Below are 54,560 nucleotides of genomic sequence, written 5' to 3'. Positions count from 1 at the left end.
GATGTCGGCAGCAACCTTGACCGAAACCATCCGGTCCGGGTCGACGACGGGTTCGCCGCGCTTGATCTGATCGACATTCTCCATGCCCTCGATGACCTGTCCCCACACAGTATACTGGCGGTTGAGGAAGGGGGCATCAGCAAAGCAGATGAAGAACTGCGAATTGGCGCTGTTCGGATCCTGGGCGCGGGCCATCGAGGCCGTACCGCGCTTATGCGGCTCGGCGCTGAATTCCTGCTTGATGTTGGGATACTTCGAGCCACCGGTGCCGGCGCGCGACGGGTTGAACTCTGGCAGGTTGGAATTGCCGAACTTGACGTCGCCGGTCTGGGCCATGAAGCCCTCGATCACGCGATGGAACACCACGCCATCATAAGCACCTTCGCGGGCCAGCGTCTTGATGTGGTCCACGTGGCCGGGGGCCAGGTCCGGGCGCATGGCAATGACCACCTTGCCCTTGGATGTTTCGATGACGAGGGTGTTTTCGGGATCTTCATAGGCCATGAGCGGTCTCTTTCAGTTCAGAATGTGGCCGGGATGTAAGGCCAATAGGCCTGCGGTGCAAGGTCGAAGGCACCACCCTTCCTCAACGCAGTAGCGCTTACTTGTACTCGATAGCGGCCGAGACGATCTTGTCCGGGTTCGCCACGGCGCCGTTCATTTCCTGCGGACCCTTTTCGAGAGCATCAATTGCTTCCATGCCCGAAACCACCTTGCCGAACACGGTGTACTGACCATCAAGGAAGCTGGCGTCAGCCGTGGTGATGAAGAACTGCGAGTTGAACGAATTGGGGTCCTGCGACCGCGCCGCGCCCAGTACGCCGCGCTGGAAGCTCTCGGAATTGAACTCGGCCTCGACGTCCGGCATGTCCGAGCCACCCGTACCCGCCATCTGCAGGTTGTAGCTGGCATCGCTGGAATCCCCGTTCTGCACGTCGCCGGTCTGGGCCATGAAGCCGTCGATAACGCGGTGGAACACCACATTGTCGTATTCGCCAGCTTCGGTCAGCGCCACAACGCGCTCGACATGCTTGGGGGCAATCGCGGGCAGCAGCTCGATATCGACCACGCCATCTTCCAGCGTCAGGATCAGGTGGGGGGTGCCGGTTTGGGCGAAAGCCGGCGCGGCAACAAGGGTCGCGCCCAGGACAAGGGCAGCGAAGGAACGGCGATTGAACTTGATCATTTGGACTGAAGAGCCTTGAGAACGATTTGCGGGACGAAGGCGGAGATATCGCCGCCCATTTCAGCGATCTGGCGCACCAATGTGGCCGAGATATGCCGCACCGGCGGGCTGGAGGGCAGGAAAACGGTCTGAAGGTCGGGCGCCATCTGCGCGTTCATGCCCACCATCTGCATTTCATAATTGTAGTCGGTGGTGTCGCGCAGCCCGCGGATGATCAGCCTGGCACCATTGTCGCGTGCCGCCTGCACCATCAGCCCGGAAAAATCGACGATGCGAAACTCCGTATTGGTCCGCGCGCCAATAGCGGGCAGCACCTGATGGAGGATGGCAACGCGATCCTGATGGGTGAACAGCGGGTTTTTCTTCGTGGCGCTGATGCCCACTGCCACCACCAGCGTATCCACCAGCTTGCAGGCCCGCTCGATCACATCGAGATGCCCATTGGTCAGCGGATCGAACGACCCCGGATAGAACCCAACCAAATCACTCATGGCATGCCCCCTTCCCCTTGTAGTTGCAAAGGTTTTGTCACGCACGCCGCACCGAGGCAAGGCCAGGTCATGCGAACGCGCCGGTCAGCCCCTTGGCCTCCGGTTTCAAGACAGACGGATCCCGAGGCGCGTGCGTCTCAGTAAAACAAAGCAAATAGAGACGTCGCCGCCTCGGGATTCCGGTTTTTCCACTCACGGCTCGATCCCCTTTGATCGCTCGTCGCAGGGGCGTATCGCGCCGGGAGCGCGCCGCTGAAGCGAACCCAGGGCGCCGGCTTCTCCCGCAACCATTCGCTGCAGTCCGCCCATAGCGGGAGAGATGGGAGGAGTATGCGGGCGATTTTGAGCCCGGGGATAAAATCGTTGTGCTGCAGACGGAAGCCCCTCTGCTGGGTGTCGCCAGCGCACAGGATGTTCAGTCAGGGTCTCAGTTTGAGGGTGTCAGGCGCGCTTCTGCAGCGCCAGCCACACACCACCAAACATCAGGATCACCCCGGACAAACGCGACACCATACGCACCCGCGCTGCACTCAGAACACCCCGCGCCCGCCCGGCCACCAGCGCATAAATGACATCGGTCGACCCTGCGACCAGCATGAACAGCAGGCCCAGAACCAGAACCTGCGGGAATGTGGGCTGGCTGACATCGACGAATTGCGGCAGGAAGGCCCCGAGGAAAATCAATGACTTGGGATTGGAGAGCATCACGAGGAAGCCTTCAATCGCCATGCCCAGATTGGACTTGCCGCGCTCGGCCTGCACGGCGCCCAGACGTCCGTCGCTGCGCAGCATCTTGTAGCCCAACCAGATGAGATAAGCCGCGCCGATCAGCTTGAGCCAGTCGAAGGCTGCGCCCATGAAGGACACCAGCGCCTGCATGCCCAGCGCCACCACCAGCGTCATCACCAGAAACCCGGCCTGCGTGCCGGCAATGATGGCCAGACCCGCGCCGGTACCGCGCGACAGCGAATTGGCCACGATCACCGTCACCGTCGGACCCGGCACGATGGCCAGGAGGAAACAGGCACCAAGATAGGGAACCAACAGGTTGGGATCGAGCATTGCGGAAACTCCTGATCCCCCGAGCAAGCCACCTTCCGCCGGAAATGACAAGGGGCGCCGAAGCGCCCCCCTTCTATTCTGGTCTATTCGCCACTCGGCTCGGTCGGGCCTCCGCCCTCACCGTCTGCAGCAGGAGGCGTGCCCGGCGCGCCCGAAAGTTCGTCACCGTCCTCGCTTTCCGGCTCGCTGATGCGTTCCACCGACACCACCTTTTCGTCGGCAGCGGTGTCGAAGACGATGACGCCCTGCGAACTGCGTCCCACGATGCGGATCGGCTTGTCGCCGCCCACCGGCAGGCGAATGGTCTGGCCACCGTCGCTGATCAACATGATCTGGTCTTCTTCTTCCACCGGGAAGCTGGCGACCAGATTGCCATTGCGCTTGTTGACCGCCATGGCGACGATGCCCTTACCGCCGCGCCCGGTGATCCGGTATTCGTGGCTCGAGGTCCGTTTGCCATAGCCATTTTCAGAGATGGTCAGGATGAACTGCTCGGTGGCACTCATCAGCGCGTAGCGGTCCTGCGGCAACGCGCCGGCGACCACTTCACCCTCGTCCGAACCGGCCTCTTCCGCCTCGTCCTCGCCCCGCAAGGCGCGGCTCATCTTGAGATAGGCGGCGCGTTCTTCGGCCGTTGCGTCCGAGTGATTGATCACGGCCATGGAAATGACCAAGTCACCTGCCGCCAGCTGGATGCCGCGCACACCCATGGAGTCGCGGCCCTTGAACAGGCGCACGTCGTCCACGCGGAAGCGGATCGCCTGGCCCTGTGCCGTGGTCATCAGCACGTCGTTGTTCACCGTGCAGGTCTCGACGCCGACGATCTCGTCACCTTCGTCGAGCTTCATGGCGATCTTGCCGTTCTGGCGCACTTCGACAAAGTCGGCCAGCGAGTTGCGGCGCACCGTGCCCCGCGTCGTAGCGAACATGATGTCGAGATTGCCCCAGGAGCTTTCGTCCTCCGGCAGCGGCATGATCGAGGTAATCCGCTCGCCCTGTTCAAGCGGCAGGATGTTGATCAGCGCCTTGCCCTTGGCATTGGCCGCCGACAGCGGCAGACGCCAGACCTTGAGCTTGTAGGCTATGCCGCGGCTGGTGAAGAACAGCACCGGCGTATGCGTATTGGCCACGAACAGACGCGCCACGAAATCTTCCTCGCGGGTGGCCATGCCCGAGCGGCCCTTGCCGCCACGGTTCTGCGCCCGATAGGTCGAAAGCGGCACGCGCTTGATATAACCGGCATGGCTGACGGTCACGACCATGTCCTCGCGGGCGATGAGGTCTTCATCGTCGAAATCAGCGGCATGGTCGGAAATTTCGGTGCGGCGCGGCGTGCCGAACTGCTCGCGAATGGCTTCCAGCTCCTCACGGATGATGGTGCTGACGCGCTCGCGGCTCCGCAGGATATCGAGATAGTCTTCGATTTCCGCACCCAGGCCATTGAGTTCATCGCCGATTTCGTCGCGACCCAGCGCCGTGAGACGAGCCAGGCGCAGCTCGAGAATGGCACGGGCCTGCTCTTCAGACAGGTTGAACGTGCCGTCCTCATTGATGCGGTGGCGCGGATCATCGATCAGCTTGATCAGCGGCGCCACATCGGCCGCCGGCCAGCGGCGGGTCATCAACTGCTCGCGCGCCGTCGCCGGATCGGGCGCGACACGGATCAGGGCAATGATTTCATCGATGTTGGCAACGGCAACGGCGAGGCCGACCAGCACATGGGCGCGATCACGGGCCTTGTTGAGCAGGAACCGGGCGCGGCGCGTCACCACTTCCTCACGGAAGGCGATGAAGCAATCCAGGATCTGCTTGAGATTCATCAGCTCCGGCTTACCGCCATTGAGCGCCACGAAGTTGCAACCAAACGAGCTTTGCAGCGGCGTGAAGCGATAGAGCTGGTTCAGCACGACCTCGGGCAGCGCATCGCGCTTGACCTCGATCACCACGCGCATGCCTTCGCGGCTGGATTCGTCGCGCAGATCGGCAATGCCCTCAATGCGCTTGTCGCGCACCAGCTCGGCGATCTTTTCGACCATTGAGGCCTTGTTCACCTGATAGGGAATCTCGGTGATGACAATGGCTTCGCGCTCTTTTCGCACTTCCTCGACGCTGGAGCGCCCGCGCACGATGATCGAGCCGCGGCCCGTTTCATAGGCCTGGCGAATGCCGGCCCGGCCAAGGATGGTGCCACCTGTCGGGAAATCCGGGCCCGGCAGATGCTCCAGCAGCTCGTCGGTGCTGATGGACGGATTGTCGAGCACCGCCAGCGCCGCGTTGATGGTCTCGGCCAGGTTATGCGTGGGGATATTGGTCGCCATGCCCACCGCGATACCGCCGCCGCCGTTGACCAGCATATTGGGGAACCGCGCCGGCAACACCGTCGGCTCGTGTTCCGAGCCGTCATAGTTGTCGCGGAAGTCGACGGTGTCCTTGTCCAGATCATCCAGCAGCGAGTTGGTGATCCGCTGCATGCGCACTTCGGTGTAACGCATGGCAGCCGGCATATCGCCGTCGACCGAGCCGAAGTTGCCCTGGCCCTCGACCAGCATCTGACCCATCGAAAACGACTGCGCCATACGGACCAGGGCCATGTACACAGCGCTGTCGCCATGCGGATGGTACTTACCGATAACGTCGCCAACCACACGCGCCGACTTGCGGTAGGGCTTGTTGTACTCGTAGCCATTCTCGCTCATCGAGAACAGAATGCGCCGGTGCACCGGCTTCAAACCGTCTCGCACATCAGGGAGTGCGCGGCTCACGATCACGCTCATGGCGTAATCGAGATAGCTCTTGCGCATTTCATCGGTGATGTAGATCGGAGAAATGTCGGAGGGCGGGAGGCCGCCGCTCACATTGTCGGGCGTATCTGTCACGGGGTGATTCTACGTTGGTTCTAGTTGGCGAATAGATAGGCGATTCCGCACGCGATTGCCACTTTTGGAGGGCTTTGAGCTGTGGAGAGTGCGGGCGCCGCTCAGTTCTGGATCAGCCGGATCAATGTGCAATCAGGATCGACCAGCGCCCCTACCCGTCCACCCCATGCCTCAAGGCGCGGCGGATGCAGCCGCGGCCAGCCCTTTTGCTGCTCTGGCACGCCCGCGCGCTGGCAGATCTGGTAGAAGCCATCAAGGTCATCGAGCCGCAGGCAAGTGCCGAAAGAACTGCTGGCCGGGTCGAGTTCGGCGAACAGGAAAAACTCCAGCGTCAGCTCGCCCCGCCGCAGGATCAGCCAGACATCGTCGCGCCACTGACGCTCAAACCCCAGCGCGGCATAGAATTCTTTCGTAACCGAGAAGTTGCGGGACGGCAGATTGGGCGTGGCTCGGTCGGTCATGATTGCCTCAAACGGCCGCTGCGGGCGTGCGGTATCTTGCAAAGATATCTTTGCTATTATTCGTCAGCTGGCTGCGTCGAACACCGCACGGGCCTTGTTGATGCTCGGAATGCTCTGGTTGGCCCAGTCGATCAGGTGCCCGAACGGCACGATCAGCGAATGTCCGAGCGTTGTGAGCCGATACTCAACCGAGGGTGGCTTGGTGTCGAACACCTGCCGCGCCACCAGCCCGTCGCGCTGCAGATCGCGCAGCGTCTGGGTCAGCATCTTCTGTGAAATGTCGGGAATTTCGCGATGCAGCTGATTGAAACGCTTCGGCCCCGCCGCAAGGTACATGACGATCAGCATGCTCCACTTGTCGCCGATCTTGTCGAGCACATTGCGCACCGGGCAAGTGCCGGTTTGCTCGAAACTGGCAGCCTCGTTCCAGCGCTCGACAAATATCGCTGCTGCGTCTTGGCCCGTCTGCATGCACTTACCTCCAGGTAATCAATGGCCGAAAAGGTGCCTCCTTTTCAGCGGTCCGAACGCCCACTAGATAGTAGCTCTCTTTTCGATACCTAGTCTCCAAATTCACCTGAGGCAAGGACTCTATCGATCAACACCCTTTGGAGAGCCTGATGACCAAATTTGCCAATTCAACCCTGCTTGTCACCGGAGCGTCCGGCCAACTCGGTCGCATCGCCGTAGAGGAATTGCTGGCCCGCGGCGCCACCAAAGTCATCGCCGGCACCCGCGATCCGTCCAGGCTGGCCGATTTTGCTGCCCGCGGCGTTGAAGTCCGCAAGCTCGATTTCAACGACGCGGCGACCTTCGAGTCCGGCTTTGCCGGCGTTGAGCGCGTCCTGATCATTTCCACCAGCGAGATCGGCCGCCGCATTGCCCAGCAAACCGCCGCCGTGGCCGCTGCCAAGGCCGCCGGCGTCCGGCACATTGTCTATACATCGGCCCCCGCTGCACGACCGGATGCCGATGCGGGCCTTGGCCCCGAACATTTCTGGACCGAAAGCGCCATCTTCGCCTCGGGCCTGGATTTCACGATCCTCCGCAATCACATGTATGCGGAAAACACCCTGATGGACGCCGCCCCCACCATTGCCTCGGGCCAGCTCTATGGGCTGGTCGGGGATCGCGGCACCAGCTACGTCACCCGCGCCGATACCGCCCGCACCGCAGCAGGCGCCCTGCTCTCGGCGCAAGGACAAACGATCGAGGATGTCACCGGTCCGGCTCCCGTCACCAATGTCGAACGCGCGGCGCTGCTCTCGGAACTTTCCGGCAAGCCGGTGGCGGTCGTTCCCCTGCCCCCCGCCGATCTTGAGGCGGGCATGGTGTCCGCCGGCCTGCCAGACGCGTTCGCCAAGGTGCTGGTTGCCTTCCAGCGCGATGCCGTCGCCGGCTATCATGGCGTTGTCACCGATGTGGTCGAGCGCTACTCAGGCCGGAAGCCCGAAACCCTCGCCGACATGTTCAATGCCAACCGTGCGGCAATCCTGAGCTGAAAGATTGCGGGTCCGAGCGCCGTGCGGACCCGCTATCAATCCCCCCACAGCCAAATTCCGGCAAAGCTGGACGCATTCGACACAAACTCGTAAAAAATCATTGGGTTTGCCGCCGAACGGGGGAGTCGGGTTCTGGTGTCTTCGGGTTCTGTTGTTTCGCGGTTTGTCGACTGGTTCACCACCAAACGCTCCATTGGGTTCGGCTTCGAGTATCTGGGCCTTGCGACCCTGCGCTATCCGCGCGTCATGTCCATTGGGGTGCTGCTCTTTACCGTCATCTGCTTCTGGCAAATCCCGCGCGCCAATGTCGATGGCGACCTGCTCCGCGTTTATGCGCATTCGGGCCATTATTACGACGCCTATGACAAGCTCTCGGACACCTTCGGGACCTTCGAAAACGACATCTATGTGCTAGTCAATTCGCCCGATCTGGTCGATCCCGGCGTACTTGAGGAAATCCGCAGCCTCGCCTTCGACCTCGAGCTGAACGAATATGCCGTGGGCACCATGTCGCCCTTCACGCTGCGCAAGCCCGACGGCAATGGCGGCTCTGTTCCCGCCGTGCCCGAGGGCATGCTGAGGGCCGACGAGGTCGCCATGGCCCTGATGGACCTGCAGCAGAACGACCCGATGATGCGCAACCTGATCACCCCGGACCTGACCGGCGTGGTGCTCATCCTGTTCCCAAACCAGGAACTGGTAAACCGCGACGGCGCCAAGGCGATGATCGAAAGCCTGCGCGAAACCCTCTCCTTTTATGAGGGTGGACCGCTGCAGATCGAACTGACCGGCCCGCCGGTCTGGACTTCCGAAATGCTCAACGCGGCGGTGGACGACCAGATCAAGTTCACCCTCTATGGCTTCGGTCTCGGCGCCTTCATTGCCCTGTTTGCCCTGCGCTCCTTCTGGGGCGCGATCCTGGTTGCCGCCACGCCCTTCGTGGCCGTCGCCTGGTCCATTGGCACCGTGCTGCTGCTCTTTGGCTCCTTCTCCTTCCTCACCATCATCGTCACCACCCTGGTGCTGGTCATGGCCTTTGCCGAGTCGATGTTCTTCATCTTCAACTGGCTGGCCTATTGGCGCGACGGCATGGAGCCCAACAAGGCGGTCGATACGACGCTCAAGCTGGTCGGCCCGGCCACGTCCCTGACCACCCTGACCACGCTGGTTGCATTTGCTTCGCTGTATTTCTCGCCCGGCCAGGGCGTGCAGGAATTCGCGCTGGCAGGTGCCGCCGGTTGCGTCATCATGTTCGTTTGCCTGATGACCGTGATGCCCCTGCTGCTCAAGCTGGCGATCCGGCTCGGCTTCAAGCTGCCCAAGGCGCCCAATTTCGCTCTCAACGCGCCGGTGCCGCTGGCGCTGGGCCTCGCCAACCGTTTCGGGCGCCCGGTCAGCGTCGTCGCCATTCTGGTGACAGTGCTGCTCATCGTGCCCTTCTTCCTCATCCAGCCGCGCTTCTCCTTTGAAGACTATATGGCCAAGGATTCCACCGCGCTCACCGCGGCCGAAAGCATTGATGAAGGCGTTGGTGGCGTGGCTCCGCTCTATGTGCGCGTGCCCCTTGCCGAAATGGATCCAAATGTCGGGGCCGAGGATTTCGAGACCATCCGCAAGGTCCACGAAATCGTTGAGGCCGAGCTGGGCCAGAACAAGGTGATTTCCGCTGCCAGCCTCACCAATTACACCGAGACTGGCTTTACCCGCGAAGAGGTGTTCGACGCCGTCGGCCCCTTCATGCGCAAGCGCTTTGTCACTGATGATGGCGGCCAGGCGCTGGTCACGGGCTTCATGCCGACCATCCTGGAGAGCCAGGCGCTCAAGGACATGGTGGCGCGCATCGAAAACAGCATCGCCGCGGCCGGAATACCCGAGGCCGAAGTCGGCGGCTTCCGCGTCCTCACCACCTTCGCCACCGATGACATTGTCCGCTCGCTGCAGATTTCGCTCGCCGCCAGCGTCTTCCTCAATCTGGGACTGATCGGGCTGGCCTTTGGCTCGCTGCGCATGGCGCTGGTCTCCGCCGTGCCCAACATGTTCCCCATTCTGGGCACCCAGGCCTATCTCTGGATCACCGGTGCCGGACTGCAGCTGACCAGTGTCATGGCGCTGACCATCGCCTTCGGCATTGCCGTCAACGACACCATCCACATGCTCTCGCACTATATGCACGGCCGCCGCGAGGAGCAGCGCGGTCATCTCGATTCGGTGCGCCACACCCTCAACCGCATCGGCGGCGCCATCGTCGCCACTACGGTAATCCTGTGCGCCGGCACCATTATCGTGGCTTTCTCCGAGCTGCCGCAGGTAGCCCTGTTCGGCACGCTCTTCGTGCTCTCGCTGTCGCTGGCCCTGGTGGGGGACCTGTTCATGCTGCCGTCGCTGCTGGTCGCGGGCACCAGGTACCTCGAAAACCTGACCGCGATCCGGGTGCAAACTGCAGATCACGTCGCCACCCCGGACGATCCAACCGGCAACACCGACACCCGCATTGGCTCAGCCCGACCCGAATAGCGGTGCCGCTTGCCGCACCGGCCCGGCAAAAGCTAGTATTCGCGAGTGATTCCGGGCGGATCGATGGTGGCATGATCACTTTCGCGACAACCGGCAAAGTTATCGACCGATCGCAGCTATTCTTGGTCTGCAACCACATGCCGGGGGGCTTGTATTGCTTGTTTGGAGGCATAGCGCCATGACCATCTTCGGACCCCTGACCCGTGCCGTGGCACTGGCAGGTCTCCTGCTTTCTGCGACGGCGGGCCTTGCCCCCGTCAAGGCCGCACCGGCCGATGTCGCGCTGCTCAAGTCCTATATCGGGGAATGGCGCGGCCGCGGTGTGATGATCGGAGCCAATGAGGAAACCGTCGTCTGCCGCCTCTCCCTGAGCGAGGGCAATCAGGACAAGGTCAATTACAACGGCCGCTGCGCCTTGGCCGGCACCAATCTCTCGGTCGCCGGAACGCTGGCCTATGTGGACGCCAGCCGCCGCTTTGAGGCCGCCATGACCTCGAACGCCACCTTCACCGGCATCGCCGTCGGACAGAAGCGCGGTTCAGGCCTGGTGTTTAATTTGCGCGAGCGGGATCAGGACGAAGAGGGCAAGGACCTCAGCATCTCCGCGCAGATTCAACTCAGCGGCGACGCCATCCAGGTGGCCTTTGAGATCGTCTATATCGATTCAGGTGACAGTTTGCGCGCTGAAGTGCCCTTCTCGCGCTAAACGGCTGCCTCGGGTTTTCAAAGGGCGGCGTCCGGCGGATGCCGCCTTTTTGTTGGCCCCGATCCCTTTAGCGAAAACAATGTCTTAAGGACACGCTGCTAGGGTTTACCTATGTATGCGCAGACCTTTTCGAACGGCCCATTTCCGCCAGAACTGCCTCCCGAGGCCGACTCGCTGGCGGCAGGCCGGGCATTCCTCAAGCGGCTGCGCGATTTCACCGGCATGGCCGGCGCGGCGCTGGTGACCAGAGACGGCCGCCCGGTTGAGCGCGACGGCGATCAGCCGCCGTCTGGCTTTGACGTCGAATTGCTCGGCCCCTCGGGCCTGGTCACCGTCACCGACGACGCCGTCGCCCGGTTCATGATGGTCATCCCGATCCCCGGCATCGACCCCCACAAGCCCCATTGGCTGCTGCTCTGGGCGCCCCAGGCGCGGCCAGTTGCCGATGCCAACCTGCTGCTGGCCCGGGTCACCGAACTTGTTGCCCATGCGGCCATGGCGCGGCGGCGAGCTGCCGAGGTCCACCGCCAGCACCTGATTGAACGTGCATCGGCCACCGCGCGCATCGGCATCTGGGCCTGCTCACTTCCCGATGAGACTCTGACCTGGTCCGACGGCGTTTACGACCTGTTTGAACTGCCGCGCGGCTCGCGCATTGATCGCGCCCAGACCCTCAAGATGTACACGCCCGAATCCGCCGAGCGCATGCAGGTGCTTCGCGCCAACGCCATCGCGACCCTGGGCGACTTCAATTTCGACGCCGAGATCATCACCACCACCGGCAAGCGCCGCTGGATGCGCATCACCGCAACCGTGGACGGCAGCAATGGCCGGGCGCGCAAGATTTTCGGCATGAAGCAGAATATCACCGAGGAAAAGCTGCTGGCCGAACAGACCCGGCGCCTCGCCGAAACCGACACGCTCACCGGCCTCGCCAATCGCAGTCTGTTCCAGGCCCGCCTGGATGATCTGCACGGCGTTGGCGGCGGCGCGCCAATTGGCGCCCTGCTGCTGGTGGACCTGGATCGCTTCAAGTCGATCAACGACGAAATGGGCCATGCCCAGGGCGATGCCTGTCTGATTGAGGCCGGGCGGCGTCTCGTCGGCAGTTGCCCGCCCGGCACCCTGGTCGCGCGGATCGGCGGCGACGAATTCGCCATCGTCACTGACCTGCACAATGCTGCGGACAATCAGGCGCTCTGCGCCTCGATCGTGCAAGCCTTTGGCGCGCCCTTCACGCTGGCTGGCGAACCTCGGCCAATCGGCGCATCCGTCGGCATGGCTGTTCGGGGCCGGCACGACGCCGACACCCTTTATCGCAATGCCGACCTGGCGCTCTACCAGGCCAAGTCTGCCGGCCGCGGCACCTGGCGCCAGTTCATCGCTGCCTGATCCCAATAAAAAGGGCGGCTCTTGGCCGCCCTTGTTCCACCCCAATCAGAACGGGATATCGTCATCCATGCCGCCCGGCTCGAAAGCCGGTGCATTGGCCGAAGGACGGCGACCGCCACCACCGCCGGAATTGTCGCGCACGCCACGGAAGCCGCCACTGTCGCCGGCGCCATATCCGCCGCCGTCCCCGGCATTCTCGCCGCGGCCATCGAGCAGCGTCAGGTTGGAATTGAAGCCCTGCAGCACCACCTCTGTCGAGTATTTGTCGGCGCCGGACTGGTCCTGCCACTTCCGGGTCTGCAGCTGGCCTTCGATATAGACCTTGCTGCCTTTCCTCAGGTAGCTCTCAGCCACGCGCGCCAGACCTTCCGAAAAGATCACCACGCGGTGCCATTCGGTCTTTTCGCGGCGTTCGCCGGTGTTCTTGTCTTTCCAGTTTTCCGAGGTGGCGACCGAAAGGTTGACCACCTTGCCGCCGCTGGGCAGGTTCCGCACTTCCGGGTCATTGCCCAGATTGCCCACCAGAATGACCTTGTTCACGCTGCCAGCCATGGCGCATATCCTTCCAATTCAGTCCCGGTCTGTCCGGTCGCGGGACGCTTTCTCTCATGGGTCATTGGCGCTGCCCGGCACGCAGCCTCGACCCGGTCGGCGCACAATAGACCTTTCCGCGCGCCACACACGTGGCATTTGCGGTTCTGCACAGGGTCCACTGTCGCATGTTCTCTTTATGTTCCAATTTCTGCCGGCCCTTGTCAAGCCTGCTGACATGCTGACAGCCATTGTCAGCAGGCATGCTCCATTGCCTCGGTGCTCGGGAGATTGGTGGCAATGGATTACACGCAGGCACTCTGGCTCTACACCTTTCTGGTGTTCGGCATCATTGTCGTGCCGGGCATGGACATGTTCTATGTTCTGGCCAATGCCCTGACCGGCGGCAGGGGACTGGCCGCGCCCGCCCTGAGCGGCATCATGCTCGGTGGTGCCGTGCACACGCTGTTCGGCGCGCTGGCGGTGGGCGTCCTCGCCCAGCTTCCCGTGCAATTGTTTCAGGTCATGGTTCTGGCCGGCGCGCTCTATATGGCCTGGATCGGCTATACCCTCTTGCGCAGCGCCATCGTCGTCGACCACGTCTCCGGCTCGCGCATCCGCTCCGGCTGGGTGGCTTTTCGCCAGGGCACCATCACGTGCCTCCTCAATCCCAAGGCCTATCTTTTCGTCCTGGCGGTCTTCCCCCAATTCATGCGGCCTGAATACGGCCCGGTGTGGTCGCAGGCGCTGATCCTCGGGGTCATCACCGTGCTCATGCAGGGCAGCATCTATGGCGCCCTGGCGCTGGGTGCGAGCCGCACGCGGGACGCACTCGTGGACAATCCGGCCGCCACTATCTGGATCGGCCGTGGCGCCGGTGCCCTCTTCATGGCCGTGGCTCTCTTCACCGCCTGGCATGGTCTCACCATGACGTCAGTGACTTGACCGAATCCCAGGATGTTCTATTTATGTTCGCATGCGGGAATGGTGTTTTGGCAAGCCGCTCAGGACACGATAAGGTGAGACAAATTTCCGCAATTGGTGGACGGACAACTTGCCCGGCCGCTTGTTGCTGCCTATCTCCTTGCCTTTGCCCGCCGGCCCTCCCGCACGGCGCGACACGCAACTGGATCGAAAATGACTGACAAGCCCAGCCTCAACCGCGAGATCATTGTGCGTGGTGCCCGCGAGCACAATCTGAAGGGCATTGACGTCAAGCTGCCGCGCGACAGCCTGATCGTGATGACGGGGCTGTCGGGCTCGGGCAAGTCCTCACTGGCGTTCGACACCATCTATGCCGAGGGCCAGCGCCGCTATGTGGAGTCCCTCTCTGCCTACGCGCGCCAATTCCTCGAAATGATGCAGAAGCCCGATGTCGAGCACATCGAGGGCCTCTCGCCCGCCATTTCCATCGAGCAGAAGACCACCAGCCGCAATCCGCGCTCCACCGTGGGCACCGTCACCGAGATTTATGACTATCTGCGCCTGCTCTATGCGCGCGTCGGTATTCCTTACTCGCCCGCCACCGGCCTCCCCATCGAAAGCCAGACCGTTTCCCAGATGGTCGACCGCACGCTGGAGCTGCCCGAAGGCACCCGCCTCTATCTGCTGGCCCCTATCGCCCGCGGTCGCAAGGGCGAGTTCAAGAAGGAACTGGCCGACCTGATGCGCAAGGGCTTCCAGCGCGTCAAGATCGACGGCGAATATCACGAAATCGAGGACGCCCCAGCGCTCGACAAGAAGTTCAAGCACGACATTGAAGTCGTCGTGGATCGCCTTGTTGTCTCGAAGGATATTTCCGGCCGGCTGGCCGAAAGCTTCGAGACCGCGCTGAAGCTCGCCGAAGGCATCGCCCTGGTCGAATTCGCCGACGAGAAGAACGAGGACGGCACCGCCCGCCAGATCACCTTCTCCGAAAAATTCGCCTGTCCAGTCTCCGGCTTCACCATTGCCGAGATCGAGCCGCGCCTGTTCTCGTTCAACAATCCCTTCGGCGCCTGCCCGGTCTGCGATGGCCTTGGGACCGAACAAAAGATCGACCCCGACCAGATCGTCCCCGATCCAACGCTTTCGCTGCGCGATGGCGCCATCCTGCCCTGGAGCAAGACCAGCGCCCCCTATTATCAGCAGACCTTGCAGGCCGTGGTGAGGCACTTCGGCGCCTCCACCGGCACCGCCTGGAACGAGCTGCCGTTCGACGTCCAGCACGCCGTGCTCTATGGCACGGACAAGACCAAGATCGATTTCGTCTATGACGATGGCCTGCGCCAGTACAAGACGTCCAAGGTCTTTGAGGGCGTCATTGGCAACCTGGAGCGCCGCTACAGGGAAACCGAGAGCGCCGGCATGCGCGAAGAGATCGAGAAATACATGTCCGCCAAGCCTTGCGTGGCTTGCGGCGGCTATCGTCTCAAGCCCGAATCCCTGGCGGTCAAGATCGACGGTCTGCATGTCGGCCAAGTCTCGGAAATGTCGATCCGCAATGCCTCGAAGTGGTTCATCGACCTCTCCGACAAGCTGACGCCGACCCAGAGCCTGATCGGCGAACGCATTTTGAAGGAAATCCGCGAGCGCCTGAAATTCCTCAATGACGTGGGCCTTGAATACCTCTCCATGTCCCGCAATTCCGGCACCCTGTCGGGCGGCGAAAGCCAGCGTATCCGCCTTGCCAGCCAGATCGGCTCGGGCCTGACCGGCGTGCTCTATGTGCTCGACGAGCCCTCCATTGGCCTCCACCAGCGCGACAATTCCCGCCTGCTCGAAACCCTGCGGCGGCTGCGCGACCTGGGCAACACCGTTATCGTCGTCGAGCACGACGAAGACGCCATCCTGACCGCCGATTACGTCCTCGACATCGGCCCCGGCGCCGGCGTCCACGGTGGCAACATTGTTGCCGAAGGCTCCCCCCAGGACATCCTCAACCACCCGGATTCGCTGACCGGCAAATATCTCTCGGGCCGCATGGGCATCCCCATCCCTACCGAGCGCCGCGAGGGCAAGAAGGGCAAGAGCCTTTCGGTCAGGGGCGCCACCGGCAATAATCTCAAGAATGTCTCGGTCGATGTGCCGCTGGGCATGTTCGTCGCCATCACCGGCGTCTCCGGCGGCGGCAAGTCGACGCTGATGATTGATACCATGTACCAGGCCATCGCCCGGCGCCTCAACGGCGCCCGCGTGGTTCCTGCCCCGCATGAATCGCTCACCGGCCTCGAATTCCTCGACAAGGTCATCGACATCGACCAGTCGCCCATCGGCCGCACGCCGCGCTCCAACCCGGCCACCTATACCGGCGCCTTCACGCCCCTGCGCGAGTGGTTTGCGGGCCTTCCCGAAGCCAAGACCCGCGGCTATGGCCCGGGCCGCTTCAGCTTCAACGTCAAGGGCGGCCGCTGCGAGAAATGCGAGGGCGACGGCGTCCTCAAGATCGAGATGCACTTCCTGCCCGACGTTTATGTCACCTGCGATGTCTGCAAGGGCAAGCGCTACAATCGCGAAACGCTGGAAGTCCAGTTCAAGGGCAAGTCGATCTCCGACATCCTCGACATGACCATCGACGAGGGCGTCGACTTCTTCTCGGCCGTCCCGGTCATCCGCGACAAGTTCGCCACGCTCCAGCGCGTCGGCCTTGGCTATGTGAAAATCGGCCAGCCCGCCACGACCCTTTCAGGCGGCGAAGCCCAGCGCGTCAAGCTCTCCAAGGAATTGAGCAAGCGCGCCACCGGCCGCACCCTCTACATGCTGGACGAGCCGACCACTGGCCTCCATTTCCACGACGTCGCCAAGCTGCTTGAGGTGCTGCACGAACTGGTCGAGGGCGGCAATACGGTGGTGGTCATCGAGCACAATCTCGAGGTCATCAAGACCGCCGACTGGATCATCGACCTCGGCCCCGAAGGCGGTGACGGCGGCGGCGAAATCGTGGCCATCGGCACGCCCGAGGACGTCGCCGAAAACCCGCGCTCCCACACCGGCGTTTATCTCAAGGAAGTCATGCACCGCCGCCCGCATTTCGAGACCAAGGCCGCGGAGTAAATTCCGGCGTTTTGTGCAGGCGGCCCCACCCCACCTACATCCCCCTCAAGGGGAGGGATGCGCCGGCGCCGCTGCGTTCGGGGCCGATGCCGATGTTCATCGTCTCCCTCCCCTTGAGGGGGAGGGACCAGGGGGTGGGGTGGAGAAACCCGCTCAATCGCCCTAAATCAACCCCATCCGCGCCAGTTCGGCCGCAATCTCGGCTGAATTGTCATTGCCCCCGGCCTCCATATCCGGCGGCGCGTCTTCGATCCGCAGATAGCGCCAGCCCTGGAACGGCCGCTTGGTATAGGGCACGGTTCGCACGATCTCGGGCGCCATGATGATGTCGCAGTAATTCTTGCCCTCAGGATCGGTATAGGACGCAAGGCGCAGAATGCGTTGCCGGCAGCAGATCGTGCCCGACATCACCCAATAGATGGACCCCTGCCCCTCCATCTCGTCGCCGCGCTTGGGCATCATGCGCGTACGATGCACATGCACGTCCTCGCCATAGTCGGCGCCCCACCAATGCGCGCGCTCTTCGCGATAGCCTTCAAGCTCCTCCACGCTGGAGACACCAACGCAGAGTTTGACCATATGAATCATGCCAGCGTCCCCGGCGCCACGCGGCCCTGGATGACGTCGATCTCGTCATCGTCGACAATCCACGGCTCCTGCAGCGCCAGCCCCAGCCACTGCTGGAACGCCGGCAGCGCATAAATGGCTTCGACATAGCGCCCCGCCACGTCGGAAACCGGCAGGTCATAGGTCCTGAGCCGCGTCGCCAGCGGCGCAAACATGGCGTCGGCGGCCGAGAACGCCCCAAAGAGATATGGCCCACCCGTGCGCGCCAGCAGATCGCCCCACAGCGTCTCCACCCGATGCAAGTCCTTGCGCACCGCGTCGAGATCCACCTTGCCCGGATGGGATGCCCGCAGGTTCATCGGTGCATGATTGCGCAGCCCGCTGAACCCGGCATGCATTTCAGCCGCCGCAGCGCGGGCCATCGCCCGGTCTTTCCGTTCAGCCGGCCAGATCGCCTTGTCGGGAAAGCTGTCCGCCAGATATTCGATAATCGCCAGCGTTTCGGGCAGGACGAGCGCGCCATCGAGCAAGACCGGCACCCTGCCTGTTGGCGATCGGGCCGCGAGATTTTCGCGCCAGCCGGGGCCCGCCAACTGCAGAACCTCGTCCTCGAACGGGATCTCGAAGTGCTGCAAGACCAGCCAGGGCCGCAGCGACCACGTTGAGTAATTGCGATTCCCGATCAAGAGCTTCATCGAATTTCCTCACGACAATCCAGAACTCGGAGCATTCGTCCAGCGTTCCAAAAAAGAAGGGCGCCCAGTGGCCGGGCGCCCTCCGCTTAACCTTCTGCAGTGAATAACTCCAGCGCCTTTCCTAGACGCTAGCAACTACGGAGAAAACCAGCCCCATCGATACGAGGCATACCAGCGCCCAGCTCATAGTCTGCCAGACGGCGGTCTTGGTTTGACTGCGCATAGATCGCTCCTTGTCAGTCGTCCACACCGGCTCCGAGGGCTTGCGCCAAGAGAAAAGTGGTCACCACTTCACCCTGAAATTGCGCGTCCAGACTGGCACCCTTCGACCGGTAATGAATCGTTAGCCGTCTCGCAGATGGGAAGCAAGCGACCAAACTGCAACACTCCACAGCCATGAAATTGTCGGACCGCCGCCTCAGAACAGCCCGAACCACAGCCCGGCAATGCCCAGAAAGGCAAAGAAACCAATCACATCGGTCACCGTGGTCACGAACACGGCCGAGGCGATAGCGGGATCGGCCTTGAGCTTGTCGAGGGTCAGGGGAATAAGAATCCCGAATGTTCCCGCCACGATCATGTTGATCACCATGGCGATGCCGATGACAATTCCGAGCTGCAGGTCGCCATAACGCAGCGCTGTGACAATGCCGATCAGGACGGCAAAGATCACGCCATTGACCACGCCCACGACCATCTCGCGGCGGATCAGCCGACGGACGCGCCGGCCATCCAGCTCACGCATCGAGAGCGCGCGCACGGTCACCGTCATGGTCTGCGCCCCGGCATTGCCACCCATCGAGGCAACAATGGGCATCAGCACCGCCAGCGCCACCATCTGCTCGATGGTCGCGTTGAAAAGCCCGATGACGAAGGACACCATCACGGCGGTAAACAGGTTGATCACCAGCCACGGCACGCGGCTTTTCACCGTGTCCATCGTGCTATCGGACACGTCTTCGTCGCCAACACCGGCCAGCAGCTTGATGTCCTCGTCGGCTTCCTCATGGATCACGTCGACAATGTCGTCGATGGTGAGGACACCCACCAGGCGTCCGCTTTCGTCCACCACGCCGACTTCGACCAGATCGTAGCGCTCGAAGCTGCGCGCCGCCTCTTCCTGGTCCTCGTCGGCCTTCACCAGCACGAAGCTGGTCGTCATGATCTCGTCGATCTTGGTGGCGCGTGGCGTACGTAGGAACTTGTCCAGCGGCAACGTGCCCAGCACCGTATAGCCGGCGTCCACCACATAGAGCTGGTAGAATTCGTCCGGCAGGTCTTTTTCGGCGCGCAGGTAGTCGATCACCTGCCCCACCGTCCAGAACGGTGGAATGGCGATGAATTCGGTCTGCATCCGGCGGCCGGCCGAATCCTCGGGAAAATCGAGACTGCGCTTCAGTGCCAGCCGCTCGAAAGTGGGCAGCGCCGAAAGAATTTCGTCGCGATCTTCCTGTTCGAGGTCTTCGAGCAGATAGACGGCGTCGTCATTGTCCAGCTCGGCCACGCCGCGGGCGATATCGGCATTCGGCAGCGCTTCCATGATGTCGAGGCGAATGCTCTCGTCCACCTCGGTCAGTGCCGAAAAGTCAAATTTATCCGCCAGCGAACGCACCAGCGCCAGCCGCTCCCCGGCATGCAGTTGCTCGAGCACGTCGCCTATGTCGGACGCGTGCAGAGGCTCCATGACCAGGGCAACGTCTTCGGCCCGGTCCGCATCGAGAAAAGCGCGCAATCGCTCGAGCCAGAGCACATTGATCCGGCCTTCCGCGTCGCGGAACACGTCAAAGTCATTCCCGGTCTCAAGGCCGGGCGCCATTTCGGAATCGTCGCTCATCGGGAGCCCTTTTCGTGTCCTGGGAGTTTCAGGGGCACGACAAGCCATAGCCAATCAGGTGGCCATGCGCCAGAGTAGGCCAACGGCTTTTTCTTCAATTGCGGGAGTGGCGTGCAAATGACTGACGCTCAGGATCTCGAACGCGGCCTCGCCCGCCTCGTCCGGCAGATAGCCGACCGCCGGCTACCCGGTGTTGCGCGTGCGGTACATGAAGGGGCTCCGGCGCTGCTGGTCGACGATAGCCCCTTCGCCACCATGCTCGACGCCACGACCGTCGCTCTGGCCTGCCCCGCAGACCAGAAAGTGCTGCTCATGGATATTTCGCCCGATCTCTACTTCGAAACCGAAGCCTTCATTGGGCGCAATCTGGTCCTGCTCCGCCTCGACCGCGTTGACGACGAGGAGCTGTCCCTGCGCCTGCACGACGCCTGGGAATATGTGGCGCCGAACAGGCTGCGGAAATACGTGGACTAGCAGAATTCGCCGTGTCAGGGCGTCTCGATCATGAGACTCCCCGCCCCCGGGCTTGCCCCGGGGCCGATATCCCTCTGTGCATAAGCAGCAATTTGCCCACCAAGGATGGCCCCGGGGCAAGCTCGAGGGCGGCACAGTGACAATCCAACGCGCTCGGCACAAAAGCGCCGCCGGCCTATTCCACCCGCCTCCCGCTCTCGCGGTTGAAGCCATGAAGTGCCTGGATCGGCAGTACGAAGTCTATCCGCTCGGCCTCGCCCACATTGGCCCGGCCCTGCTGCACCAGGATCAGCGCCTGCTCGATCCCCTCGACGCGCACATAGAGATGGCTTTCCCCGCCCACCGGCTCGATCAGTTCCACCGTACCCGAGAGGGCAATGCCATCGCCACCGCCCAGAACCACCTGATCGGGACGGATGCCGACAATGTCGGCTCCTGGCGTGAGTGTCGGCATTGTGGCGCCGGCCACCGCGGCTAGCGTCTCGACCGGCAGCAGGTTCATCGGCGGCGAGCCGATGAAGCCGGCCACGAACAGCGAGGCCGGACGGTCATAAAGCTCAATGGGCTTGCCGACCTGTTCGATACGACCGCCATTCATCACCACCAACCGATCTGCCAGTGTCATGGCCTCGAGCTGGTCATGGGTCACATAGACGCTTGTGGTCTTCAGGCTCCGCTGCAGGCGGCGGATTTCGATGCGCATCTGCCCGCGCAACTTGGCATCGAGGTTGGATAGCGGTTCGTCGAACAGAAACGCCTTGGGCTGGCGCACGATGGCCCGGCCCATAGCGACGCGCTGGCGCTGCCCACCCGAGAGCTGCCGCGGCTTGCGGTCGAGGAAAGGCGCAATTTCCAGAACCCGGGCCGCCTCGGCGACGCGGCGGTCGATTTCCTCGCGCGGCGTGCCGCGGTTCTTGAGGCCATATTCCAGGTTCTGTCGCACGCTCATATGCGGATAAAGCGCGTAGTTCTGGAACACCATGGCGATGTCGCGTTCGGCGGGTTCCTTGTTGTTCACCACATCCGCACCAATGGAAATGGTGCCGTCGGTGATCGTTTCGAGCCCGGCGATCATCCGCAACAGGGTGGACTTGCCACATCCAGAGGGGCCAACCAGCACCACCAGTTCGCCGTCCTCGATGGAGAGATCGACGCTGTGAATTGCCGTGACATTGCCGGGATAGACCTTGCGAACGCCCTTGAGGTCGATGCTTGCCATTGTTCTTATTTCTCCGTTTCGACCAGGCCTTTGACGAACAGGCGCTGCATGAAGATGACGATGAGGACGGGTGGCAGCATGGCCATCACCACGGCGGCCATGATGATGTTCCACTGCGGGTCGGCATCGGCCACGGCGGCCATGCGCTTCACGCCCATCATCAGCGTGTAATATTTGGGATCGGTGGTCACGAGCATCGGCCACAGGTATTGCATCCACCCATAGATGAAGAGGATGACGCAGAGCGCCGCGATATTGGTCCGCGACAGCGGCAGGAGGATATCGCGGAAGAACTTGATTGGCCCGGCGCCATCGACGCGAGCGGCCTCCATCAGTTCATCGGGAATGGTCATGAAGAACTGGCGGAACAGGAATGTCGCCGTCGCCGAGGCGATCAGCGGCAAAGTCAGCCCCACATAGGAATTGAGCATCCCCAGGTTCGCCACCACCGCGAAGGTGGGGATGATGCGCACTTCCACCGGCAGCATCAGGGTGATGAAGATCAGCCAGAACGCCAGCACCCGGCCCGGAAACCGGAAATAGACGATGGCATAGGCCGAGATGATGGAAATGGCGATCTTGCCCACCGTGATGATGATCGCCATCCACAGCGAGTTCCAGGCCATCAGCCAGAAAGGCGCGACGCCGCGCCGGTCCTCGGTCCACACCTGGACCACATTGTTCCAAAGCTCGGCGCCGGGCAGCATCGGCATCATGCCCGAGCTGAGCGCCGTCGGGCCATGGGTGGCGGCAATCACCGCGATATAGACGGGGAACACCACGATGATGACGCCCAGGATGAGCACAAAGTGGGTGAGGAAAGTCAGCCAGGGACGATTTTCGACCATGTGTTCGTCCTCCTAATACTGGACCCGGCGTTCCACGTAGCGGAACTGGATCACGGTGAGCACGATGACGAACAGCATGAGGATCACGGACTGGGCCGAACTCGACCCCAGGTTGAGCCCGATATAGCCATCCGAATAAACCTTGTAGACCAGCGTATTGGTGGCCTGGTTGGGCCCGCCCGCGGTGGTCGCGTCGATCACGCCGAAGGTGTCGAACATGGTGTAGTTAAGATTGACGATCATGAGGAAAAACGTCGTCGGAGAGAGCAGCGGAAACACGATTGTCCAGAACCGCTTGAACGGCCCTGCCCCGTCGATGGCTGCCGCTTCGTTGAGCGATTGCGGCACCGATTGCAGCCCGGCCAGGAAGAACAGGAAATTGTAGGAAATCTGCTTCCAGCTGGCCGCGATGATGATCAGGATCATCGCCTGGCCGCCATTGAGCTGGTGGTTCCAGTCCACGCCGAAAAACTCGAGCACATAGGGCAGGATGCCGGTGGTCGAATTGAAGATGAACCACCACAGAATGCCAGCCACTACCGGGGAAACCGCATAGGGCCACAGCAGCAGCGTGGAATAGGCCGTACCCGAGCGAATCAGCCGGTTGACGGCCGTCGCCAGCACCAGCGCCAGCCCCATGGAAATCACCGTCACGGCCAGCGCGAACAGCGCCGTGCGCCCCATCGAGGCCAGATAGGCCGGGTCCTGGAACAGGCGCCCATAATGCATCAGCCCGACAAAGCTGGTGGACAGCCCGAACGGGTCTTCCCGCTCAAAGGATGATTTGACCGCCTGCCCGGCCGGCCAGATGAAAAAGATCAACGTAATGATCAGCTGCGGCGCTACCAGCAGGTAGGGCAACCCTTGCGAGGGAAAGACTGTGCGTTTGGTGTCCATCAACCCAATCCGGCGGGAGGGCCCGAAGCCACTCCTCAAGAATGCGAATGGGCGGCGGCAAATCGCTTGCCACCGCCCGGTTGTGTATCGGCGCCTTACTGGTTGGCGGCTTCGAAGTCGCGCAGCATCTGATTGCCGCGAGCGACGAGGTCATCCAGAGCCTGCTGGGCCGACTTGTCGCCCGACAGCAGTGCCTGGAATTCCTGGTCGATCACGTCGCGGATCTGGACGTAATTGCCGAAACGCAGGCCCTTGGAGTTTTCGGTCGGTGCATTGAGCGTCATCTGCTTGATGGCGACGTCCGAACCCGGATTGGCTTCGTAATAGCCCTGGCTCTGGCCCAGCTCATAGGCAGCCTGGGTGATCGGCAGATAGCCCGAGAACTGGTGCCAATCGGCCTGCACTTCAGCCGACGAGAGGTAGGTGAAGAAGTCGGCAACGCCCTTGTACTCGGCCTCATCGGCACCCTGCAGGACCCAGAGGGTCGCGCCACCGATGATCGAATTCTGCGGCTCGACTTCTTCGTAGTGCGGCAGCATGCCAAAGCCGACCTCAAAGCCCTCGGCATTGGCCAGAACGCCGGCGCGCGAGGCCGAGGAGTTCATGTAGATGGCGCATTCGCCGGTATAGAACTTGGCCGGAGCATCGGCACCGCCGCCCGGACCGCCATACTGGAACACACCTTCGTCCTGCCAGGTCTTGAGGTTTGCCCAGTGCTTGGCCTGCAGCGGACCATTGACGGTGAACTCGGAACCGAGGCCACCAAAGCCGTTCTCGAGCGTGCCAATCGGCTGGTTGTGCCAGGCCGAGAAGTTTTCCAGCTGCGCCCAGGAAATCCAACCCGTGGTGAAACCGCAATTGGCAGCGCCCGATTCCATGATCTGGCGCGAGAAGGCTTCGAGCTCTTCCCAGGTCTTGGGCGGCATTTCGGGATCAAGGCCAGCGGCTTCGAACACGTCCTTGTTGTAGTACATGATCGGGGTCGAGGAATTGAACGGCATCGAGAGCATGTTGCCCTCGGTGTCGGTGTAATAGCCCACCACGGTCGGCAGATAGGCGGACGGATCGAATTCCGCGCCCATGTCGGCCATCAGCTGATAGACCGGATAGATGGCGCCCTTGGCGGCCATCATGGTGCCGGTGCCCACTTCGAACACCTGCACGATGTCGGGCTGCTCGCCGGCGCGGAAGGCGGCGATGGCAGCAGTCATGGTCTCCGCGTAGGAGCCCTTGTAGACCGGGGTCACGACGTAGTCGGACTGACTGGCATTGTAGCCGGCCACGATTTCTTCGAGCTTGGTGCCCAGCTCGCCACCCATGGCGTGCCACCAGGTCACTTCCGTCGCGGCAAAGGCCACCGAGGTCGAAAGCATCAGCGAAAGGGCGGCAAGGCCCACGCGGTTCAGAGTTTTCATGTTTGTCTCCCAATGGACCGGCGCGCCCTTTCGGGTCACCCGGCTCCAGCCAGACCTGATTGGTGTGAGCGCCAGCCACGGAGAGACGAAACCATCCGAAACAAACCGAAACCTCCGGCGCACAGGCCGCCATCCCGCACCGGGCATCGACCTGCCCGCCCCCTCTATTGAGCCTGCTTGACGTTCAATTGAAGGTTTGGTGACGCTTGGATGACACTTCGAGCCGTCCCACGGGGAAATTGCGCCAGTGGCGCAATTTGGGGGCGAGAAGGCCATGAGAGCTACGCTCGAATGGCGCCAACTCGAATGTTCGCTTGAACATGCGCCCTGGCCTTGCCCCGGACGAACACCGCCGTCATCGTGTCGAAATGAACAGGGCTGTAACGTCGATGGCGTAGAACAGTCTCAAGGGGAAAAGCCGACCATGACCACCACGACACTCGCCTGCCAGTGCGGACAGTTTCATGTCGAGGTTACGGACGACCCCTTCATCACGGCCGAGTGCCACTGCACGTCCTGTCGCACCGCCGCGCAGCGCCTGTCGGTCCTGCCCCCGGCCTATCCGCTGACAGCGCCAAACGGCGGCGTTCCCTATGTGCTTTATCGCAAGGACCGCGTCCGCTTCCCCGACGGCACGGCCAATCTCGCCGAATTTCGTCTCAGTGATTCCGCGCCCACCCGCCGCGTGCTCACCACCTGCTGCAACACCCCGGTCTTTACCGAATTCGAGGCCGCCCACTGGCTGAGCCTCTTCGCCGGCCTCTGGCCCGCGGCCCAGCGCCCCGCCATGCAGATTCGCACCCAGACCGGCGATGTCCCCGAAGGCACAAAACTCGACGATTCCCTCCCCGCCGGCGGCATGGTCACAGCCGGCTTCTACGCCAAGCTCCTCGCCGCCTGGATCGCCATGGGGTTTAGGGTGCCGAAGGTGGAGGTCGGGAAGAAGGTCAGCGCTTAAGGACCCCAAACAACAAAAAAGCCGCCTTGCGGCAGCTTTTTGTTTTCACCCGGAGGGTTTCCAGCAAAAGTGGACCCGGTTTTGCGTTTCGGAAACGCGAGCCAAAAATGCTTAGGGCCATTTCATCGTTCATGGGAACGATGAAATGGCCCTAAGTGACTGGTGCGGTCGAGAAGACTCGAACTTCCACATCTTGCGATACAGCGACCTCAACGCTGCGCGTCTACCAATTCCGCCACGACCGCACGTGTCAGGTAGAACTCCGTTGCCAAGGCCCCGGAGCGAGTGGGGATGTAGCAAAGGTCTTTCATAACCACAAGCGGCTAATTGACCTTTTTAAGCGGCTGTGGAATTCGGGCGGCTGAAACGAGGGCCAGCCACGCACGCGATGCCCACCGCCCCCTGAACAGGGGGAGGTACCGGCGCTAGGCCCTGCGGGCCATAGCGGAGGTAGGAGGGGGTGTTCTCGGATGCGGACAGCGCCCGATCGGCGGCACTCACCCGAAGCGCAGCACCTTTTCGGTCACGACCACCCGCAAATGCCCCTCTTCCACATTCACCTCGCCCTTGGCGATCAGGGTGTGATTGGCATAAATGCGCAGCGGATCGTGTTCGGTCGCATCCAGCTCGATCACCGCGCCGCGTCCCATGCGCAGCATGTGGTGAATGGGCACTGTGGTCGCGCCCAGCTCAACCGTGATATCGACTTCAATATTGTCCAGGGTGTTCATAGATAAGGATGGGTCCCGGCGGGCGCCGCAGCGCCATGGATTCGTGACCACCAAACTCGACCCAAGCTGGTTATGGAAGTGTTAACAATCGTGAACGAAGCGTGCCAAAGCGGCTCAAAACTGCATCGCAGCGACAGCGCCCCCGTCGAGTGGCGCATCTTCGACGCGCCGCTGGCCTATGAGACGGCGCTGGCCATGATGGACGAACGCGTCGCGGCCATTGCTGCTGGCCAGGCGCCCGAAGCCGTGTTTCTGCTCGAACATCCCCCGCTTTATACGTCCGGCACCTCGGCCCGCCCCGAAGACCTGCTCAATCCACGCTTTCCGGTCTATCCCGCCGGCCGGGGCGGACAATACACCTATCATGGCCCCGGCCAGCGCGTGGCCTATGTCATGCTCGACCTGACCCGGCGCGGCCGCGACATTCGCTGCCTGGTGCAGGGCCTCGAGCAATGGGTCATCGATACGCTGGCGGCCCACAATGTTACTGGCGAGCGCCGCGAGGGCCGCGTCGGCGTCTGGGTTCCCCGCCCTGACAAGGGTTTTGCGCGCGAGGACAAGATTGCCGCCATCGGTGTGCGCGTGCGCAAATGGGTCACCTTCCACGGCATTTCGCTCAATGTCGCGCCCGACCTCTCCCATTACGACGGCATCGTGCCCTGCGGCATCACCGATCAGGGCGTCACCTCTTTCGAGGATCTGGGCCTGCTGGTGTCCCTGCCCGAGGTCGATTCGGTGCTGCGCACCCGCTTTGAAGCAATTTTCGGCCCCACCAGCCTTGCCATCCCGGCCCCGTCCGCCCAATTTGCCAAATAGACAAAGGAATCGAGGACCCCATGACCCTGGATGATCTGAAACGGTTGCTGACGCGCCAGACGCTGTTCCGGCTCGATTCGATCCTCTCGACACGCCTCGTGCCGATTTTTTACGCATTGGGGCTGGCCGGCATTCTGCTCTGGGCCATCAGCCATTTCTTTTTCCGCTTCGGCACCGGCTTTGGCGATGGGCTATGGGGACTGCTCGAAATCCTGGTGTTTGGCCTTTTGTCCTTTGTCGGCCTGCGCATCGGCTGCGAAGCGCTGCTGGTCTGGTTCAAGAGCCACGAAACCACTGGCGACACTGTCCAGCGCTCGCGCTATTCGGCCTCGCTGCTCGATGAAGTCCGCGATGCCATCCGCGACCTGGCCGAAGAAGGCGAGGAACGCGACTTCGCCGAGGCCGACGAATACATCACCCCCGCCACTGAGCCTGTGCCATACGCAACGACAGGGCCGACCGAACCGGCCACCCCCGCGCGCCAACCGGCCACCAAGCCCGGGGAAACCCACAAGCCTCGCCGGACTGCCCGGCGCACGCCGCCCAAGACGATGACTTGATTGCTGGACACGCCAATGAAAAGGCCGCTCGATGGAGCGGCCTTCTTCTTTCGGTCGTAGCTGTGCAGGCACATCCAAACACTCAGGGCCGCCCTGGGTCGTGACCCGAGGGCCATTCATCGCGTGCTGGATGCCACACTCGAGGTCCCGAAAGCAGCCCTCGGATCAAGTCCGAGGGCGGGTCGGTGTTCCAGGGGACATTGACGTCAATTGCAGCACATTGAGGTAAAAGGCCCCGCCCCACCCTACTTCTTGCTGACGCTCCAGGCGCCCGGCCCGGCAAACACCAGGTAGAGAAACACGAAGCAGAATAGAATGGCCGCATCGCCGGCATTATTGGTCGGGTACATATTGCCCGGGGCGTGCACCATCCAATAGGCCACAGCCATGGTGCCCGACGCGATGAATGCTGCGGGGCGGGTGAAAAGCCCAATGGCGATCAGAACGCTGGTGACAATCTCGATGACCCCGGCAAACCAGAAGATCGAAAACGCCGGCGGCGCAAATTCGGCGGCGGGAAAGCCGAACAGTTTCTGCGTGCCATGCAGAAAGAACAGCAGGGCAGCAACCACGCGCAGGACAGCGAGGGCCTGCGGTGCATAGGCGGAAAGACGGTTGGACACTATTGAGCTCCAGGATGCGGCGCCACCATGGCGCAAAACGAGGTCGCCACGCCTAGCCTGATTGGTTGGGCTGCATAACCACGCCAATGCCGCACGCACTGTTCACTCCAACAGCCTTCAAGATCGCGTGTTCCCCACCTGCGACAGACCTGCGCCGCCCCCAACGATGGGCAGTCACATTGCGTAACCGTCCAAGTTTCTGTATGACGCGCGCAATCATTCCCACATCGGAACTCACGCTCACATGAGCCAAGCGCCAAAAATTGGCCTCGTCAGCCTCGGCTGCCCCAAAGCCCTCGTCGATAGCGAACGCATCATGACCACTCTGCGCGCGCAGGGGTATTCGTTCAGCCGCGACTATGCCGGTGCCGACGTCGTCCTCGTCAACACCTGCGGTTTTCTTGATAGCGCCAAGCAGGAAAGCCTTGAGGCCATTGGCGAAGCGCTCAATGAAAACGGTCGCGTCATCGTTACCGGTTGCCTCGGCGTCGAAGAGGGTCTCATCCGCCAGACCCATCCCAGCGTTCTCGCCATCACCGGCCCGCATCAGTACGAAAGCGTGGTTTCGGCGGTGCACGAGCATCTGCCGCCCGTGCCCAATCGCTTTGTGGACCTGGTCCCGGAAAGCGGGCTCAAGCTCACGCCGCGCCACTATGCCTATTTGAAGATTTCCGAAGGCTGCAACAACCGTTGCTCCTTCTGCATCATTCCCCAGATTCGCGGCGACCTCGCCTCGCGTCCGGCGGCCGGCATTCTGTCCGAAGCCGAGGGCCTGATCCGCTCCGGCGTCAAGGAACTGCTGGTCATTTCCCAGGACACCAGCGCCTATGGCGTCGATATCAAATATGCCGAGAGCAAGTATCGCGGCCGCGAGGTCAAGGCGAAATTCTACGATCTCGCCAAGGAACTGGGCCAGCTCGGCGCCTGGGTGCGCCTGCACTATGTCTATCCCTATCCCCATGTCGATCAGGTCATGGAACTGATGGCCGAAGGCCTCGTCCTGCCCTATCTCGACATTCCCTTCCAGCACGCCTCGCCCAAGGTGCTCAAGGCCATGCGCCGTCCAGCCCACCAGGACAAGACGCTCAACCGCATCCTCAAATGGCGCGAGCAGGTTCCCGACCTGACCGTCCGCTCGAACTTCATTGTCGGCTTCCCCGGTGAGACCGAGGAAGACTTCGAGATGATGCTCGATTTCATTGAAGAGGCCGAAATCGACCGCGCCGGTTGCTTCAAATACGAGCCCGTCACCGGCGCCCCGGCCAATGAGCTCGAGGGCATCGTGCCCGACGAAGTCATGCAGGATCGCTTCGAGCGCCTGATGGAAGTGGCGCAGAACGTCTCCCACGGCCAGCTCGCCAAAAAGGTCGGCCGCACCATCGACGTTATCGTCGACGACGTCCGCCCCGAGGAAAACCGGGCCATCGCCCGCTCCAAGTGGGACGCCCCGGAAATCGACGGCCAGGTCATCATCAACAAGGCCGACAACATCAAGATCGGCGACATCGTCTCGGTCACCGTCACCGACAATGACGAATACGACCTGTTTGCCGAACCGGCCCAGGGCTGACCGCCCCCAACAACATTTAAACGTGATCGGCGCCCGGGCAACGTCCCGGGCGTTTTGACGTTCGATGCTGCAGCAAGGAGCTGCGCCATGGAACGTTATTTCTTCAATCACCGCGATGCCGAAGGGCATCTGGAAACCGATATCGACGGCATTGTCCTGCCATCCCTCAACACAGCCCTCGAAGAGGCCAGTTTCGCGGCCCGTTCCGCTTTGGCCCTCGCCGACGATCCGACCGGTGGCTGTTTCGAGATCGAGGATGGAGGCCGCAGGCTCCTCGCCCGCCTGCCCTATGCCTTGGCCACGGACCCCGACAGCGACGCCTGAGCCCTACCGCGCAAAGGCGTCGAACGGATTGTCTTGTGTCAGCCGGTTGATCATGGCTTCTTCCACGCCCTCAGCCCGCAGTGCCGGCAGGAGCCAATCCACCAGATGTGTATAGGGCCGCGGCGTGCCGCCACCCGGCTGGGCCGGGTCGTACCACCCAAGGTCATGGCTCAGCAGCAGCTGCTTACCCAGTCCGGCCTCCAGCGCCTTGAGCACCAGCGCCAGCACTTCATCATCCGGGTCGCGCCCCACATGGTCATATTCGATCCACGCCCCGCGCGCCGCCACCGCCTTGTGCAGCTCAAAGTCCGGCTCGGCCTGGGTATGGATGGAAATGAACCGTTTGGCCGATCCGCCCTCGGCTTCGATAATATCAAGCTGATCCATCACCACCCGGCCCCGGATCGTGTGTGACCCGATCACCGCCCCGGTCCGCGCCGAGGCCCGCGCCGCCGCTCGCAAGATCTTGGTTTCCATCGGCGTGATGCCATCGTCGCCCGCGCTCACCTTGATCCAGGCGGCCACAACACCGGTGTCATCGACGCCTTCGGTCAGATGCCCCACCATCCAGGCTTCGAGCGAAGCTTCGCTCGCCTCGGCCACCCAATCGGGTATCCAGGGCTCTCGGTAATTACCGGTCGGCACCACGATGGGCATGCCGGTCGCCTGTGATACCGCCAGGTCGATATCTACCCGCAGCCCCACCCCGCCAGTGGAACATTCCACCAAGGCCGTCACGCCCTGCGCCTTGATGGCCTCGATCTGTGGCGCCATCAACCGCACCACATCGTCCGCATCGGCCTGCGCATAGCCCGGTTGGTCGGGCGTCCTCAGGTCCACGAACACATGCTCATGGGGCAGAATCAGGCCCAGTTCTTCGCGTTCAAATGCACCCAGAGTCGTAATCAGTCGCGCCATGCTGACCTCCCAAACCAGAACTTTTTGCCATACCCCCCTCGTAGTGGGAACCGGGCATGGTCTATAATCGGCCCCATGTGCGACTATTGTGGCCTCGCCGCGTTTTGAAGGTCCACGGTAACGGAGCAGCCTATGACCATCCCGCAAGTGCTCGCCTTTCTGATCATTGCGGGCATGATGGTTGCCTTCATCCTGGGCCGCTGGCGCTATGATCTGGTGGCCGTCTGCGCCCTGCTCGTGGCGCTGCTGGTGGGCGTTGTCCCCGCCGAAAGCGCCTTCACCGGATTTTCCAACGACATCGTCATCATCGTGGGCAGCGCCCTGGTGGTCAGCGCCGCAGTAGCCCGTTCCGGCATCATGGAAGTGGCAATCCGCCGCTATTTGCCACGCATGACTGCCCCGCGCATGCAGTTGATCGTCCTGGTCGTCATCGTCACCATCCTCTCCGCCTTCGTGAAGAATATCGGCGCCTTGGCCATCATGATGCCCATCGCTTTCCAGATGGCGCGCCGCTCCAATGTCTCACCCTCCATGTTCCTGATGCCCATGGCCTTCGGTTCCTTGCTGGGCGGGCTCATGACCCAGATCGGCACCTCGCCCAACATCATCGTCTCCGGCGTGCGCCAGGAACTGACCGGCACCGCCTTCACCATGTTCGATTTCACCGCCGTGGGCGCCATTCTCGCCGCCGTGGGCGTAGTCTTCCTGGCCTTCTTCTATTGGCTGCTGCCCGAGCGCCGCCGCGAGGAGAGCGGCATGGACAAGGCCATCGAGATCAAGAACTACACCACCGAGGCCCATGTCACCGCCGACAGCACCGCCATCGGCAAGACGGTGGGCGAGCTGCAATCAGCCGCCGACGGCGCCGCCATGGTCACCGGCATTGTCAGCGCCTCGGGCCGCCGCCGCACCCCCCTGCCCGATGCCACCCTGCGCGCCGGCGATATCCTGCTCATTGAGGGCGACCCGGAAGCGCTCGACAAAATGGTCAGCCAGACCGGCCTGTCCTTTGCCGAACGCCGCGGCGCCGCCTCGCGCGACAGCGGCAATATCGGGGTCATCGAGGCCATCATCGGGGAAAGCTCCGGCCTTATCGGCGCCAGCGCCCAGGAACTCACCCTGTTCGACCGCACCGGCCTGAACCTCCTCGCCATTTCCCGCCGCGACCAGCGCTTCACCAAGCGCCTGGGCGAAATCCGCTTCCAGAACGGCGACGTGATCCTCCTGCAAGGTCATCTCAAACGCATCCCCGACCTGCTGCGGGAATGGGACATTCTCCCGCTGGTCGAACGCGGCCTGAAGCTGGGCAGCGTGCGCAAGGGCTTGCTCCCCCTCGCCATCCTGCTGGCCGCCATGGCCGCCACCGCGCTTGGCATGGTGCCCGTGGCTCCTGCCTTCTTTGCCGCAGCGGCCATCATGGTGCTGACGGGCGCCCTGCCCCTGCGCGAGGTCTACAACCAGGTCGACGGCCCAATTCTCATCATGCTCGCCTGCCTCATTCCGGTCAGCGAGAGCCTGCAATCGACCGGCGGCACTGACCTCGTCGCCATGTGGCTGACAGCCACCGCTGTTACCTTGCCCGGCTGGGGGGCGCTCGCGCTGATTATGGTCGCCGCCATGGCGGTGACGCCTTTTCTCAACAACGCGGCCACCGTGCTGGTCATGGCGCCCATCGCCGCCGCTTTCGCCACAGGCCTGGGCTACCGCCCCGAGGCGTTCCTTATGGCCGTCGCCATCGGCGCCGGCTGCGATTTTCTGACCCCCATTGGCCACCAGTGCAATACATTGGTCATGGCCCCGGGCGGCTACCGCTTCGGCGACTACTGGCGCCTCGGCCTGCCGCTCTCCATTCTCGTCGTTCTCGTGGGCGTCCCCGCCCTCATGATTGTCTGGCCCTTCTGACCGTAAAATTCGGTCCATGAGTGCTGTTGAATGGCGCGGACCGAACGCTTCTTGCCTTTTCCGTCCACTGTGCCACCCTCTGCTTGCACGCAGACTCAGTGCGAGGAGGAAGCAAAATGGGTTTTGACGGAGTGGGTTGGATTGCGGCCATCTTGATTGGCGGCATTGCGGGCTGGCTTGCCAGCCGGTTCATGAACTCGGGTGGCGGCGTTCTCATGAACGTCATTCTGGGCATTGTCGGCGCCATCCTGGCGAGCCTGGTCTTCGGCTTGCTGGGAATCTCCTTTGGCGGCTGGCTCGGCTACCTCATTGCCGGCTTCATCGGCGCCTGCATCATCATCGCCATTGCTCGCGCAGTGCGAAAATAGAAAATGTGCCGGCCGCCCATCGGGTGGCCGGCACCCCCGAAAGGAATTGGCGCAGAACCCGCCCCCGGCGGAACGTCTTTGCCGCCGGAATTGAGCCGGTAAATTACTCATCCGATAGAGGCATTTAGCCCTTTACGACGCCCGGCGCGCCGTCGCATCACCATGGTCAACTCGACTAGACCAATGGATATTGCGTCATCATGAACAAGCTTCTCCTCTCCGCCGCCGCTGCCCTGGCCCTCGTCGCCACGCCGGCCCTGGCTCAGCCGACCGACCTCCTCAACGCCTCCTACGACATTGCCCGCGAGCTGTTCGACGAAGAGAACGCCGCCTTCATTCCTGCCTACCAAGCCGCCAATGGCGTCGCCGTCACCATCAACCAGTCCCACGCCGGCACCTCCACCCAGGCCCGCGCCATTCTCGAGGGCCTGCCGGCCGACGTCGTGACCTTCAATCAGGTCACCGATATCGAAAAGCTGGTCGAAGGCGGCTTTGTTTCCGCCGACTGGCAGAGCGAATTCGCCAATTCCGCCTCGCCCTTCTATTCCCTGCCCGCTTTCCTCGTCCGCGCCGGCAATCCCAAGGGCATTTCCGATTGGGGCGATCTGGCCCGCGACGACGTCTCGGTGATTTTCCCGAATCCCAAGACTTCGGGCAATGCCCGCTACACCTATCTGGCCGCCCGCGCCTGGGCCAATGAGGAATTTGCCGGCGACGAGGCCAAGGTCGTCGAATACCTCACCAAGGTTTTCCTCAACGTGCCCGTGTTCGAGACTGGCGGCCGTGGCGCCACCACCGCCTTCGCCGAACGCGGCCTTGGCGATGTGCTGATCACCTTTGAAGCCGAAGTGCTCAGCGCCGTCAGCCTGCTCGGCGCCGACAAATATGAATCCGTGGTGCCTTCGGTCAGCCTCCTGGCCGAATTCCCGGTCGCCATCGTCGACAAGGTCGTCGATAGCCGCGGCAGCCGCGATCTGGCCAAGGCCTATCTCGATTTCCTCTATTCCGATGATGGCCAGCGCATCGCCGCCGGTCGCAATCACCGCGTCAACAACGAAACCGTCGCCGCCGAATTTGCCGACCGCTTCCCCGAAGTGCGCCTCGTCAATGTCGACGAAGCCTTCGGCGGCTGGGCCAAGGTCTCCGAAGAACACTTCGCCGAAGGCGGTCTGCTCGACCAGGTTTTCGTGAACCAGTAACTCGAGCCGTCGCAAAGGGCAAATCTCTCCAGTGGAGAGATTTGAGGTGAGAAGGCCATGAGAGCTACGCTCGCATGGACGGACCATCGGCTCCTGCCCTCCCTCCCCTTGATGGGGAGGGTAGCGCAGCTAGGCCAAAGGCCTTAGCAAAGCTGGGGTGGGGTGGTGCCACGAACACGGCCAGCGTGTTTGGCCCCACCCCACCCTCATTGCCTCCCCTCATGGCGGAGGAAGGCCCCAACCCGAGGTCTCGGTGATGCCCAACCAACGCAGCAAACACCTGCTCCCCGGCTTCGGCCTGACCATGGGCGTCTCGCTCTTTTACGTCACCCTCGTTATTCTGCTGCCTATTCTGGCCATGCTGCTCAAGCTGGCCGGCATGGGCCTGCCCGAATTCTGGCGCATCATCTCCTCGCGCCGCGCCATTGCCGCCTACCAGATCACTTTTTCCTCGGCCTTCTACGCCACAATCATCAATGGCGTCGTCGGCCTGCTGCTCGCCTGGGTGCTGACGCGCTATCGCTTCCCGGGGCGCCGCATCCTGGATGCGCTGGTGGATCTCCCCTTCGCCCTGCCAACCGCCGTCGCCGGGCTGGTGCTGGTCACCCTGTTTGCCGATACCGGCTGGTATGGCCAGTTCCTTGAACCGAACGGTCTCAAGATCAATTACACCCAGGCCGGCATCGTCGCTGCCATGGCCTTCACATCCATCCCCTTCGTCGTCCGGGCGGTTCAGCCCGTGCTCGAAGAGGTGGACGAAAGCCTTGAGGCCGCCGCCGAAACACTCGGCGCCAGTCGCTGGCAGATCTTCACCCGCATCATCTGGCCCACCATCCTGCCCGCCTTCATCGGCGGCTGCGTGCTCTCCTTCGCCCGCTCGCTGGGCGAGTTCGGGGCCGTGGTGTTCATCGCCGGCAATATCCCCGGCGTCACAGAAATCGTCTCGCTGCTGATTTTCATCCGCCTCGACGAATACAATTACGAGGCCGCCGCGGCCCTGGCCTTCGTCCTCCTGGCTGTCGCCTTTCTCACCCTCCTCGCCACCAACGCCCTCGCCGCCTGGCAAACGCGATATGTGGAAAGGGCCGCGTGATGAGCGAACGCCTGGTCCGTGTGCTTGACCCCACCCCACCCTCATTCCCTCCCCATCAAGGGGAGGGAGGCGATGAACAGCGGCGCCTCGGCCCTGCGTCTCCCTCCCCCTTGTGGGGAGGGACCAAGGGTGGGGGGCTTCCCTTCCCGCTGGCTGGAAAAGGTACCCGCAAGACGGGGGAGAGGTTCTGCCAATGACAAGGTCCCGCTCCGCAGGCGAAATCATCCTCATCACCCTTGCCGTCACCCTGGCGCTCTTCGTGCTTGTGGTGCCGCTGGTGTTGATCTTCTCCTTTGCCCTGCGTGAAGGCCTGGGCGTCTATTTCGCCAATATCATCGAGCCCAACACACTCCACGCCATCTGGCTGTCGGTGATGACTGCTCTCATCGTCGTGCCGGTCAATATCGTCGTCGGCGCGGCATTGGCGTGGCTCGTCACCCGCTTCCGTTTCCGGGGCCGACAATTGCTGATTTCCATCATTGAGCTGCCCGCCTCGATGAGCCCCATTGTTGCCGGCGTGGTCTATCTCTTCCTCTATGGCGGTCAGGGTCTCCTCGGCCCCTTCCTTCAGGCCAACAGCCTGCAGGTGATGTTCACCCCGCTGGCCATCGTTCTCGTGAGCCTTTTTGTGACCGCCCCCTTTGCCGCGCGCGAACTCATTCCCTTGATGAGCCAGCAGGGCACCGAGGACGAAGAGGCCGCGCTCTCGCTCGGCGCCAATGGCTGGCAGATGTTCTGGTACGTCACCCTGCCCAATATCTCATGGGCCATGGTCTATGGTGCAGTCCTCACCAATGCCCGCGTCATGGGCGAATTCGGGGCCGTCTCTGTCGTCTCCGGCGCCATTCGCGGCCAGACCAACACCCTGCCCCTCCAGATCAACCTCCTCTTCAACGACTTTAACGTCACCGGCGCCTTCGCCGCCGCCTCCACCCTCACTCTGATCGCCGTGGCAACCCTGGTGCTCAAATCGATCCTCGAATCTCGCCGCCACGGCTGAGTGCCAAAACGAACGCGATGCCACTGCCGCCCCCTATCAGGGGGAGGTAGCAAAGCTTGGGTGCGATGCACCCTGGCGGCGCTAGGAGGGGGTAAGGCATCTCCGCGCATGACGAACTAAGCTCTGTGCAGTATGAGTGCCCCCATGCACACCACCCACACAATCCCCTTGGCGCATCGACCGCCTCTGGTTCTCGGCCAGCGCGCCTTGGTCATGGGCATCCTCAACGTCACCCCCGACAGCTTTTCCGATGGCGGGCAGCACGATCACGTCGAAGCCGCCCTCGCTCACGCTCGCCTGATGCTTGCCGAAGGCGCCGACATTCTCGACATCGGCGGGGAAAGCACCCGGCCTGGCGCCGAACCCGTGCCCGTGCAGCTTGAACTGGACCGCGTCATCCCGGTCATCGACGCCATCCGCGCCGCAGGAATCACCGCGCCGATCTCCATCGACACCATGAAGCCGCTCGTCGCCCATCAGGCTATGGAGGCCGGGGCCGATATCATCAACGACGTCAACGGCCTGCAGGGCGCGCCCGAAATGGCCCAGATCGCCGCCGTCATGCAGGCTCCCGTCATCGCCATGCACTGGGACCGCCAATGGACCGCCGAGACCAATCCCATTCCCGCCATGGCGGCCTATTTCCGGCGCAGCATCGCTATTGCCACGGAAGCCGGCATCGACCCGACCCATGTCATTCTTGACCCCGGGTTCGGCTTCACCAAAACCCTGAATCAGAATTACAGCATTCTCCGGCAACTGCCTGAATTGACTCACGCATTTCCCGACAACGCCGTGCTTGTCGGCACCTCGCGAAAGTCCATGATTGGCAAACTGCTCGACAATCAGCCTGCCGAGCGCCTGCCCGGCACCCTTGCCACCACGGTCCAGGGTTATGAACGCGGCGGTCACATTTTCCGCGTCCACGATGTCGCTGCGAACCACGACGCCCTTCGCGTCGCCGAAGCAACCCTCTATAGTCCGCCACAGTCGTAACCACATCACTGCGTTGGCCTCTCCTGCGCATCCCTCCCCCTTGTGGGAGGGAACGAGGGTGGGGGGTGCCGACCCCCAGCGAGACTCCCATGACCCCACCCTTCTCCGGCGACCGCATCATCCTCAATGACCTTGGATTTTACGGCTACCACGGCCTCTTCAACGAGGAAGCCAAGCTCGGCCAGCGATTTTTCATCGACCTGCAATGCGGCGTCGACCTGTCAGCGCCCGGCAATACCGACGAGATCGGTCACACGGTCTCCTATGCCGACATCTACGACGTGGTGAAATTAACCTTCGAGACGAAACGCACCAAGCTCATCGAGGCCCTGGCCCAGAATATTGCCACCGCCCTTTTCGACGCCTTCTCCGATATCGACTGGATCATCGTTCGCATTCGCAAGCCGGAGGCACCCATTGCCATGGTGCGCGGCGAGGCCGCCATCGAGCTCCATCGCGTGCGGCCAGCCTGATGGCGACCGCCTGGCTTTCTCTGGGCGCCAATATCGGCGACCCGGCGGCGCAGCTGGCCCAAGCCATCGCGCGCCTCGATGCCCATGCACAGATCAGCGTCACCGCACAATCCAAGGTCATCCGCACCAAGGCCTGGGGCAAGACCGATCAGCCCGACTTCGCCAATATGGCCGCAACGGTCGAAACCGATCTCCTGCCCATCGACCTGCTTCATGCCTGCCTCGACATCGAGCGCGACATGGGTCGGGTACGTCACGAGGTTTGGGGGCCGCGCCTCATCGACATCGACCTCATCGCCTATGAGCGAGTCGAGATGGACGCGACAAAATTGATCCTGCCGCATCGATTTGCCCATGAACGCGACTTCGTTCTCGAGCCGCTGCGCGAGATTTCGCCCGACACAGCCGACTGGATCGTCACCCGTCGTTCATAAATCGATTAGGACTCGTTCACTCAGGTAAGCCTGGATGCCATCCAGGCTTCCTGGCGGAGCGCCTCGACGACCGAAACGGCAATGTCGAACTCCACCCGCCGCTTCGCCCGACGCTCCAAAGCCTCATCGTCTTCGCCCCACAGACGGATCTGGTGATCCTCGTCGACATGGGCAGCCGCCCACACTTCATTAGGTGTAACCAGTTGATACAAAAGGGCAATCGCGAGCAGCCCCGAGCCGGTTAGCCCGGTGATCGACACCAGCGCCGTCAGGCTCAACAGCCCCTGCCCCTCCAACGCCGCGTCGAGCTTCTCAAGCGTGCTAACTGGCTGTGGCTGATGGATAATTCCAATCGTCGGCTGAAATGCCACATCGAATTTCCGTGCCAGTTTTACCAGCACAGCATCCCAGATTTGTTCCTGTTCGGCGACCAATTCCTGAGGAGAATCAGCGCGGTAGAGCAAAAGATCACTTGCCGCAAACTTGCCGATCTCGGCCCGGAACGCCGGCACCATCTCCGCGCCGCTCTCCACCGCTGAATTGATCAGCCGCACCATCGGCATCGTCGCGGGATTGATGAATTTACCCTGCTCCGCCCATTCCTCAGCCATCTTTTGGGCAAGGCTAAGTACCGGAACAACAACAGGAATTTTCTTCCCGGGCGTCTTGGTTGCACGACCATCCAGGGTAACCGCGAACCCGTCGTCACCCCGTGCCACATCGACCGTCGCGTAAAACCGCTTCGGCAATTCCACCTGGTTCATATGCTGCGCCTGCCCAAAGCCGGCATCAGCATGCTTATGAGCGTCTTCAAGCTGGTCACGCATAGCTCAAGTCTCCAGAACCTGATCGATCGCCGCCGCCAGCGCGTCATAGCTTTCGATCAATATGTCGGCGCCGGCCCCCCGCAGGTCATCGGCGTGATGGTAACCCCATGTAACGCCAATGGTTTTAGTGCCCGCAGCCTTGCCCATTTCCATGTCGAAGCTGGTGTCGCCAATGATCACCGTCTGGCTTGGATCGGCACCGGTCTCGCCCATGGCGCGCAGCATCATTCCCGGATGCGGCTTGGAAGGATTATGATCCGGCGTCTGCAGCGTCGAAAAAAACTTTGCGATTTCATGCATTTGTGTCAGCCGATGCACACCCTGCAATCCCTTGCCCGTCGCAATTCCCATAACCGTTTCGGCCTGGCCGTGCAGCAAGTGTAACGCTTCGCGAGCCCCCGGGAATAACCCTTCGCGCCCCTCGGCGGCCACCAGCGAATCCCGATAGTGGGCGCGATATCGTTCGGCCAATTGATTAGCCGTTTCAATATCTTGCGACCCAAGCAACTGCAGCATTGCCTGCGGCAATGACAGTCCAATGATCCGCCGGACCTGCGCTGGCGTCGGCACGACCAGGTCTGCCTCGGCAAAGGTCGTCGCCATATGTTCGGCAATCAGGGCCTGCGTATCGATCAGCGTCCCGTCCATGTCGAACATGACAAGTCTCACGCCCCGTCCTCCGGGTCGGCGTTCTGCGCATCATAGCGGTCAGGGTCAAACCCCAGCGCATCAAAACTCTGACGCATATGCGGCGGCAAAGGCGCTGAAATATCGATCTTCTTGCCATTGCGCAGCGGCAGTGCAATGCGCCGCGCATGCAGATGCAGACCTTCGCCAAGTCCCGGAGCCGCCTGCCAATTTTCGATGTTGAAGTAGCGCGGATCGTCGATGATCGGCGTGCCGAGCTGCGCCATATGCACGCGCAACTGGTGCGTCCGCCCGGTGACTGGCTTCAGCGTGACCCAGGCAAACCGGCGGCTGGCCGTATCGGTAGTCGAATAATAGGTCGAAGAATGAACGGCACCCTTGGCACCATTGCGCACGACCACCATCTGCTCGCCGTCTTCGGTCACCTGCTTGGCAAGGAAGCAGGAAATCTCGCCCTGCCGCGGAGTGGGGTTGCCAGCCACGATGGCCCAGTAGATTTTCCGGGCCGAACGCGATCGGAAAACCGACCCAAAGTGCTTGGCCGCCGCCGCGGTCTTGGCGACCACCAGACAGCCTGACGTATCACGGTCGAGACGGTGCACCAGGCGCGGCGCCTCTCCAGCCTTGTTGGGAAGGTTTTTCAGCAGGCCATCAAGGTGGCGCGTCGTACCGCTGCCCCCCTGCACGGCGAGCCCGTGCGGCTTGTTGAACACATAGAGATCGTCGTCCTCGTAAAGGATCAGGTCCTTGAGATAGCGCACGTCCTCTTCGTTGACCTTGAACGGCCGCACGGTCTCGGGGTCATCAATCGGCGGAATACGAACAGTCTGGCCCTCGGAAATCCGGGTGCTGGTCTGCACCTTCGCCTTGTCCACCTTCACTTCGCCATTGCGAATGAGCTTCTGCAACCGGGCAAAACCCAGCTGCGGAAAGTGCCGCGCAAACCAGCGATCGAGACGCATGCCGTCGTCGTCCGCTGTGACTTCCCGATGTTGAACGCCGCTCATGCCGCACCGCCTCTACTGATAAGTAGCCCGAGATATAGACCCGCGAGGCAAACCACAACCGACAAGCCTACATAGAGCATGGCCTGCGCCAGAGCGCCGCGTTCGATCAGGAAAATGGTATCCAGCGAGAAGGACGAAAAGGTGGTGAAACCACCAAGCACGCCAACGGCCACAAACAGCCGGATTTCCGGCGCCATGGGTGGCAAGGTGCGCGCGAGAACGCCGATCAGCAGCCCCATCAGCAGCGACCCCAATACGTTCACCGTCAATGTGGCCAGCGGAAAGCTCGCCGACCACATGCGGCCAACCGCCACCGACACTCCGTAGCGCATCATCGCCCCAATGGCCCCACCGGCGCCAACCAGCAACACTGCCTGCATTACCTAACCCTCACTATCGGACTTCTTGGACGCGCGGAGCCGTTCGAAATAATCCATGCGCTTGCGCAGATCACGCTCAAAGCCGCGCTCAACTGGATGATAAAATTCCTGCCGCCCGATTTTTTCCGGGAAATACTCCTGACCCGAAAAGGCCTCCGAGGTGTCATGATCATAGATATAGCCATCGCCGTAGCCCTGCCCCTTCATCATCTTGGTGGGGGCGTTGAGGATGACTTTCGGCGGCATGGGTGAACCGGTGGCCTTCGCCACCGCCGCCGCCGCCTTGTAGGCGGTATAGACGGCGTTCGATTTGGGCGCGAGCGCCAGATAGACCACCACCTGCGCCAGCGACAATTCGCCCTCTGGCGAGCCGAGCATCTGATAGGCGTCCCGCCCGGCAATCGCGAGGGGCAGCGCCTGTGGATCGGCCAGGCCAATGTCTTCCGAAGCCATGCGGATCAGCCGCCGCGCCAAAAACAGCGGATCCTCGCCAGCGTCGAGCATGCGGGCGAAATAATAGAGAGCTGCGTCCGGGTCAGAACCGCGGATAGTCTTGTGCAGCGCCGAGATCAGATTGTAATGCCCGTCCTGCGCCTTGTCGTAGATCGGCGCGCGCCGCTGGACCACAGAGAGCAGGCTGGTCGGGTCCAAAACTTCTTCGGCAGCAACGGATGCCAGGATTTCCTCCACGAGCCCCAGCAGCGCCCGCCCGTCGCCATCAGCCAATCCGAGGAGGGTTGCACGTGCCTCATCCGTCAGAGGAAGAGATGCACCCAAGAGACTCTCGGCGCGTCGCAGAAGGTGTTCCAGATCCTCGGCACCAAGCGATTCAAAGCGCAGCACCTGGCTCCGGGACAGGAGCGCCGCATTCAGCTCGAACGACGGGTTTTCGGTAGTGGCCCCGACCAGCACCACCGTTCCGTCCTCCATCACCGGCAGGAAGCTATCCTGCTGCGCCCGATTGAACCGGTGAATCTCGTCGACGAACAACAGGGTTCGATGGCCAGACAGCCGCTCGAACCGCGCCTTTTCAAAAACCTTCTTGAGGTCGGCCACACCCGAGAAAATTGCTGAGATCTGCTCGAAACGATAGCCGATCTGATCGGCCAACAGGCGGGCAACTGTGGTCTTGCCCGTTCCTGGTGGCCCCCAAAGGATCAGCGAGCCGAGCCGCCCTGAAGCCAGCATGCGCCGCAAGGTACCGCCCTCGCCAAGCAGATGCGTCTGCCCGATAACCTCATCGAGGCTACGCGGCCGCAATTGATCGGCCAGAGGGCGCGCCCTGTCGGTTTGAATGGAGTCTGCGGCAAATAAATCGGACATGAAGGCGTTTTATCCCAACTCGCCCCGATTTCGTAGCGCCCCGCCTAAATCATCCCCGCCAAACCGCATGATTGAAGTGGAAATCGCCCGTGGAGACCCTAGGGCAAAAAAGAACAAAACCCTTGCATCGTCATTGCCCATGGCGCGTTGAGCACAACATAGCCTTGAGAATTCAAATTCTGAACCGAGCAAACCCAAAAATACCAGCACAGGCAAAGACATAACCCAAGACCAGGAAACGTACTGCGCGCTCCACATCGGACTGCGGTCGCCGGTGCGCAAAAGCGCACGGGCCGTCACGAAAATGACGCGTCCGCATTGTTGGCTAACACCCCAAATAAACGTTTGCGCGAGGGGGCACACGGCCCTATATGCAGCGCTCAATTTTCCCCGTCTCTCCAGCCCTGAAAGGCCTGTTGTCCAATGACTGACGAGCCGAAGACCGTTCATGCCAACACCTCGGCATTGATTGCTGCTGAAGCCCCCGATTTTCCCGCCTTCCTGTTTTCGGAAAAGGAATTTCACAAGGCGATCAAGGTCTTCAAAAAGGGCTTTGACGGGCTATTGACCTATGCAGTCAAGTGCAACCCATCGCCCCATATCATTGCCCAGCTTCACGCCGAAGGCCTCAAGGCCTTCGATGTGGCATCAAATGTCGAGATGGAACTTGTCCGCGACTACGCACCGGGCGCAGTCATGCACTACAACAACCCGATCAAGAACAAGCGCGAGATCGAGCGCGCCTACGAGGAGTTCGGTGTTCGCAGTTTCACCATCGATCACCCCCAGCAGCTTGATCAGCTGGCCGCGGTGGTCTCACCCAGCCGCGACGTTGAAGTCACCACCCGTTTCAAAGCTGGCAAGGCGCTGAAATCCTACGATTTCGGCATCAAGTTCGGCGTCATGGAGCAGGGCGCCGCCGAAATCGTCACCGCCGTGGAAAAGATGGGCTACACGCCCAGCCTTTGCTTCCACGTCGGTAGCCAGTGCGAAGACGCCTATGCCTATGAGCGTCACATTGCAGCCGCGGCCCGTATCGTCGAGGAATCGGGCATTGACCTCAAGCGCCTCAACATCGGCGGCGGCTATCCGGCCCCCTACCCGACCAGCGAAGCGCCGCCGATGGACTATTATTTCGAGACCATCGCCCAAGCTGTCAGCGACCATTTCGGCGACAAGAAGAAGCCTGAACTGATCATCGAACCCGGCCGGGCGCTCGTCACCTCCTCGACATCACTGCTGTTGCGCGTCAAGCATCAGCGGGGCGGTCAGTCGGTCTATGTCAATGACGGGGCCTATGGTGCGCTGATGGAAGTGAAGTTCATGCACTTCACCCCTCCGGTGCGCGTCTGGCGCGGCCCGCGCCTCCACGACAACAATGGCGAATTCTCCGAATTCACCATCTGGGGTCCGACCTGCGACAGCTATGACGTTTTGCCCCAGGTGTTCACCCTGCCAGCCGACATCGACGAGGACGATTGGATCGAGTTCGGGCTGATGGGCGCCTATACCCAGGCCTCCCTCACCCCCTTCAACGGCTTCGTCCGCCGCGACCAATACTGGGTCGAGGAAGTCTACACAGGCAAGGACATGCAGCCTGCGGAATAAGAGCTCGAACCTTGGTTGTAGCCGCTCCGGCTGGTGCTGGAGCGGTCAATCTAGGCATGTAGGGCTTTGACGAGGCCAAATCGAATACCGCTCTCGGCGGCGCTCAAAATGGCGTCTTCCACCGAACGATAGGGCCGTCCCAAAAGTGCCTCGCCCTTGCTGCCGTCAAAATGCTTCTCATTGCCCACATCGTTGATGACCTGGCGGACCGATCCGCCAAAGGCGGCCAGAAGTCGAATGATCCAGTCAGGGACGATCTTGCTGGTCACGGGATAATCTGGATAGGCGCGACGCAGCACATCAGCGACTTGCTCGAACCGCATGAAGGGGCCGGTGCAAAGGTAGCGCTGGCCTACACTTTCCGGTTTCTCTAGCGCTGCCAGGTGCATCGCGGCAACATCGCGCACATCACTGATGGCAAAACCGATCCGCGCCATGGCAGGCGTGGTGCCATCCAGCAGCCCGGTAACCAATCCCAGGGATATGGACGTGTCCGCGTCTGTGGCCGGCCCAAGGATGGCGCCGGGATGAATGGTGGTCAGCTCCAGGCCATGCTGCTCCGCAAAAGTCCAGGCAGCACGCTCGGCTCGCGTCTTGCCGATGCAATAGGCCCAGCTTTGCCGCATGCCATCCAAATTGGTAAAATCCGCCTCGGTATAGCGCCGCACCCCGCGCTCATGACCCAGCCCATAGCCCACGGTCGCGATGGAAGACGTCATGACCACCCGTTTGATGCCCGCAGCTGCCGCAAAGGCCAGGACCCGCTCGGTTCCCTCGACGGCGGGCCGCACGACCTCCGCCGGATCCTTGGGTTCCACCGCTACAATGGCAGCCGCAACATGCATCACGGCCGAAATGCCCTGCATGGCGTCGGCCCAACCATGGTCATCCAGAAGGTCCGCCGCAACCAGCTCGAGATTGGCTTCCTCGCCAGGCGCTAGCGCCGCCACGGCGGCCCAGATGCCGGGCACCTTGCCCTGCCCCCGCACAGTACCTCGAACGGCATAGCCGGCCCGCAGAAGTTCACCAATGACGTGCTTGGCCACGAAGCCAGACGCGCCGGTCACGAGAACTCGATCCATGCTCACCCCAAAAGCAAAAAGGCGGCCCCGGAAATCCGCGACCGCCTCAATTCAGTGTGCCAACAGCACGACTTACGCCGCTTCGGCTTCGTCGTCCTGGGTAAAGACCGGACCGGAGTCCTTGCCCTTGGCATCGACATCGCGATCAACGAACTCGATGACGGCCAGCGGAGCGTTGTCGCCGTAGCGGAAGCCGGCCTTCAGGATGCGGATGTAACCGCCCTGGCGTTCGGCATAGCGCGGGCCGAGCACTGCGAAGAGCTTGGCAACCTGGGCTTCATCGCGGATTTGAGCGATGGCCTGGCGGCGCGCATGCAGGTCGCCGCGCTTGCCCAGGGTAATGAGCTTCTCAACGATAGGACGCAGGTCCTTTGCCTTGGGAAGCGTGGTGACGATCTGTTCGTGCTTGATCAGCGCTGCAGACATATTCGCAAACATCGCCTTACGGTGAGAAGCGGTCCGGCTGAACTTGCGGCCTCGAGAAGCGTGGCGCATGGTGGTCTCCTAAAATCTTGGCAGCGCCGGATCAGTAATGATCTTCGTAGCGCTTGGCGAGGTCATCGATATTCTCGGGCGGCCAGTTGTTGACGTCCATTCCGAGATGAAGCCCCATCTGTGCCAGGACTTCCTTGATTTCATTGAGCGACTTGCGGCCGAAATTCGGAGTCCGCAGCATCTCGGCTTCCGTCTTCTGGATGAGGTCGCCGATATAGACGATGTTGTCGTTCTTGAGGCAGTTTGCCGAACGGACCGACAGCTCGAGCTCGTCGACCTTCTTGAGCAGCGCAGGATTGAAGGCGAGTTCCGGGACAGCGTCCTGGGCCTTTTCCTTGGTGGGCTCTTCGAAGTTGACGAAAACCGACAGCTGATCCTGGAGAATGCGAGCGGCATAGGCCACGGCATCTTCCGGCGAAATCGCGCCATTGGTCTCGACCGACAAGGTCAGCTTGTCCTTGTCCAGGCTCTCGCCCGCACGGGTAGCATCAACCTTGTAGCTCACGCGGCGCACCGGCGAGAACAGCGCATCGACCGGGATATAACCGATCGGGGCGTCCTCGGGACGGTTCTTGTCGGCAGGGACGTACCCCTTACCGGTATCGACGGTGAACTCGATATTGATCTCGGCGCCGTCATCGAGGTGGCAGATGACCAGCTCGGGGTTCAGCACTTCAATGTCGCCGGAAACCTTGATGTCGCCAGCAGTGACGGCAGCCGGGCCCTGCTTGGAGAGGGTCAGGCGCTTCGGGCCTTCGCCACCCATCTTCAGGGCGATTTCTTTGACGTTGAGAACGAGATCGGTGATGTCCTCGCGCACACCAGGCAGCGAGGAGAATTCATGCAAAATGCCGTCAATCTGGATCGCGGTCACTGCCGCGCCCTGAAGCGACGACAGCAGCACGCGACGCAGAGCATTGCCCAGGGTAAGCCCGTAACCGCGCTCAAGCGGCTCGGCAACTACCGAGGCCAAGCGCGCGTTGTCGCTGCCCGAAACAATGTCCAGCTTGGTCGGCTTGATCAGTTCCTGCCAGTTCCTCTGGATCGTCACGGTATGTCCTTTCAAATTAGCGGCCATTCAGCCGCTCCGCCGCAAACACAATTGGACCCGCGGCCCGATGGGCCGGGAGATAGCCGATCGTCTTGGTTAGACGCGACGACGCTTGCGCGGGCGGCAACCATTGTGCGGGATCGACGTAACGTCACGGATCGAAGTGACATTGAAGCCGGCAGCCTGCAGAGCACGCAGGGCCGACTCACGGCCTGAACCCGGGCCACGCACTTCAACCTCAAGGGTCTTCATGCCGTGTTCCTGGGCCTTCTTCGCAGCATCTTCAGCAGCGACCTGAGCGGCATAAGGGGTCGACTTGCGCGAACCCTTGAAGCCCATAACGCCTGAGGACGACCAGGAGATGGTGTTGCCCTGCATGTCGGCGATGGTGATCATCGTGTTGTTGAAGGAGGCGTTCACGTGTGCGACGCCGGAGGTGATGTTCTTGCGCTCCTTACGACGGACGCGCGCGACTTCAGCTTTAGCCATTATAGTCCTCTAGGGTATCGGCGCTGCCGTAGTACCAGCAGCTCCACCACGGAAGAAGCGGATCAAGACATTTCGGCCAACTCATATCGAGCCACCCGAAAGACTTGCCCCGCCACTCCCAATTCAAATTTCGTGCCCCGCGGCCGCGGGACCCGTTTACTTCTTCTTGCCAGCGATCGGCTTGGCAGGACCCTTGCGGGTACGCGCATTGGTGTGGGTACGCTGACCACGAACCGGCAGGCCACGACGGTGACGCAGGCCACGGTAGTTGCCCAGGTCCATCAGGCGCTTGATGTTCATCGCCACGTTACGGCGCAGGTCACCTTCCACGACATAGTCGCGGTCGATGGCTTCACGGATCTGGATCACTTCGGCGTCGGTCAACTCGTTGACACGGCGCTCAGCCGGAATACCGACCTTGTCAGTGATATCCTTGGCGAATTTCTCGCCGATCCCGTGAATATACTGCAGCGCGATCACCACGCGCTTATTCGTCGGGATGTTGACGCCAGCAATACGAGCCACGTCTGCTCTCCTTCATTCACACGCGCCGTCGCGGCGGGTGCCTTTAAACAACAAGGGACCGGATTTCGACCCCCAACTAAGGGAGAACCGAATCCAGCCCAATGATCCATGAGACTGGTGCGGTTCTTTAAGGACAAGACAGGGCCGAGTCAACAGCCCATCCAGCCTCTTGTTTACTTGCCCAGGGCGGCCTGGATTGCAGCCGTAACCTCAGTCACGGGTGCCATGCCATCCACAGGCTTCAGAAGACCACGGCCCGAGTAATATTGGACCAGCGGTGCTGTCTGTTCAGAATAGACACCAAGGCGCTTGCGCAGCACTTCCTCGTTGTCGTCGGCGCGTGCGCCCTCCGATTCCTTGGCTCGGTTGATGACCCGCTTGACCAGCTCATCCGCCTCGGCCTTGATTTCGACGACGGCATCAAGGGCAATGCCCTTGTCTTCCAGCATCTGATCCAGCGCCTCAGCCTGGGCGATGGTGCGTGGAAATCCGTCGAGAATGAAGCCTGGCTTGCAGTCATCGGCGTCGAGACGCTCCGAAACAATGCCGTTGACGATCGTGTCGGAAACAAGGTCCCCGCGATCCACAATTGCCTTGGCTTCCAGCCCCAGAGGGGTTTTAGCCGCAATCGCAGCGCGAAGGATGTCGCCGGTCGAGAGCTGGGGAATACCATAGGCATCCACCAAAATCTTTGCCTGCGTCCCCTTCCCCGCACCCGGCGGGCCCAACAGGATCAACCTCATCGACGCTTGCCTCCTCCAAGACGGGATTTCTTCAGCAGCCCTTCATATTGCTGGGCCACCAGATGGCTCTGGATCTGGGTGATTGTATCAAGCGTCACCGTCACCATGATCAGCAGCGACGTGCCACCGATGAACTGGCTGACTGCCAACTGGCTGAACAGCACTTCCGGAATCAGCGCCACCACAGTCAGGTACAAGGCACCCGCCACCGTGATGCGCGTCAGCACATAGTCAATGTGCTGCGCTGTGCGCTCACCCGGACGGATACCGGGAATGAAGCCGCCGGAGCGCTTCAGATTGTCCGCCGTTTCAGTCGGGTTGAACACGATCGCCGTATAGAAAAAGGCGAAGAAGATAATGAAGAAGGCAAACAGCGCCAGATAAAGCGGCTGGCCGCGGCCCAGCAGCGCCGTCACCGTGGTAAGCCAGCCCGGGGCATTCCCCTGGGCAGCAAACGAGGCAATGGTTGCCGGCAGCAGCAGTAGCGAGGACCCGAAGATCACCGGGATCACACCGGAAGTGTTCAGCTTGAGCGGCAGATGCGAGGTATCGCCCTGAAACAGCTTGTTGCCCACCTGGCGCTTTGGATACTGGATCAGCAAGCGGCGCTGAGCGCGTTCAAAGAACACGATGATCGCAATCACGATCAACGCCAGCAGCAGCATGCCCAGGCCTGCAAAGGCCGGGATGGCGCCAGTACGGGCCAACTCGAGTGTCTGCGCCACAGTGGACGGCAGATTGGCGACGATACCGGCAAAGATGATCAGCGAAATACCATTGCCAACACCGCGCGCCGTGATCTGTTCGCCTAGCCACATCAGGAACATGGTGCCACCCACAAGGGTGATCACGGTCGAGATACGGAAGAACCAACCTGGATCGAGCACAACACCCTGGCTGCCTTCCAGACCCACGGCAATGCCATAGGCCTGCACGGCGCAGAACACGACCGCCAGATAGCGGGTGTACTGGTTGATCTTGCGACGGCCGGCTTCACCACCCTCCTTCTTGAGGGCTTCCAGGCGCGGCGACGCTGTCGAGACCACCTGCACCACGATGGAGGCAGTAATGTATGGAATCAGGTTCAGCGCAAAAATCGCCATACGCTCAACGGCGCCACCGGAAAACATGTTGAACATGCCGATGATGCCCTGCTGCGACTGTTCAAAAGTCGCGCGAAAAGCGTCTGGATCAATACCGGGAACCGGAATGAAGGTCCCAAGACGATAAACAAGCAGCGCTCCGAGAGTGAACCAGATGCGCTGCTGAAGGGCCTTGGCCTTCGAAAAGGTAGAGAAACTTAGATTACGTGCCAGCTGTTCGGCTGCGGACGCCATATACCGCTCCTATGGCTACAATGCCAGGTGCGCTCGGAGCGCTGGAGACGCATATATGGGATATGTGCCACCCAGACGCAACAAACCAAAGGAGCGCACCCAGCCGTCAGACCGGATGCGCCCTGCCAAGTGGATTACTTGGCGTGTGGGGTCTTCTTCCAGGTCTCTTTGACCGGGATGAGATCGAGCTTACCACCAGCAGCCTCGATGGCAGCGGTCGCGCCCTTGGTTGCATAATCAACCTTGAAGGTAACCTTCTTGGCCGAAAAGCCTTCCGAACCGATCAGGCGCACGCCGTCCTTGGGACGACGGATCACGCGGGCAGCGATCAGCGCAGCGGCGTCGATCACAGCCTTGGCGTCAAGCTTGCCGCTGTCGATATAGGCCTGGATGCGGTCGAGACGGACTTCATTGAAGTCGCTCGGGTTCCAGGCGTTGAAGCCACGCTTCGGCATACGCATGTGAAGGGGCATCTGACCGCCTTCAAAGCCGTTGATAGCCACACCGGCGCGAGCCGTCTGGCCCTTGCCACCGCGACCACCGGTCTTGCCGACGCCCGAACCAATGCCACGGCCAACACGGACGCGAACCTTATTGGCCCCGGGATTATCGCGAAGTTCGTTCAAACGAGTCATTGATCCGACCTTCCTTTACTCGCCGACAACGCGGACGAGGTGCGGGATCTTGTTGATCATGCCGCGAACTTCGGGCGTATCAACGAGCTCACGCTCTTTGTTCATCTTGTTGAGCCCGAGACCGATAAGGGTCGCGCGCTGGCTCTTTTCACGGCGGATCGGCGAACCAACCTGCTTGACGACGATGGTCTTAGCTTTTGCCATTGTACTTCTCCGGGCCCGCTATCAGGCTTCGACTGCAGTCTCGCCGCGGCGAGCCTGGAGTTCGGAAACCTTGATGCCGCGACGCGAAGCCACCGAACGGGGGCTATCAACGCGCTTGAGCGCGTCGAACGTGGCACGAACCATGTTGTAGGGATTTGCTGTGCCCTGCGACTTGGCGACGATGTCGTTGATGCCCAGCGTCTCGAAAACGGCGCGCATCGGACCACCGGCGATGATGCCGGTACCGGCAACGGCAGCACGCAGGATGACCTTGCCGGCGCCATGGCGACCGGTAACATCGTGGTGCAGCGTACGGGCATCGCGCAGCGGCACCCGGATCATCTGGCGCTTGGCCTGCTCGGTTGCCTTGCGGATGGCTTCGGGAACTTCACGGGCCTTGCCGTGACCGAAACCGACGCGACCCTTCTGGTCACCGACAACGACGAGGGCAGCAAAACCGAAACGACGGCCGCCCTTAACAACCTTGGCCACACGATTGATGTGGACCAGGCGATCGACGAACTCGCTTTCGCGTTCTTGAACGTCTCTGCTCATAATTCTCTTCCTCGCCGTTGTTAGAACTGCAGACCGCCCTCACGGGCAGCGTCTGCAAGGGCCTTAACACGGCCATGATAGATATAGGCGCCACGGTCGAACACGACCTCAGCCACACCGGCCTTCACGCCACGCTCGGCGATCAGCTTGCCGACAGCAACTGCTGCGTCGGCATTGCCGCCATTCTTGACCGAACCGCGCAGGTCCTTTTCGAGGGTCGAAGCGGCAGCCAGCGTACGACCAGTGGTGTCGTCGATGATCTGTGCGTAGATATTCTTGTCCGAGCGGAAAACGCTGAGACGGGGACGACCGAAGGCCCGAGCCTTGAGCGCCTTGCGGACACGTGCCTTGCGGCGTTCCGCACCTTTTGCCGAAATTGCCATCGGTGGCGCTCCTTACTTCTTCTTGCCTTCTTTGCGGAAGACCTGCTCGCCGGCGTACCGCACGCCCTTGCCCTTGTAGGGCTCGGGGGGACGCCAGCTGCGGATCTCGGCCGCAACTTGACCAACCTGCTGCTTGTCGATGCCGGTTACGACGATCTCAGTCGGCACCGGAACGGCAAGGGTGATACCCTCGGGAGCCTCATAGATCACTTCGTGGCTAAAGCCCAGCGACAGCTTGACATCCTTGCCCTGCATGGCAGCGCGGTAACCCACGCCCTGGATGGCCAGCTTCTTTTCGAAACCAGCACTCACCCCGGTGACCATGTTCTGGATCAGCGCGCGGGTGGTGCCCCAGGCGGCACGAGCCTCACGGGTGTCATTGGCGGGGGTGATGGAGATACCATCCGAACCCTGCTCGACATTGACGATATCCATGAGCTGCATGCTCAATTCGCCCTTGGGGCCCTTGGCAGACAGGGCGCGACCATCGATCGCTACCGTGACGCCGCTAACCGGGGCCACCGGTTTCTTGCCAGTACGTGACATAATGCTTCCTTGAGTAATCGTCTTGCCGATCTTCTAAGCCAGGTGGCTTAGAAGACGCGGCAGAGTACCTCGCCACCCACATTGGCAGCCTTGGCTTCGTGGTCGGCCATCACACCCTTGGGGGTGGAGAGGATCGAAACACCCAGGCCATTGGCAACCTGCGGGATATTCTTGACCGATGCGTACACGCGGCGACCAGGACGCGAGACGCGTTCGATCGTGCGGATAACGCCTTCATTGTCCGAATACTTGAGTTCAATCTCGTATTCGGCAGCGCCGTTCTCGAACTTGGTCTCCGAGTAGCCGCGGATGAAACCCTCGGACTGGAGAACATCCAGCACGCGACCACGAAGGGTCGAAGCCGGTGTCGAAACGGAATTCTTGCGACGCTCCTGAGCGTTGCGGATGCGGGTCAGCATATCGCCGATTGGATCGGAAAAGCTCATTTGATGTTCTCCTTACCAGCTCGACTTCACCAGACCCGGGATCAGACCCAGGTTGCCCAGCTGACGCAGGGCAATACGGCTCATCTTGAGCTTGCGATAGTAACCACGCGGACGACCGGACACTTCGCAACGGTTGCGAATGCGGACCTTTGCCGAGTTGCGCGGCATTTCAGCCAGCTGAAGGCTAGCCTTGAAACGCTCCTCGATGGGAGTGTCCTGGTTCTTGATGGTTGCCTTGAGGGCAGCGCGCTTGTCACCAAACTGCTTGTTGAGGGCAACGCGCTTCTTGTTCTTTTCGATGGAGCTGGTCTTTGCCATGTCCTGATCCTTTATCCCTTCCCTATGCCGCTTACGTGCGGAACGGGAAGTTGAAAGCCTTAAGAAGCGCACGCGCCTCATCGTCGCTCTGGGCAGTCGTGCAAATCACGATGTCCATACCCCAGACCTGATCGATCTGATCATAGTTGATCTCTGGGAAAACGATGTGTTCCTTCAGGCCCATGGCATAGTTGCCACGGCCGTCGAAAGCGTTCGGGTTCAGGCCACGGAAGTCGCGGACGCGCGGCAGTGCAATGTTCACCAGGCGATCCAGGAATTCGTACATGCGCGTCTTGCGCAGGGTAACCTTCACGCCCAGCGGCATGTTCTCGCGGACCTTGAAGCCTGCGATCGACTTGCGGGCATGAGTGATGACCGGCTTCTGGCCGGCAATCTTCTGCAGCTCATCAGCAGCCGACTTCACCTTCTTGGTGTCGTTGACAGCCTCGCCGACGCCCATGTTCAGCACGATCTTGTCAAGGCGCGGCAGCTCCATGACATTCTTGTAGGCAAACTGCTCGCGCAGCGCGGCCTTGATCGTGGTGTCGTATTCGGTCCGGAGACGCGGAACGTAAGCGGTCTCAGCCATCGATCTGATCTCCGGTGGTCTTGGCGACGCGGGTCTTCACGCCGTCCTTGATCTGGAATCCGACGCGGCTGGGCTTGCCATCCTTGTCGGCGACAGCCAGGTTCGAAAGATGGATCGGCGCTTCCTTGGAGAAAATGCCGGCATCGCTCGAGGCGGTCTGCTTCTGGTGGCGACGGACAAGGTTGATACCCTGGACAATCGCGCGGGTTTCGGTCGGGATGACGGACAGGACCTGACCGGTCTTGCCCTTGTCCTTGCCGGCCAGGACGACGACTTTGTCGCCCTTCTTAATCTTGGAGGCCATTACAGCACCTCTGGGGCAAGCGAGATGATCTTCATGTGGTTCTTGGCGCGGAGTTCACGCGGAACCGGTCCGAAGATACGGGTGCCGATCGGCTCCTTCTGATTGTTCAGAAGAACGGCGGCGTTCTTGTCGAAACGGATGACGGTGCCATCGGGACGACGGATGTCGGTTGCGGTGCGAACCACCACGGCCTTCATCACCTGGCCCTTTTTAACACGGCCGCGCGGAATAGCGTCCTTGACCGAAACGACAATAATGTCGCCGACCGAGGCGTATTTACGATGCGAACCGCCCAGCACCTTGATGCACATGACTCGCTTGGCGCCGGAGTTATCGGCGACGTCGAGATTGGACTGCATCTGGATCATGACTGGATGCCTTCTAGTTTATCGGCTGCA

General features: G+C 61.6%; 61 protein-coding genes and 1 tRNA gene (1 of these 62 cut by a window edge). 21 read left to right on the top strand and 41 right to left on the bottom strand.

Annotated elements, in window-relative coordinates; all coding sequences use genetic code 11:
• The 7 genes from NIM87_RS00865 to NIM87_RS00835 all read right to left on the bottom strand — a co-directional run.
• Window positions 1-504: the 5' portion of a peptidylprolyl isomerase gene (locus NIM87_RS00865; RefSeq protein WP_254672745.1), read on the bottom strand. It extends 9 nt beyond the left edge of the window; only the first 504 of its 513 coding nucleotides appear in the window; the start codon lies at window positions 502-504; its stop codon lies off the left edge, out of view.
• Window positions 505-601: 97 nt separating this feature from the next.
• Window positions 602-1,183, bottom strand: coding sequence for a peptidylprolyl isomerase (locus NIM87_RS00860; protein WP_408640046.1), 582 nt, complete (start codon window positions 1,181-1,183; stop codon window positions 602-604).
• Window positions 1,183-1,677, bottom strand: coding sequence for a pantetheine-phosphate adenylyltransferase (coaD, locus tag NIM87_RS00855; protein ID WP_254672743.1), 495 nt, complete (start codon window positions 1,675-1,677; stop codon window positions 1,183-1,185). The genes NIM87_RS00860 and coaD overlap by 1 nt, the downstream gene beginning before the upstream one ends.
• A 441-nt stretch (window positions 1,678-2,118) precedes the next feature.
• Window positions 2,119-2,739: a LysE family translocator gene (locus tag NIM87_RS00850; protein ID WP_254672742.1), complete on the bottom strand. Its 621-nt coding sequence runs from the start codon at window positions 2,737-2,739 to the stop codon at window positions 2,119-2,121.
• A gap of 83 nt (window positions 2,740-2,822) precedes the next feature.
• Entirely contained in the window at window positions 2,823-5,615 is a 2,793-nt protein-coding gene (gene gyrA, locus NIM87_RS00845) for a DNA gyrase subunit A (RefSeq protein ID WP_332017492.1), read from the bottom strand.
• Window positions 5,616-5,716: 101 nt separating this feature from the next.
• Entirely contained in the window at window positions 5,717-6,076 is a 360-nt protein-coding gene (locus tag NIM87_RS00840) for a bleomycin resistance protein (protein ID WP_254672741.1), read from the bottom strand.
• 63 nt (window positions 6,077-6,139) lie between these two features.
• Window positions 6,140-6,547, bottom strand: coding sequence for a winged helix-turn-helix transcriptional regulator (locus NIM87_RS00835; RefSeq protein WP_254672740.1), 408 nt, complete (start codon window positions 6,545-6,547; stop codon window positions 6,140-6,142).
• Between the two features lie 149 nt (window positions 6,548-6,696).
• On the opposite strand from NIM87_RS00835, the gene NIM87_RS00830 reads away from it, so the two are divergent.
• From NIM87_RS00830 to NIM87_RS00815, 4 genes are all read left to right on the top strand, one after another.
• Window positions 6,697-7,578, top strand: coding sequence for an SDR family oxidoreductase (locus NIM87_RS00830; protein ID WP_254672739.1), 882 nt, complete (start codon window positions 6,697-6,699; stop codon window positions 7,576-7,578).
• Between the two features lie 135 nt (window positions 7,579-7,713).
• Entirely contained in the window at window positions 7,714-10,092 is a 2,379-nt protein-coding gene (locus NIM87_RS00825) for an efflux RND transporter permease subunit (RefSeq protein WP_254672738.1), read from the top strand.
• Window positions 10,093-10,270: 178 nt separating this feature from the next.
• The gene (locus tag NIM87_RS00820; RefSeq protein ID WP_254672737.1) at window positions 10,271-10,798 is read left to right on the top strand and encodes a hypothetical protein; all 528 of its coding nucleotides are present in this window, start codon (window positions 10,271-10,273) and stop codon (window positions 10,796-10,798) included.
• Window positions 10,799-10,909: 111 nt separating this feature from the next.
• The gene (locus NIM87_RS00815) at window positions 10,910-12,190 is read left to right on the top strand and encodes a diguanylate cyclase domain-containing protein (protein ID WP_254672736.1); all 1,281 of its coding nucleotides are present in this window, start codon (window positions 10,910-10,912) and stop codon (window positions 12,188-12,190) included.
• Window positions 12,191-12,235: 45 nt separating this feature from the next.
• Here NIM87_RS00815 and ssb read toward each other — a convergent pair whose 3' ends face one another.
• Window positions 12,236-12,742, bottom strand: a complete 507-nt coding sequence (gene ssb, locus NIM87_RS00810; protein ID WP_254672735.1) for a single-stranded DNA-binding protein — start codon at window positions 12,740-12,742, stop codon at window positions 12,236-12,238.
• 279 nt (window positions 12,743-13,021) lie between these two features.
• Here ssb and NIM87_RS00805 point away from each other — a divergent pair, with 279 nt between their 5' ends.
• Both NIM87_RS00805 and uvrA read left to right on the top strand, forming a co-directional pair.
• Window positions 13,022-13,666, top strand: a complete 645-nt coding sequence (locus tag NIM87_RS00805; RefSeq protein ID WP_254672734.1) for a LysE family translocator — start codon at window positions 13,022-13,024, stop codon at window positions 13,664-13,666.
• Between the two features lie 192 nt (window positions 13,667-13,858).
• Window positions 13,859-16,753 carry an excinuclease ABC subunit UvrA gene (uvrA, locus tag NIM87_RS00800; RefSeq protein ID WP_254672733.1) on the top strand — a complete coding sequence of 965 codons (2,895 nt, stop codon included), beginning with the start codon at window positions 13,859-13,861 and terminating at the stop codon, window positions 16,751-16,753.
• 162 nt (window positions 16,754-16,915) lie between these two features.
• Here uvrA and NIM87_RS00795 read toward each other — a convergent pair whose 3' ends face one another.
• The 3 genes from NIM87_RS00795 to mgtE form a co-directional block, all read right to left on the bottom strand.
• Complete coding sequence (locus tag NIM87_RS00795; protein ID WP_254672732.1) at window positions 16,916-17,341, bottom strand: DUF1489 family protein; 426 nt, start codon at window positions 17,339-17,341, stop codon at window positions 16,916-16,918.
• A complete protein-coding gene (locus NIM87_RS00790; RefSeq protein WP_254672731.1) occupies window positions 17,338-18,015 on the bottom strand; it encodes a glutathione S-transferase family protein in 678 nt (225 codons plus the stop codon). Before NIM87_RS00790 ends, NIM87_RS00795 begins: the two co-directional genes overlap by 4 nt.
• Window positions 18,016-18,433: 418 nt before the next feature.
• Window positions 18,434-19,849, bottom strand: a complete 1,416-nt coding sequence (mgtE, locus tag NIM87_RS00785; RefSeq protein WP_254672730.1) for a magnesium transporter — start codon at window positions 19,847-19,849, stop codon at window positions 18,434-18,436.
• A 117-nt stretch (window positions 19,850-19,966) separates the two neighbouring features.
• Here mgtE and NIM87_RS00780 point away from each other — a divergent pair, with 117 nt between their 5' ends.
• Window positions 19,967-20,323, top strand: coding sequence for a hypothetical protein (locus tag NIM87_RS00780; protein WP_254672729.1), 357 nt, complete (start codon window positions 19,967-19,969; stop codon window positions 20,321-20,323).
• A gap of 175 nt (window positions 20,324-20,498) precedes the next feature.
• On the opposite strand, the gene NIM87_RS00775 is transcribed toward NIM87_RS00780, so the two are convergent.
• The 4 genes from NIM87_RS00775 to ugpB form a co-directional block, all read right to left on the bottom strand.
• On the bottom strand, window positions 20,499-21,542 hold the full coding sequence (locus NIM87_RS00775) for a sn-glycerol-3-phosphate import ATP-binding protein UgpC (RefSeq protein ID WP_254672728.1): 1,044 nt from the start codon (window positions 21,540-21,542) through the stop codon (window positions 20,499-20,501).
• Window positions 21,543-21,547: 5 nt separating this feature from the next.
• Window positions 21,548-22,390: a sn-glycerol-3-phosphate ABC transporter permease UgpE gene (gene ugpE / locus NIM87_RS00770; protein ID WP_254672727.1), complete on the bottom strand. Its 843-nt coding sequence runs from the start codon at window positions 22,388-22,390 to the stop codon at window positions 21,548-21,550.
• A 12-nt stretch (window positions 22,391-22,402) separates the two neighbouring features.
• Window positions 22,403-23,287 (bottom strand): sn-glycerol-3-phosphate ABC transporter permease UgpA, encoded by an 885-nt coding sequence (gene ugpA / locus NIM87_RS00765; RefSeq protein WP_254672726.1) that lies wholly within the window; start codon window positions 23,285-23,287, stop codon window positions 22,403-22,405.
• Window positions 23,288-23,382: 95 nt separating this feature from the next.
• On the bottom strand, window positions 23,383-24,702 hold the full coding sequence (gene ugpB / locus NIM87_RS00760; protein WP_254672725.1) for a sn-glycerol-3-phosphate ABC transporter substrate-binding protein UgpB: 1,320 nt from the start codon (window positions 24,700-24,702) through the stop codon (window positions 23,383-23,385).
• A gap of 424 nt (window positions 24,703-25,126) precedes the next feature.
• Between ugpB and NIM87_RS00755 the strand changes: the two genes are divergently transcribed.
• On the top strand, window positions 25,127-25,660 hold the full coding sequence (locus NIM87_RS00755) for a GFA family protein (RefSeq protein ID WP_254672724.1): 534 nt from the start codon (window positions 25,127-25,129) through the stop codon (window positions 25,658-25,660).
• A 160-nt stretch (window positions 25,661-25,820) separates the two neighbouring features.
• Here the strand turns inward: NIM87_RS00755 and NIM87_RS00750 are convergent.
• Both NIM87_RS00750 and NIM87_RS00745 read right to left on the bottom strand, forming a co-directional pair.
• A tRNA-Leu gene (locus NIM87_RS00750) sits at window positions 25,821-25,905 on the bottom strand.
• A gap of 252 nt (window positions 25,906-26,157) precedes the next feature.
• On the bottom strand, window positions 26,158-26,391 hold the full coding sequence (locus tag NIM87_RS00745) for a FliM/FliN family flagellar motor switch protein (RefSeq protein WP_254672723.1): 234 nt from the start codon (window positions 26,389-26,391) through the stop codon (window positions 26,158-26,160).
• A 90-nt stretch (window positions 26,392-26,481) separates the two neighbouring features.
• On the opposite strand from NIM87_RS00745, the gene lipB reads away from it, so the two are divergent.
• Together lipB and NIM87_RS00735 are read left to right on the top strand one after the other, a co-directional pair.
• Window positions 26,482-27,207 carry a lipoyl(octanoyl) transferase LipB gene (lipB, locus tag NIM87_RS00740; RefSeq protein ID WP_254672722.1) on the top strand — a complete coding sequence of 242 codons (726 nt, stop codon included), beginning with the start codon at window positions 26,482-26,484 and terminating at the stop codon, window positions 27,205-27,207.
• Between the two features lie 20 nt (window positions 27,208-27,227).
• Window positions 27,228-27,767, top strand: a complete 540-nt coding sequence (locus tag NIM87_RS00735) for a DUF4282 domain-containing protein (protein ID WP_254672721.1) — start codon at window positions 27,228-27,230, stop codon at window positions 27,765-27,767.
• 245 nt (window positions 27,768-28,012) lie between these two features.
• Here NIM87_RS00735 and NIM87_RS00730 read toward each other — a convergent pair whose 3' ends face one another.
• Window positions 28,013-28,393: a DoxX family protein gene (locus NIM87_RS00730; protein WP_254673291.1), complete on the bottom strand. Its 381-nt coding sequence runs from the start codon at window positions 28,391-28,393 to the stop codon at window positions 28,013-28,015.
• 241 nt (window positions 28,394-28,634) lie between these two features.
• On the opposite strand from NIM87_RS00730, the gene rimO reads away from it, so the two are divergent.
• Both rimO and NIM87_RS00720 read left to right on the top strand, forming a co-directional pair.
• On the top strand, window positions 28,635-29,960 hold the full coding sequence (gene rimO / locus NIM87_RS00725) for a 30S ribosomal protein S12 methylthiotransferase RimO (protein ID WP_254672720.1): 1,326 nt from the start codon (window positions 28,635-28,637) through the stop codon (window positions 29,958-29,960).
• Between the two features lie 87 nt (window positions 29,961-30,047).
• On the top strand, window positions 30,048-30,284 hold the full coding sequence (locus tag NIM87_RS00720) for a DUF6894 family protein (protein WP_254672719.1): 237 nt from the start codon (window positions 30,048-30,050) through the stop codon (window positions 30,282-30,284).
• Between the two features lie 3 nt (window positions 30,285-30,287).
• Here NIM87_RS00720 and NIM87_RS00715 read toward each other — a convergent pair whose 3' ends face one another.
• The gene (locus NIM87_RS00715) at window positions 30,288-31,202 is read right to left on the bottom strand and encodes a phosphotriesterase family protein (protein WP_254672718.1); all 915 of its coding nucleotides are present in this window, start codon (window positions 31,200-31,202) and stop codon (window positions 30,288-30,290) included.
• Window positions 31,203-31,334: 132 nt separating this feature from the next.
• Between NIM87_RS00715 and NIM87_RS00710 the strand changes: the two genes are divergently transcribed.
• From NIM87_RS00710 to folK, 8 genes are all read left to right on the top strand, one after another.
• Window positions 31,335-33,104 (top strand): SLC13 family permease, encoded by a 1,770-nt coding sequence (locus NIM87_RS00710; protein ID WP_254672717.1) that lies wholly within the window; start codon window positions 31,335-31,337, stop codon window positions 33,102-33,104.
• Window positions 33,105-33,220: 116 nt separating this feature from the next.
• On the top strand, window positions 33,221-33,472 hold the full coding sequence (locus NIM87_RS00705; protein WP_254672716.1) for a GlsB/YeaQ/YmgE family stress response membrane protein: 252 nt from the start codon (window positions 33,221-33,223) through the stop codon (window positions 33,470-33,472).
• A 200-nt stretch (window positions 33,473-33,672) separates the two neighbouring features.
• Window positions 33,673-34,671, top strand: a complete 999-nt coding sequence (locus NIM87_RS00700) for a sulfate ABC transporter substrate-binding protein (RefSeq protein WP_254672715.1) — start codon at window positions 33,673-33,675, stop codon at window positions 34,669-34,671.
• A 256-nt stretch (window positions 34,672-34,927) separates the two neighbouring features.
• Window positions 34,928-35,764: a sulfate ABC transporter permease subunit CysT gene (gene cysT / locus NIM87_RS00695; protein ID WP_254672714.1), complete on the top strand. Its 837-nt coding sequence runs from the start codon at window positions 34,928-34,930 to the stop codon at window positions 35,762-35,764.
• A 193-nt stretch (window positions 35,765-35,957) separates the two neighbouring features.
• Complete coding sequence (cysW, locus tag NIM87_RS00690) at window positions 35,958-36,764, top strand: sulfate ABC transporter permease subunit CysW (protein ID WP_254672713.1); 807 nt, start codon at window positions 35,958-35,960, stop codon at window positions 36,762-36,764.
• 144 nt (window positions 36,765-36,908) lie between these two features.
• On the top strand, window positions 36,909-37,760 hold the full coding sequence (gene folP, locus NIM87_RS00685) for a dihydropteroate synthase (RefSeq protein ID WP_254672712.1): 852 nt from the start codon (window positions 36,909-36,911) through the stop codon (window positions 37,758-37,760).
• 89 nt (window positions 37,761-37,849) lie between these two features.
• Window positions 37,850-38,233 (top strand): dihydroneopterin aldolase, encoded by a 384-nt coding sequence (folB, locus tag NIM87_RS00680; RefSeq protein WP_254672711.1) that lies wholly within the window; start codon window positions 37,850-37,852, stop codon window positions 38,231-38,233.
• Entirely contained in the window at window positions 38,233-38,667 is a 435-nt protein-coding gene (gene folK, locus NIM87_RS00675) for a 2-amino-4-hydroxy-6-hydroxymethyldihydropteridine diphosphokinase (RefSeq protein ID WP_254672710.1), read from the top strand. Before folB ends, folK begins: the two co-directional genes overlap by 1 nt.
• A gap of 20 nt (window positions 38,668-38,687) precedes the next feature.
• On the opposite strand, the gene NIM87_RS00670 is transcribed toward folK, so the two are convergent.
• Genes NIM87_RS00670 through NIM87_RS00650 form a run of 5 tightly spaced genes read right to left on the bottom strand, consistent with a single transcriptional unit; the run spans window position 38,688 to window position 42,852 of the window.
• Window positions 38,688-39,494 (bottom strand): ATP12 family chaperone protein, encoded by an 807-nt coding sequence (locus NIM87_RS00670; protein ID WP_254672709.1) that lies wholly within the window; start codon window positions 39,492-39,494, stop codon window positions 38,688-38,690.
• Between the two features lie 3 nt (window positions 39,495-39,497).
• On the bottom strand, window positions 39,498-40,151 hold the full coding sequence (locus NIM87_RS00665) for an HAD family hydrolase (RefSeq protein WP_254672708.1): 654 nt from the start codon (window positions 40,149-40,151) through the stop codon (window positions 39,498-39,500).
• An 8-nt stretch (window positions 40,152-40,159) separates the two neighbouring features.
• Window positions 40,160-41,149 carry an RluA family pseudouridine synthase gene (locus NIM87_RS00660; protein WP_254672707.1) on the bottom strand — a complete coding sequence of 330 codons (990 nt, stop codon included), beginning with the start codon at window positions 41,147-41,149 and terminating at the stop codon, window positions 40,160-40,162.
• On the bottom strand, window positions 41,146-41,529 hold the full coding sequence (crcB, locus tag NIM87_RS00655) for a fluoride efflux transporter CrcB (protein ID WP_254672706.1): 384 nt from the start codon (window positions 41,527-41,529) through the stop codon (window positions 41,146-41,148). The genes NIM87_RS00660 and crcB overlap by 4 nt, the downstream gene beginning before the upstream one ends.
• 3 nt (window positions 41,530-41,532) lie before the next feature.
• Window positions 41,533-42,852 (bottom strand): replication-associated recombination protein A, encoded by a 1,320-nt coding sequence (locus NIM87_RS00650; RefSeq protein WP_254672705.1) that lies wholly within the window; start codon window positions 42,850-42,852, stop codon window positions 41,533-41,535.
• A gap of 423 nt (window positions 42,853-43,275) precedes the next feature.
• Between NIM87_RS00650 and NIM87_RS00645 the strand changes: the two genes are divergently transcribed.
• Window positions 43,276-44,460 (top strand): type III PLP-dependent enzyme domain-containing protein, encoded by a 1,185-nt coding sequence (locus NIM87_RS00645; protein ID WP_254672704.1) that lies wholly within the window; start codon window positions 43,276-43,278, stop codon window positions 44,458-44,460.
• A gap of 50 nt (window positions 44,461-44,510) precedes the next feature.
• Here the strand turns inward: NIM87_RS00645 and NIM87_RS00640 are convergent, their stop codons facing one another.
• From NIM87_RS00640 to rplN, 17 genes are all read right to left on the bottom strand, one after another.
• Window positions 44,511-45,542 carry an NAD-dependent epimerase/dehydratase family protein gene (locus NIM87_RS00640; RefSeq protein WP_254672703.1) on the bottom strand — a complete coding sequence of 344 codons (1,032 nt, stop codon included), beginning with the start codon at window positions 45,540-45,542 and terminating at the stop codon, window positions 44,511-44,513.
• Between the two features lie 72 nt (window positions 45,543-45,614).
• Window positions 45,615-46,037 carry a 50S ribosomal protein L17 gene (rplQ, locus tag NIM87_RS00635; RefSeq protein ID WP_254672702.1) on the bottom strand — a complete coding sequence of 141 codons (423 nt, stop codon included), beginning with the start codon at window positions 46,035-46,037 and terminating at the stop codon, window positions 45,615-45,617.
• A gap of 31 nt (window positions 46,038-46,068) precedes the next feature.
• A complete protein-coding gene (locus tag NIM87_RS00630) occupies window positions 46,069-47,115 on the bottom strand; it encodes a DNA-directed RNA polymerase subunit alpha (RefSeq protein WP_254672701.1) in 1,047 nt (348 codons plus the stop codon).
• A gap of 69 nt (window positions 47,116-47,184) precedes the next feature.
• Window positions 47,185-47,577 (bottom strand): 30S ribosomal protein S11, encoded by a 393-nt coding sequence (rpsK, locus tag NIM87_RS00625; RefSeq protein ID WP_086469598.1) that lies wholly within the window; start codon window positions 47,575-47,577, stop codon window positions 47,185-47,187.
• A 156-nt stretch (window positions 47,578-47,733) separates the two neighbouring features.
• On the bottom strand, window positions 47,734-48,102 hold the full coding sequence (gene rpsM, locus NIM87_RS00620) for a 30S ribosomal protein S13 (protein ID WP_254672700.1): 369 nt from the start codon (window positions 48,100-48,102) through the stop codon (window positions 47,734-47,736).
• 173 nt (window positions 48,103-48,275) lie between these two features.
• Window positions 48,276-48,845: an adenylate kinase gene (locus NIM87_RS00615; RefSeq protein ID WP_254672699.1), complete on the bottom strand. Its 570-nt coding sequence runs from the start codon at window positions 48,843-48,845 to the stop codon at window positions 48,276-48,278.
• Window positions 48,842-50,182 (bottom strand): preprotein translocase subunit SecY, encoded by a 1,341-nt coding sequence (secY, locus tag NIM87_RS00610; protein ID WP_254672698.1) that lies wholly within the window; start codon window positions 50,180-50,182, stop codon window positions 48,842-48,844. Before secY ends, NIM87_RS00615 begins: the two co-directional genes overlap by 4 nt.
• Before the next feature lie 134 nt (window positions 50,183-50,316).
• Window positions 50,317-50,817 (bottom strand): 50S ribosomal protein L15, encoded by a 501-nt coding sequence (gene rplO, locus NIM87_RS00605; RefSeq protein WP_254672697.1) that lies wholly within the window; start codon window positions 50,815-50,817, stop codon window positions 50,317-50,319.
• A 15-nt stretch (window positions 50,818-50,832) separates the two neighbouring features.
• The gene (rpmD, locus tag NIM87_RS00600; RefSeq protein ID WP_254672696.1) at window positions 50,833-51,021 is read right to left on the bottom strand and encodes a 50S ribosomal protein L30; all 189 of its coding nucleotides are present in this window, start codon (window positions 51,019-51,021) and stop codon (window positions 50,833-50,835) included.
• Between the two features lie 21 nt (window positions 51,022-51,042).
• Window positions 51,043-51,576: a 30S ribosomal protein S5 gene (gene rpsE, locus NIM87_RS00595; protein ID WP_254672695.1), complete on the bottom strand. Its 534-nt coding sequence runs from the start codon at window positions 51,574-51,576 to the stop codon at window positions 51,043-51,045.
• A 20-nt stretch (window positions 51,577-51,596) separates the two neighbouring features.
• Entirely contained in the window at window positions 51,597-51,959 is a 363-nt protein-coding gene (gene rplR / locus NIM87_RS00590) for a 50S ribosomal protein L18 (protein ID WP_254672694.1), read from the bottom strand.
• A gap of 12 nt (window positions 51,960-51,971) precedes the next feature.
• The gene (rplF, locus tag NIM87_RS00585; RefSeq protein ID WP_254672693.1) at window positions 51,972-52,505 is read right to left on the bottom strand and encodes a 50S ribosomal protein L6; all 534 of its coding nucleotides are present in this window, start codon (window positions 52,503-52,505) and stop codon (window positions 51,972-51,974) included.
• Window positions 52,506-52,552: 47 nt separating this feature from the next.
• Window positions 52,553-52,951 carry a 30S ribosomal protein S8 gene (gene rpsH / locus NIM87_RS00580; protein ID WP_056308241.1) on the bottom strand — a complete coding sequence of 133 codons (399 nt, stop codon included), beginning with the start codon at window positions 52,949-52,951 and terminating at the stop codon, window positions 52,553-52,555.
• Between the two features lie 12 nt (window positions 52,952-52,963).
• Window positions 52,964-53,269, bottom strand: coding sequence for a 30S ribosomal protein S14 (rpsN, locus tag NIM87_RS00575; RefSeq protein WP_254672692.1), 306 nt, complete (start codon window positions 53,267-53,269; stop codon window positions 52,964-52,966).
• A gap of 31 nt (window positions 53,270-53,300) precedes the next feature.
• Complete coding sequence (gene rplE, locus NIM87_RS00570; RefSeq protein ID WP_254672691.1) at window positions 53,301-53,858, bottom strand: 50S ribosomal protein L5; 558 nt, start codon at window positions 53,856-53,858, stop codon at window positions 53,301-53,303.
• A complete protein-coding gene (gene rplX / locus NIM87_RS00565) occupies window positions 53,851-54,162 on the bottom strand; it encodes a 50S ribosomal protein L24 (RefSeq protein ID WP_254672690.1) in 312 nt (103 codons plus the stop codon). Before rplX ends, rplE begins: the two co-directional genes overlap by 8 nt.
• Entirely contained in the window at window positions 54,162-54,530 is a 369-nt protein-coding gene (rplN, locus tag NIM87_RS00560; protein ID WP_086469610.1) for a 50S ribosomal protein L14, read from the bottom strand. Before rplN ends, rplX begins: the two co-directional genes overlap by 1 nt.
• Window positions 54,531-54,560 lie beyond the last annotated feature (30 nt).

The sequence above is a fragment of the Devosia ureilytica genome (assembly GCF_024273195.1).
In the GTDB taxonomy this organism is placed as follows: domain Bacteria; phylum Pseudomonadota; class Alphaproteobacteria; order Rhizobiales; family Devosiaceae; genus Devosia; species Devosia ureilytica.
This window is presented reverse-complemented; position numbering and strand designations above follow the sequence as displayed.

Coding starts and splice junctions, on each gene's coding strand:
- coaD (WP_254672743.1), bottom strand. CDS start 1,677: ATGAGTGATTTGGTTGGGTTCTATCCGGGGTCGTTCGATCCGCTGACC.
- NIM87_RS00850 (WP_254672742.1), bottom strand. CDS start 2,739: ATGCTCGATCCCAACCTGTTGGTTCCCTATCTTGGTGCCTGTTTCCTC.
- NIM87_RS00840 (WP_254672741.1), bottom strand. CDS start 6,076: ATGACCGACCGAGCCACGCCCAATCTGCCGTCCCGCAACTTCTCGGTT.
- NIM87_RS00835 (WP_254672740.1), bottom strand. CDS start 6,547: ATGCAGACGGGCCAAGACGCAGCAGCGATATTTGTCGAGCGCTGGAAC.
- NIM87_RS00830 (WP_254672739.1), top strand. CDS start 6,697: ATGACCAAATTTGCCAATTCAACCCTGCTTGTCACCGGAGCGTCCGGC.
- NIM87_RS00820 (WP_254672737.1), top strand. CDS start 10,271: ATGACCATCTTCGGACCCCTGACCCGTGCCGTGGCACTGGCAGGTCTC.
- NIM87_RS00815 (WP_254672736.1), top strand. CDS start 10,910: ATGTATGCGCAGACCTTTTCGAACGGCCCATTTCCGCCAGAACTGCCT.
- ssb (WP_254672735.1), bottom strand. CDS start 12,742: ATGGCTGGCAGCGTGAACAAGGTCATTCTGGTGGGCAATCTGGGCAAT.
- NIM87_RS00805 (WP_254672734.1), top strand. CDS start 13,022: ATGGATTACACGCAGGCACTCTGGCTCTACACCTTTCTGGTGTTCGGC.
- uvrA (WP_254672733.1), top strand. CDS start 13,859: ATGACTGACAAGCCCAGCCTCAACCGCGAGATCATTGTGCGTGGTGCC.
- NIM87_RS00795 (WP_254672732.1), bottom strand. CDS start 17,341: ATGATTCATATGGTCAAACTCTGCGTTGGTGTCTCCAGCGTGGAGGAG.
- NIM87_RS00790 (WP_254672731.1), bottom strand. CDS start 18,015: ATGAAGCTCTTGATCGGGAATCGCAATTACTCAACGTGGTCGCTGCGG.
- mgtE (WP_254672730.1), bottom strand. CDS start 19,849: ATGAGCGACGATTCCGAAATGGCGCCCGGCCTTGAGACCGGGAATGAC.
- NIM87_RS00780 (WP_254672729.1), top strand. CDS start 19,967: ATGACTGACGCTCAGGATCTCGAACGCGGCCTCGCCCGCCTCGTCCGG.
- NIM87_RS00775 (WP_254672728.1), bottom strand. CDS start 21,542: ATGGCAAGCATCGACCTCAAGGGCGTTCGCAAGGTCTATCCCGGCAAT.
- ugpE (WP_254672727.1), bottom strand. CDS start 22,390: ATGGTCGAAAATCGTCCCTGGCTGACTTTCCTCACCCACTTTGTGCTC.
- ugpA (WP_254672726.1), bottom strand. CDS start 23,287: ATGGACACCAAACGCACAGTCTTTCCCTCGCAAGGGTTGCCCTACCTG.
- ugpB (WP_254672725.1), bottom strand. CDS start 24,702: ATGAAAACTCTGAACCGCGTGGGCCTTGCCGCCCTTTCGCTGATGCTT.
- NIM87_RS00755 (WP_254672724.1), top strand. CDS start 25,127: ATGACCACCACGACACTCGCCTGCCAGTGCGGACAGTTTCATGTCGAG.
- NIM87_RS00745 (WP_254672723.1), bottom strand. CDS start 26,391: ATGAACACCCTGGACAATATTGAAGTCGATATCACGGTTGAGCTGGGC.
- NIM87_RS00735 (WP_254672721.1), top strand. CDS start 27,228: ATGACCCTGGATGATCTGAAACGGTTGCTGACGCGCCAGACGCTGTTC.
- rimO (WP_254672720.1), top strand. CDS start 28,635: ATGAGCCAAGCGCCAAAAATTGGCCTCGTCAGCCTCGGCTGCCCCAAA.
- NIM87_RS00720 (WP_254672719.1), top strand. CDS start 30,048: ATGGAACGTTATTTCTTCAATCACCGCGATGCCGAAGGGCATCTGGAA.
- NIM87_RS00715 (WP_254672718.1), bottom strand. CDS start 31,202: ATGGCGCGACTGATTACGACTCTGGGTGCATTTGAACGCGAAGAACTG.
- NIM87_RS00710 (WP_254672717.1), top strand. CDS start 31,335: ATGACCATCCCGCAAGTGCTCGCCTTTCTGATCATTGCGGGCATGATG.
- NIM87_RS00705 (WP_254672716.1), top strand. CDS start 33,221: ATGGGTTTTGACGGAGTGGGTTGGATTGCGGCCATCTTGATTGGCGGC.
- NIM87_RS00700 (WP_254672715.1), top strand. CDS start 33,673: ATGAACAAGCTTCTCCTCTCCGCCGCCGCTGCCCTGGCCCTCGTCGCC.
- cysT (WP_254672714.1), top strand. CDS start 34,928: ATGCCCAACCAACGCAGCAAACACCTGCTCCCCGGCTTCGGCCTGACC.
- cysW (WP_254672713.1), top strand. CDS start 35,958: ATGACAAGGTCCCGCTCCGCAGGCGAAATCATCCTCATCACCCTTGCC.
- folP (WP_254672712.1), top strand. CDS start 36,909: ATGCACACCACCCACACAATCCCCTTGGCGCATCGACCGCCTCTGGTT.
- folB (WP_254672711.1), top strand. CDS start 37,850: ATGACCCCACCCTTCTCCGGCGACCGCATCATCCTCAATGACCTTGGA.
- folK (WP_254672710.1), top strand. CDS start 38,233: ATGGCGACCGCCTGGCTTTCTCTGGGCGCCAATATCGGCGACCCGGCG.
- NIM87_RS00670 (WP_254672709.1), bottom strand. CDS start 39,494: ATGCGTGACCAGCTTGAAGACGCTCATAAGCATGCTGATGCCGGCTTT.
- NIM87_RS00665 (WP_254672708.1), bottom strand. CDS start 40,151: ATGTTCGACATGGACGGGACGCTGATCGATACGCAGGCCCTGATTGCC.
- NIM87_RS00660 (WP_254672707.1), bottom strand. CDS start 41,149: ATGAGCGGCGTTCAACATCGGGAAGTCACAGCGGACGACGACGGCATG.
- crcB (WP_254672706.1), bottom strand. CDS start 41,529: ATGCAGGCAGTGTTGCTGGTTGGCGCCGGTGGGGCCATTGGGGCGATG.
- NIM87_RS00650 (WP_254672705.1), bottom strand. CDS start 42,852: ATGTCCGATTTATTTGCCGCAGACTCCATTCAAACCGACAGGGCGCGC.
- NIM87_RS00645 (WP_254672704.1), top strand. CDS start 43,276: ATGACTGACGAGCCGAAGACCGTTCATGCCAACACCTCGGCATTGATT.
- NIM87_RS00640 (WP_254672703.1), bottom strand. CDS start 45,542: ATGGATCGAGTTCTCGTGACCGGCGCGTCTGGCTTCGTGGCCAAGCAC.
- rplQ (WP_254672702.1), bottom strand. CDS start 46,037: ATGCGCCACGCTTCTCGAGGCCGCAAGTTCAGCCGGACCGCTTCTCAC.
- NIM87_RS00630 (WP_254672701.1), bottom strand. CDS start 47,115: ATGGCCGCTAATTTGAAAGGACATACCGTGACGATCCAGAGGAACTGG.
- rpsK (WP_086469598.1), bottom strand. CDS start 47,577: ATGGCTAAAGCTGAAGTCGCGCGCGTCCGTCGTAAGGAGCGCAAGAAC.
- NIM87_RS00615 (WP_254672699.1), bottom strand. CDS start 48,845: ATGAGGTTGATCCTGTTGGGCCCGCCGGGTGCGGGGAAGGGGACGCAG.
- secY (WP_254672698.1), bottom strand. CDS start 50,182: ATGGCGTCCGCAGCCGAACAGCTGGCACGTAATCTAAGTTTCTCTACC.
- rplO (WP_254672697.1), bottom strand. CDS start 50,817: ATGACTCGTTTGAACGAACTTCGCGATAATCCCGGGGCCAATAAGGTT.
- rpmD (WP_254672696.1), bottom strand. CDS start 51,021: ATGGCAAAAGCTAAGACCATCGTCGTCAAGCAGGTTGGTTCGCCGATC.
- rpsE (WP_254672695.1), bottom strand. CDS start 51,576: ATGAGCAGAGACGTTCAAGAACGCGAAAGCGAGTTCGTCGATCGCCTG.
- rplR (WP_254672694.1), bottom strand. CDS start 51,959: ATGGCAATTTCGGCAAAAGGTGCGGAACGCCGCAAGGCACGTGTCCGC.
- rplF (WP_254672693.1), bottom strand. CDS start 52,505: ATGTCACGTACTGGCAAGAAACCGGTGGCCCCGGTTAGCGGCGTCACG.
- rpsH (WP_056308241.1), bottom strand. CDS start 52,951: ATGAGCTTTTCCGATCCAATCGGCGATATGCTGACCCGCATCCGCAAC.
- rpsN (WP_254672692.1), bottom strand. CDS start 53,269: ATGGCAAAGACCAGCTCCATCGAAAAGAACAAGAAGCGCGTTGCCCTC.
- rplE (WP_254672691.1), bottom strand. CDS start 53,858: ATGGCTGAGACCGCTTACGTTCCGCGTCTCCGGACCGAATACGACACC.
- rplX (WP_254672690.1), bottom strand. CDS start 54,162: ATGGCCTCCAAGATTAAGAAGGGCGACAAAGTCGTCGTCCTGGCCGGC.
- rplN (WP_086469610.1), bottom strand. CDS start 54,530: ATGATCCAGATGCAGTCCAATCTCGACGTCGCCGATAACTCCGGCGCC.